The organism is Embleya sp. AB8, assembly GCF_049739465.1.
Classification (GTDB): Bacteria; Actinomycetota; Actinomycetes; order Streptomycetales; family Streptomycetaceae; genus Embleya.
The window spans coordinates 1-57,671 of the sequence record NZ_JBMHHY010000030.1 but is presented as its reverse complement, the minus strand read 5'-3'; the positions used below and the strand labels follow the sequence as shown (position 1 = coordinate 57,671).

The window sequence follows — 57,671 nt, the reverse complement described above, 5'->3', positions numbered from 1 at the left end:
CCGCCGCCGCCGCCGCAAAGGGTGGCGAATCAGGGTCCGACTCGTCGGTGCGGCCGTGCTGTCACTGTTGTGTAGACGCCGAGGCCGCCTTGAGCTGTCGCAATGCCCCCGCGAATGCCCGGGTTTGCTCCCCCAGCGCGCCGAAGAACGCGGCATCCGACGCCTCGACGGCGACGACGGCGCGGTTCGCCAGGGCACGTCCCTCGTCGGTCACGGCGAGCGCCCGGGCGCGGCCGTCCGTCGGGTGCGGGCGGCGCTCGACCAGACCGCGACCCTCCAGGACGCGCAGGACCTGGGAGGTCATCATCGGGTCGGACGCGGCGTGGTCGGCGAGCGCCTTTTGAGTCACCGGTCCCTCGGTTCCCAGCCAAGTCAGTGCCGCGAGGAGGACGAACTGGACGTGGGTGAGGCCGTGGGGTTCGAGGGCGCGGCGGATGTTCGCCTGCCACCGGTTGGTGACCTGCCACAGCAACAACCCGGGGCTCTCCTCGGCGTCGGTGAACCCGCTGTCCAGGTCGCGCCCGGTCACGAGGCGACCATCGCGGAACGGATCCGTCGGAAGTCGTCCTCGGTCAACTCGACCAGCCCGCGCCGCAGTTGGTATCCCCAGTTCGGATCGGAGGTCAGGGCCAGGGACCCGGCGAGCCGGCGGACGGGTACCTCCGCCGCGTGCGGCGCGTAGTCGACGCGTCGGCGCCAGGGTTGGAAGCCGCCTTCGTCGGCCTGCCAGATTTCGTCATCGAGAATCTCGCCGATCGCGGTGAACGCCTTGATCGGTTCGCCCTCTTGCCTGCCCGTGCGCGGCGAGTAGTAGATCAGCCAGTCACCGGCGCTCAGCCGGGCCAGCGCGGGGCGCTTGCCGTGGCACAGCTGCGCGATGCCCAGGTTCTTGCCGCGGTTCACATGGTCGCGGCCGACCACGCCGAGCCAGTACTTCATGCGAGGCTCCCGGTGGTCGACCGGGTGGTACGGGACGCCTCGGCCGCGGCCTTGAGGCCCTCCAGATCCTGCTGCAGGGTCGCCTTGATGCCCTTGCCGAGGATGGCGTTCCACAGGCGGGACAGCGGTCCGGTCAGCGTGACGGTCACCGTAACCCCGGTGCCGGCGTCCGGGGTCTCGGTGACGCGGTGGTCGAAGGTCATGCGTGCTCCGGGCAGCTTGGAGACGTCGACGAACCGATCGTCGGCGAGCTCGGCGATCACGAACTTCGTCTTCGGGCCGCCCTTGGGCTTGAGGACACCGGTGGAGCCCGCCGCGAAGGGCCCGTCGAGGCGGACCCATTCGGTGTCGCTGTTCCACTGCGGCCAGGTCGCCATGTCGGCCCAGCGGGCAAAGAAGGCGGACGCGGCAGCGGACGAGGTGATCTGCGCGGAGGCGATGTTCAACATGTTTTTAGTATGCGCGCTTAGTTGTTTCGCGTCAAGCCTCTCCACGAAGTCGGCTCCTCGACACCGGGGGAAATCAGCCACGACCTCGCCGGTCAAGGACACCGCCGGCCGACAACCCAGTGGCGGCGACGCGCCTACTTCAAGGCTGTGTTCGTCACGGTCCGCAAGGCACTGTCACCGCTCCACGTCGGCGGAGTCATCGTGATCAACGCGTCTTGGATCCTTCGCCGCGTGGCCTGCCGAAGGCATCGTTCGACTTGCCGGGTACAGCCGCGCACCGTGAGTACGCTCTGCGTATGGCTGACTATGTGATCGTGTCAACGGCGGCGGAGTCACGCGAAACCGCGACGGAGCTTGCTCGTTCGGTGGTGGCCGCCAAGCTGGCTGCGAGCGCTCAGGTGACCGGCCCTCTGGTGTCCGTCTTCTGGCATGAGGGTCGACTCGGTGAGGGCGAGGAGTGGCAAGCCTCCTTCAAGACCACGGGCGACCGATACGCGGAGTTGGAAGCACACATCATCGAACACCACCCGTGGGCCAACCCGGAGGTCTCGGCCGTACCGTTGGTGTCCGGGTCGGCACTGTACCTGGAGTGGATCCGCAGGACCGTTGCTTCCGGCCAGGTCTAATCGGTCAACCGCTCGAAGGCAGCCGCTACGAGCGGCAGTGCGCGATGCGGGGTCAATTGCTTGAGCACTGTGACTGCGCGTTGTCGCGGGCGAACCGAGCCGACTCCCGTGGACAGATCGAGAGTGTGGGCAATCGTTACGGCGGCTTGCTCGATCTCGCCTGCGCAGGCGTACGCATCGGCCAGCCACGTCAGGTACAGCGCCTTGTCGCGGGCGTGGTTGTCGTCGAACTTCCGAAGTACGTCTTCGAGTACGGGGACGGCACGGAGGGGTCTGTGCAACTCGGCCCAGCATCGACCGGTCATGATCTGGATCTCGTCCCGATCGACCCAGACCGACCAATCCGGCTGCGGTTGGTCGTCGGGCCGGTCCAGCGCCGCGTTCGCCATCGCGAGTGCGCGCTCGGCGCCGGACGCTTGCCCATTCGCAGCACATGCCCATGCCAGGCGTTCGAACAACAATGCCTGCGCGCTGCGGGGAGCGTCGCGACCGGCGGTCTCGCAGGCGGCGGCGGCCATTTCCACGCCCGAACGATCGGTGCTCGCGAGTTGGTAGGCGCTGTAAGCCAGCGCATTCCCGGCCAGTGAGTTGTCTCCGGCTTCACGCGCTGCGGACAGACTCATCCCATACAACTTGGCGGCCTCGTCGTGGCGCCCGGCGTCGAATGCCGCCCACCCTGCCTGCTGCGCCTGCTCGGCGACGAGCGACACCAAGGCGCGCCCGGTGGCTTCGTCGTAGCCGGCTGTCCGAACCATGGCCGTGCCGGCGTTGAGTTCCGCCATGTACAGATCGTAGGTCTCGGATCCGCCCAGGAAGTTGTCGAGTTGGCGCAGGCGCGCCGTGCGCTGCACGAGCTGTTGCACGGTGCTTGGTCCGATGCGACGTCCAACGGTGGGGTGAGGGGTCGCGCCGGCTGCGGTCGTCAAGCCCATGGTGGCCATCGATGCCTGCACGAACTCCCTGCGTAGCACGTGATCGTCTCCATCCTCGGCTGACGGGTGGTCCACTCGTACGAGTAGCTCGACCTCGACCGCAGGATCCGACACATGTGCGATGCGGCCTGACTCACTATCGGGGCCCCACCCGAGAGATGAGAAGGGTTGTCCCGTCGTGCGTTCGAGCACTCGACGATAGGCCGCGCCGGGCATCCGAATCGTGCCGTCCTCAAGATGGGCCACGTAGCGCCAGTTGCAGGCACAGTTCAAGCCCAAGTCGCGCGCGGCCTCGGCCATCGACCGGGCAAACTCCTCGCGCGTTTGATGACGCACTTCCTTGCGCAGCCGGCGCAAAACCGTGTTCGGCTTCTTGTCCTTGTTGGCAGTCACGGTGACTCCGACCCCCCGCAGGAATCGATCCAGTCACCCAGAGTAGACCCGTGCTTGCAGCATCGGCGGGCAGAAGCCACTTGCTGACCGCCGCGATATGGCATGCCCATGACATCCGGCCGTCATGGATCTTGACTTCTCAACGCTCCATCCTCGTTGGCATGGGCAGAGCGCAGACAGTGCGGACGGGCCTCTGGCGCGATATCGAGCGAGGTCCGGCTGAGCAAACGGAAGGGGCCAAGGCCGCTTCCCCATACACGGATTACCCGGATGGTTCGTGGAGTTCCGGGCGGGGCGTCTCGTGCGGGGGTCGGTATCCGGTGGGGCCTGTGCCCGGTGCGGCGTGGGCTCTGGGTTGGGATCGGGCGTGGGTACCGGAGAGTATTGCGGTACCGGAGGCGCGGGCGTGGACACGTAAGGCGTTGTCCGGCTGGGACCTGACATGGCTGGCCGACGACGCGTGCTTCTGCGTGTCGGAGTTGGTCACCAACTCGGTGGTGCATGCCGAGACTTCGGGCCCGGACGCGGGGATCACGGTGCGGATGTGGTGCTGGCCGTGCGAGGCGCTGGTGATCGAGGTCATCGACTCCGATCCACGCTTCCCGACGATTCCGGCGCCGGAGGTCCTCGACCCGTCGACGTCCGCCGTGGAGAACCTCCCGGTGCGTCATCGAGGGCTGCGGGCCGTTCAGGCGTGCGCGGGCTGGCTGACCTGGGAGAGGTGTGCCTACGGCAAGTCGGTGTGGTGCCGCTTCATGTTGGCGCCGATCGCCCCCTTCGCCGGGGCCACCGACCCCCCTTAGAACGGGCGGGGTCGCCGACCGTTCGCGGTGGTCCCGCCTTTTCCCCGGAAGGCGACGTCCCCTTTCGGGGAACCCCTGCCGCGCGGCGGGTGTGACGACATGGCACGTCACCCCCTCTGCGTCCGCGCGGCAGGCGGCGGCGCCCGGTTCGCTGGGCCGGGCGCCGCCCACAACCACGGGTTTCTCGACGAACGCGCCCACGTGCTGGTCACCGGGCGGGACCGGGCGCGACCGGGCGCGGCTGGGCGCCGCCGTCGATCGCCTCGGTTTCACCGCAAGCCGCACGCCGGGGATCCGGGTCGACGCGGCCTCCCGTACCGATCTCGAGTTCCTGGTACGCGAGACCGAGGCCCGCCGCGGCAGCCCGAATGTGGTCCTCGTCCACACAGACATCGGAATCTTCGAGCCGACCATCAGGCTGGATTCCCGTCCATCCGGCCGAACCGGATCCCCTCGTGGCCGAGGCAAGTTGGCGTGGTGGCGACAAGCCTCGGCCTGTCGCGTCCCGGTTCGGTCCTCGTCGACGCGTGTGGGTTGCCGAGGACGTTTCGACCGTCAGTCGACCCACACCACGACGGCCAGGTCTCGCCTGCGCGCATCCTCGTAGAAGACCCGGAGCCGGGTAAGGGCGCGGGTCAGGAGCGGCACCAGAAGATTCCCGGCCATGAGATGCGCGATGTCGCCGAGGGGGAATCGGAACAGGGCCGCGGCTTCCTCCGCAGTCGCCGGAATCGCGGCCGGAATCGTGTCCGAATCGACGGCGGCCAACGCAACGGCGATCTCGGCGACGGCCGCAGGAGGCAACAGGGCCGGTGGTTCACCGAAACCGTCGTAGACCCCGTCGTGATCCAGGAAGGCGACATCGCCACCGGGATCACCCTCCAGGGCACGGGTGATCGCCGCGACCGAAGTCCCACTGTTGCCGGCCCTGCGAAACAACGCCGGCAGCGGCCAGGCGTCCCAGTTCAAGTCCAGCCGATCCGCCTCCGGTGGATCCCAACCGGGGTCATCGGTCGGGGACTCGACCGCCCGGCGACGACAGTCCTCAAGGTAGGACGGGCTGACTCTCGCGAACTGCTGCGTCAATGCCACGAAGCGCAGTCTTGCGGATCCCCCTGGATCCGTCACGGGAAATGATCTCCACGGTCGCAAAAACGAGCGCCCGCAAGGACGGCCCCACCTGGTCGAACCCACTCGTGAACGGCCGACTCTCGACGTGGTCTCAGAACGGCAGATCGTCGCCGAACCCCACGACGTCCGCGAGGCTCCCTTCGGCCCCGACCACGTGCCCCGCCTCGGGGTCCTTCACGCTCGGCGAAAACGGAGACGGCCGGCCACGGCGGGCGGCGTGGTGCCTGGGACCCATGCGCGCCGGCGGCGCGTATCAGGTGTGGGCGGCGGGCCTTGCGCGCCGCTGGACGACGATGCCGAGCGCAACGACGCTCGTGGTGGCGAGGATCGTGATCGTCCACACGAGGCCGTTGCCGTCGGGGTGCATCGACCACAGCAGCGCGGCCACGCCCGACGTCAGGGCGGTGGCGTAGCTGGAGCCGGTACTGATGCAGTAGCTGGTGGCGCCCCGGCAGGCGGCGGAGATGTCCTCGCCCGGCGCGGCGATCCCGATCCAATCCCCGCCGACGAGGCTGATCGGACGGTGGATCCGGTCCGGGGAGGCGACTGCGGCAGCCGGGCCGATTGCCGGCGGTGACGACGGACCACCGCTGCCGCGGCCTGCAACAGCGGTGGCCGGGGCGGCGACGATCACCGCCGCGCCACGGGCTCTCGACGCGGTGGTCCCTCGTCGGGATGGTCGGCGGAGAGACGTGGGCGCGGCGGTCCGGCTACCATCCCACGCTTAAATCATCCGTACAGGTAGAAGTCGGATATATAGGTGCCGCTTGGGGTGTTCTCATTCTGCCCGGGGCCCAGATTCCATTCGCAACGGTTGCAGCCGGGGTAGTCGAGGTAGAAGGTCGCACTGTACCGCCCGGAACTGACACCCCCGACACCGCTGAGGCCCGCCCAACCGTGCCCGTCATCGTGGTAGCAGTAGATATGACCCGAGGCGAGATTGACCGACGCTTCGCCGATCCCGGGGGTGCAGTTGGGGTCCCACGTGACCGCGTTCGCCGGCGCCGCGGCAAGCAGGTTGCCGCCTACCGCGATCCCGGCCACGGCCATGAAAGTGACGATCTTCCTCCGCAGGTTCATGATTTCCCCTCGAACGCATACCAACAGGGTGTAGGCGCCCACTTGTTGACGCCCACCGCCTCGAGGCTACGAGTCCCAGGGGAACGGCAGGAAGAAGCCCGTGCAAGTCCACGCAGGCCCACTCACCCGCCCGCGGCTCGGCCCGTCTCGGGCCGGTTCGCCCGCCGCATCACCGCGTGCGGCGGCGACGTGAACCCGCAGGCGGGGCGGGGCACCTCGGAACGGGGCAGCGATCGCTGCCGGGGTCGCGGCCTCGCGGGGCTTGGGCGACCCGGTTCGGCCGGCCCGGGCGTACGCGTCCGGGCGTACGCGTCCGGGCGTACGCGTCCGGGCAGCGTCAGTACATGGCCCGGGCCCGACGTCGACGGGCGACAGGCGACAGGCGACAGGCGACAGGCGACAGGCGACAAGGAAGAAGACCGCGCCCAGGGCAAGTACGGCCGTCGTGCCCGCCGCCACGATGACGGTCATCGGGATCGGGTCGTTTGCTGCGTCTCCGCGAACCGGGGTCCGGGGCGGTACCACCTATGCGCAAGGGACCATTGGGTGGCCGGCCGACCGGCGGATCGGCTGCGCCTCGGCGGGAGCGGTGGTCGCCGCGGGCGCTCGTGTGCTCAGTGGGTCACGGCAGTTCGGATTCGAGGCGGCGTTGTAGTTCGCTGAGGGTTTCGCGTGCGAGGTCGAGCCGTTCCGGGTCGAGGCCTTCGGTGGTGCGGAGGGCGAGGTGGGTGTAGGCCGCCTGCATCCGGTGCAGTGCGGCGCGGCCGACTGGAGTGACTTCCAACAGTTTGGCTCGCTGATGTGCGGGGTTGGGCCGGTAGCAGCCGAGTTCGTCGTCGACGAGGAGGTCCGCGACACGTTGGACGCTCTGGCGCGTGTGGCCGAGCCGGCCGGCGATGTCTCCGACCGGGGCGGCTTCGTGCTCGACCGCCGCGAGGACCTGCCAGCGCGCCAAGCTCTGACCGGTCGGCCGGGCAATGCCGTTGCCGACCGCTTCGACGACGTCGGCGAGCCGGACGATCTGGTCGATCAGCGCGCTGTAGGCGTCGCAGGCTCTCTCATCACTCTTGACAGCATGCTGTCGTATCACTAGCTTGTCGGACATGACAGCATGCTGTCATTGCGTGCTGCGACACGCAACACAGGGACCAGGAGAACCGAATGCCATTCGCACCTCGTCCATTCCAAATCGACATCCCCGAAGCAGACCTCGTGGACCTGGCGGAGCGCCTGGATCGCACCCGGTGGCCCGATGAACTGCCCGGGGTCGGTTGGTCCTACGGCGTCGGCAAGAAGTGGCTGCGGGATCTGGTCGACCACTGGCGTGCGGACCGCAAACGGACCCTCGACCACGAACGCTGGTGGTACGGGCGCTCCGGCTACATGCACGAGATGAGCACCCGCCCGCAGACGATCGCCTACGCGCTCAACGACTTGCCGGCCGGACAACTGGCCTGGAACCTGGAGTGGTTCGTCGACTACGACCCCACGCAGACGAACCAAACCCCCGTCGATCGGGACGCGATCCCGACCAACGTCACCATTTTCCGGCTGACCGCCACCGCAGGTTCGGCGGCACGGCTCAATTTCGAGGTCGGACCCGAGCTGCTCGCGGGGAGGCCCTCGCCATCGGGGGTTCCCACTGCGGTGGCGAACTTCCCCGGGGACAACGCCATTCAGGAGCCGGTGCGGCTGTCCGACACGGTCGCGCACCGGCGCGAGTACGAACGCGGCGGGCACTTCCCCACGTTGCAGGCACCAGAGGAACTCGTCTCCGACATCCGGGAGTTCTTCCGCTCCCTTCCGGACACACCGTGACTCACGATCGATCCGACCACGAAAAGGAATCGCTTGTGCACATCGGCATCGGGCTTCCGAATCAGGTACGCAACGTCACCGCTTCGATCATTCCACGCTGGGCGGCGCGGGCCGAGCAAGCAGGGTTCTCCACCCTCGCCACCACCGGGCGCTACGCGTACCCGGGCGTGAACGACACCGTCACGCTGGCGGCTGCGGCGGGGGCAACCACCACGATCGGCCTGCTCAGTGCGGTCCTCCTGGCCCCGACCTGGCCCGCTGCCTTGCTCGCCAAGGAAATCGCGGGCATCGACGGTGTCTCCGGCGGCCGGCTCACCTTGGGCATCGGAGTCGGGTCGCGCGAGGACGAGTTCACCGTGCCCGGACACGGACTCCGCGGTCGCGGAGCGCGCTTGGATTCCGACCTGGCGACCTACCGCGACGTATGGGGCGGCGAGCCGGTCGGCAACGGACCGAACCCGGCTGTGCCATCGGGAACTCGCCAAGTCCCCATGCTGTTCGGCGGCTACTCCACTCCCACGCTGAACCGCATGGTGCGCTGGGGCGAGGGCTACATCGGCGGTTCGCTGCCGGCGGCCATGACAGCGGCCGCCTTCGAGGCGGCGAAACGAGCCTGGCGGGCGGCAGGCCGCCAGGGCGCCCCGAAACTCGTCGCACTCGCCTACTTCGCACTGGGCGACACCGAGACCGGGCAGACGAATATCCGGGACTTCTACCGGTTTGCCCCCGAAGACATCGCCGCCAACGTGGTGCTCTGCACCACCCCGAAAACGATCGAGCAGTCCATCACGGACTACGCCGACCTCGGTGTCGACGAGATCATCTTCGTCCCCGCCACAGACGACCTCGACGAGGTCACCCGGCTCGCCGACATCGTTGCCTGAACGATCGGCGGGAACTCAACGGTCCTTTGCCGCTTACGACTTCGCCGGCTGTCGAGCCTGGCCTCCCGGATACGGCCGCGGAGGTTGGCGATGATCTCGATCGACCACGGCCGCGCCGAGAGGTCGAGCGGAAGGCCGCGGTATCGGACGCAGGCCTGCCGCGAGCAGGTCGCGGGGCTCACCGCCCGGCACGAGCATGGGCCCGCAACACCGGCGCGGTGCTGCGGGCCCATGCCTACCACTGGGATTCAGGCGAGGTCGTCGTCCTGGATGTCGTCGAAGCTCTGCTGACCCTGCCGGCGGGCCTGCTCCGCGCGCTGCCTCAGACGCTCCTGCTCACTCTGTCCTCGCTGCTGTGCCTCGTCCTGCTTGCCCTGCATCTTCTGCTGGGCCTGCTGGGCCTTCGCCTGCATCTCGTCCTTGATACCCATGAGGGGAACTCCGTTCCTGCGGGGGTGGTCGGTCCTCAGCCACCATGGCACGGAGGAAAGCACGACGCCTTACGTTCCGTGGCAATTGAGTGACGCTCCGCGCGGAGGGAAAGAGTGCGCTTTGCGCTCGGGGCCGGTCGGGGTTGCCTCCGGACCTGCGGCCAGGGCGCAGCCCGGGGTGGGCCCCGGGCGGGTCGTGCGGGTCCGGTGGGGACGCGCGACCAGGATCGTCGACGTGCACCGACCCCACCCCGCGCCGTCCGCCCGGCTCGAGTCGGCCCACGACCGAAATCCGTCCGCGTTCACGGTAGTCCGCGCTGATCGCAAGCAGCCGTGCCCCCACGACGGCACTCGCCCCGACCCTCCCGCTCACCACGGGCGCAGCGAAGCCGAACTGCCGCCCGACGTCGTCCCGATGGAGCACGATGCCCAGATGCCCCGATGCCCCGATGCCCGGATGCATCGCCCGCGAGCGGTCCTCGTCGCCTTCGACCCCGACAGGCCCCTGCTTCAGGCTGCCGAACGGGCAGACCGCCGGCTGGGCCTGGAACACGTTCTATGCGGACTACCGCAAGACTGTGGTCTGTTGAGTCGGTCGGCCGGAGGTCCGGACGTCCGGACGCGGGCAGTGGGAAGGGCCGGGGCCCGGTGGACGGGCCCAGCCCGACCGTCAGTTGCGGGCGGCGATGGGACTCACACACAGGCCCGCCAATGGGTGGTGCCCTCGGTCACGCAGACCTGCGTGTACAGGCGGCCGTCCACGCCGATCGAGTTGGCTCCGGGGTAGTAGAGATTGGAAGTATCGTTCGCCGAGACCCGGTAGTCGGTCCAGGGCCCCGCGAGTGTGAACTGGATCGAGGTGAGGCCGTCCCTGGGGTCGTAGTTGACACTGGTGACGCAAAGGCGCTCGCCGTAGCCGTTCGTGGGGCTACAACCGGTGGCCGCCTGGGCCGGGGCCGCCGTTACCACGCCGGCCACAGCGGCGGTGGCTGCGGCAACGGCCAGGGTGGTGATCGTCTTTCGGAACAGGGTGTACCTCTTCTTCTGTAGAAGGAACCGGCTGGAAGGGACTGCTTGCACCGCGCCGTGCGTGTAGGGCCTGGATGGCACCGCGGGTAGCGGGGCTGTGCCCGGCACGGTGCGCCGCGGCATGGTGCGGTCGCGCGGGTGGAGCGTCCCCGCCGCAGTCGGCAGCCGGCAGCCGGTCGGGGCGCGAGTGTCGCCGGTCGGCGTGGGTGCTGCCCGCTCCCGGCCGCCAAGTCGCAGTGGCCTGCTCGGCGCGTCGGGAACACGATGCCGCGACGACGCGGGAGGCGACCAATCTCCCGCGCAACTCCACACACCCACAAGCGCGTCCGTGCCCCCGACGGCAGCACGGTGACGAAGGGCCGGGAGGGCCGAGAGGGCCAGGAGGGCCGGAGCGGGCCGCCCCCGACACCGAAGCCGATGAGTGAAGCCGGCAACGGATGTGCGGACCTCGTCGGCGCGGCGGCATGGCCCTCGGCGATGAATGCGAGCGAGCGCGGGCCACGCAGCCCCGCCATGGGTCGCCGTCAGCCCAGGAGATTGTCCAAGTGGTAGTCCAACACCCCGCGCGCCTCCTCGGGGGAACGTTGGCCCAGGGCGACGTCGACGCCCAGGCTCGAGGCCAGGCTCCAGCAGATGTCGGCGTCGATGTGGTCGTCGCCTCGGGCCGGCGTACCGCGTTCCTGTCGGGCCGCGACGATGAGCCCCGCGGTGAACTGCACCAACTCTCCGCCGCTCGGCCCCAGTACGCCGGCCATGGCCGGATCCGAGATGGCCCTTCCGATCACCGCGACCGACAGGCGCAACAGGCGCAGGCTTTCCGGGTCGTGGGAAAGCAGCGCGCGCAGGCATTCGCGGAGCATCGTCTCCGCGCCCGCCTGGCCGGACGCGTTGATGGACGCCTCGATCCGGGCGTTCAGCGCCCGTACGCTGCGCTCGATCGCGTCCCGGACCAGGTCCTCCCGGGTGGCGTAGTAGTGCTGCACCTGACCCATGGACACCCCGGCCTCCGCCGCGACCTTGCGCAGCGTCACGCCCTCCAGCCCGTCGCGGAGCGTCAGGGTCCAGACGGCTTCGGCCAGGCGCTGTCGGCGCTCCTCGTGGTCGACGATCTTCGGCATGCACTCTCCCCGCGAGCCAATGCGTTCGCATTGCATCGCGCTTCTCACTCTATTACAGTGCAAGTGCATTGTTAAAATTGCCGAGAGGGCGTCATGAAGTTCGTCGTACTCCAGATCATCGGAATGGCTTTGGTCGTTGTCGGCGGCCAGGGCTCATTCCGACTGCTCGTCGACCACGACAACGTCGGGGTGCTCGGCCAACTGTCCGGGGAACCGTCGTTCCCGGTCGCCCTGTGCGGCTACATCGCCGCCGCCGTCGTCGGCCTCCTGCTCGCCGGTTGGGCGCACAACCGCGCCGAGGCCCTCGGGCACGTCGAGTAGCACCGACCACGACGCGCCCGGTAACTCGCCCCGTGGACGGGAGCGTCCACCGCACCTTCCCGACGACTGGGCATTAATCCGTTTCGCGTGGTAATGATGCGGATTCCGGCGAGTCGGGCGATCATGAAGACCGCCCGACGAGAAGGCGGCACATATCCATGATTGTTGCGGAAAGCCTCACCAAGAGGTACGGCACGAAGACGGCTGTCGACGACGTCAGTTTCGAGGTTCACCCCGGACGGGTCACCGGGTTCCTCGGTCCCAACGGCGCGGGGAAGTCCACCACCATGCGGATGATCCTGGGTCTGGACCGACCCACCGCCGGCCACGTGACGGTGGACGGTCGGGCCTATCGGGACCTGGTCGCGCCGATGCTGGAGGTCGGGGCGCTCATCGACGCCAAGGCGCTGCACGGCGGCCGAACCGCCCGGGACCACCTGGTGGTGCTGGCCAAGTCGAACGGCATCCCGCTCACTCGGGTGGACGAGGTCCTGGACACGGTCGGCCTGACCTCCGTCGCCCGGAAACGCTCCGGTGGCTTCTCCCTGGGCATGGGCCAGCGCCTCGGGATCGCCGGGGCACTGCTGGGCAACCCCCGGGTGTTGTTGTTCGACGAGCCCGTGAACGGGCTCGACCCCGAGGGGATCCTGTGGATCCGCAATCTGATGAAGCGACTCGCCGGCGAGGGCCGCACGATCTTCGTCTCCTCCCATCTGATGAACGAGATGGCCGTCACCGCCGACCATCTGCTGGTCATCGGGCGCGGCAGGATCCTCGCCGACACGGGCGTGGCGCAGTTCATCGCGGAGAACTCGATCAGCCACGTGAAGGTGCGCTCGCCGCAGGTGGACCGGCTCGCCCGGCTCGCGGCGGAGGCGGGTTGGCAGGTGTCCCGGGACCCGGCGGGGGCGTTGCTGGTCCAGGAGGTGACCACCGATCAGGTCGGTGATCTCGCCGGGCACAACGGGGTGTTCCTGCACGAACTGGCCAAGGTCGAGGCCTCGCTCGAGGAGGCGTTCATGCGGCTCACCGCCGACAGCGTCGAGTACCACACCGGCGGCGAGCCCCCGGAGGCCGCCGCGACGGTCCCGGGTTGGGGTCCGCCGACCGCCACCGACCGGATCGGATGAGGCCCCCATGACGACGACCACACCCAACGCACCCACCACGCCTACCACTTCCGCGCGCGCCCCGCGGCTGACCTTCGGCCGGATCCTGGACTCCGAGTGGGCCAAGATCAAGACCGTACGCTCGACCCTGTGGACACTGCTCGCCCTGTTCGTGGTGAGCGTCCTGATCAGCTGGGCGGTCGCCGGCCTGGCGGCGAGCGATGTGGCCAAGCACGTGGCCGAGGGCAAGAAGGACGACGCTCCCGACCTGCTCACCGTCGGCGTCGCCTTCGGCCAGATCGCCGCCCTGGTGCTCGGGGTGATGTCGATGACGGCCGAGTACTCGACGGGCATGATCCGTACCAGCCTGACCGCGGTGCCGTGGCGCGCCTCGATGCTCGCCGCCAAGGCCGTGGTACTGACCGCCGTCCTCTTCGTGGTCGGCGCGGTCACCGGGTTCTGCTGCTACTTCCTGGCGAACCTGATGCTCAGCGCCAAGCACGTCGGGGTCGGCCTCGGTGAACCGGGCGTGGTCCGGGCGCTGGTCGGCACGGGTCTGTATCTGGCCGTGCTGGGCCTGTTCGGGATGGCATTGGGGGTGCTGCTGCGGCATACGGCGGGCGCGATCACCCTGGGCATCGCGCTGATCTTCGTGGTGGGCGGCGTGGTGAACCTGATCCCCGGCAAGACCGGCGAGTGGATCGCGAAGCTGATGCCCGCCAACGCCGGCGGACAGGTGATGTCGGTTCGGGGCGGGGACAAGATGCTCGACCCGTGGCCGGGGTTCGCGGTCTTCGTGGCCGAGACGCTCGTCCTGATGGTCCTGGGTGCGGTGTTGCTGGAGAAGCGCGACGCGTGATCCCTGCGCAGCGTGATCCCCGCGCAGCATGATCCCCGCGCAGCATGATCCCCGCGCAGCGTGATCCCGCCGGCTAGTCGTGCACCCGCGCTGCGCGTTCGGGGGTCCCATCCCGCAATAGATGAAGACATGTTCATCCTTTCCTGTACGGTGATGGTGTTGCCGTCCTCCGTGCGCGAAGGGTTCTTCCGTCATGCCTTCCGTTCTGCTGCGTGATCCGAGTCGGCCCATGTCGGCCGCTTCGGCGGCGCCCCGGCGGCGCACGCGCGTGTTCGCCCTGGCCGAGGCCCGGTGGGCGGGGGCCGCGTTGGTCCTGTTCCTGTCCGCCCTGCCGCTCCAACTGGCCGGCGCCCCGGCATGGACGTGGGGACCGCTGTACGCGGCCTCCTACGCCACCGGGGGCTGGGAACCGGGACGGGCCGGACTCGCGGCGTTGCGGGACAAGACCCTGGACGTGGACCTGTTGATGATCGTCGCGGCGCTCGGCGCGGCCGCGATCGGGCAGGTGACGGACGGCGCACTGCTGATCGTCATCTTCGCCACGTCCGGCGCGTTGGAAGCGTTGGCCACCGCCCGCACCCGGGACGCGGTCCGCGGTCTGCTCGATCTCGCCCCCACCACCGCCACTCGGCTGGTCGCCGACGGCGGCGACAGCAGCTGGAGCGGCAGCGGCGAGGAGACGGTCGACACCGCCGAACTCGCCGTCGGGGACGTGGTCCTGGTCCGCCCGGGAGAGCGGGTCGGCGCCGACGGCCGGGTGCTGGCGGGGGCGAGCGAGGTCGATCAGGCCACCATCACCGGCGAGCCGCTGCCGGTCGCGAAGGCGGTCGGCGACGAGGTGTTCGCCGGCACGCTCAACGGCACGGGCGTATTGCGGGTCCGGGTGGAGCGGGACGCGTCCGACTCGGTGATCGCCCGGATCGTGGCGATGGTCGAGGAGGCGTCGGCGACCAAGGCCCCGACCCAACTGTTCATCGAGAAGGTCGAACAGCGGTACTCCCTCGGCATGGTCGCCGCCACCCTGGCCGTATTCCTGGTCCCCCTGGGCTTCGGCGCCGACATCACGAGTTCGCTGCTGCGGGCGATGACGTTCATGATCGTCGCGTCGCCGTGCGCGGTCGTGCTGGCCACCATGCCGCCGCTGCTCTCCGCCATCGCCAACGCCGGCCGGCACGGTGTGCTGGTGAAATCCGCCGTCGTGATGGAACGCCTGGGGCAGGTGGACACGGTCGCCCTGGACAAGACCGGCACCCTGACCGAAGGCACCCCTCGGGTCACCGACATCCGCCCCCTCACCGCCGGCGGTCTGACCGAGGACGCCCTGTTGACGCTGGCCGCGGCGGCCGAACACCCCAGTGAGCACCCACTCGCGCGCGCCGTCGTCGACGCGGCCCGCACCCGCGGCCTGCACGTCCCCACCGTGCGGGACTTCGCCTCCGCGCCCGGCGTCGGCGTCACCGCCACCGTGGACGCAAGCGTGATCGGCGTCGGCGCCCCCGCCCGGCTCCTCGACGGCGCCCGCGACGCGGCCTCGGCCCGCGCCGCCGCGGTGGCGGGCGAGTTGGAGGCGGGCGGACGTACCGCAGTGCTCGTCCGACGCGACGGCATCCCGGTCGGGCTCCTGGGCATCGCCGACCGCCTGCGACGCGACGCCGCCGCGACCGTCAGCGCGCTCACCACACTGACCGGCCGCGCGCCCATGTTGCTGACCGGCGACAACCCGCGGGCCGCCGCCCGGCTGGCCGAAGAGGTCGGCATCACCGACGTCCACGCCGGCCTGCTCCCCCGGGACAAGGTCGCCGCCGTACGGGAACACGAACAGGCCGGACGCAAGGTGCTCGTCGTGGGCGACGGCGTCAACGACGCCCCCGCCCTGGCCGCCGCGCACACCGGGATCGCGATGGGCCGCGCCGGGTCCGACCTGGCCCTGGAGACCGCCGATGCCGTCGTCGTCCGCGACGAACTGGCCACCGTTCCGACCGTGATCGCGCTCTCGCGCGCGGCACGCCGCCTGGTCGTCCAGAACCTGATCATCGCCGGGACGTTCATCTGCGCCCTGGTGGTGTGGGACCTGGCCGGACACCTCCCGCTGCCCCTGGGCGTCCTGGGCCACGAGGGCTCCACCGTGATCGTCGGGCTCAACGGCCTGCGGCTGCTGCGCGCCGCCGCCTGGAATCGCGCCGCCGCACCGACCCGCGACGGTCAATGAGCCGGCCGCCGCGCCCGGCGCCGGCCCGACGTCAGGCCGCCGTGGGTTCAGTCGGTGGTCTCCCAGGACTTGAGGATGGTGGTGACGCTTGCCGCGGTGGACGACGCGCGGGTCAACTCCTCGGCGAGTGCGGTGACTCCGGCCTGGGTGAGCTTGACCGGTACGCCGCAGGCCAGGAGGTAGCCGTGGGCCACCGCGACAGCCACGCGCAGGTTCGAGTGCTCCAACCAGCGCATCCGGCCCAGGCTGTGCGCGAGGGCCGCGGCCTTGGCGTAGTTGCCGTGGTACACGTCCTGCCCGGCGATCACCGCGCGGTGGCGTTCCACCGCCGCGACCGGGACGCCGTAGTCGTCCGGAGCGGGATCGTCGCGCCCCGCACGGCGGGCAATCTCGAGGATCCACGCCAGGTCCACGCTCACGCTCATCCGCGCGCCTCGATCTCGTCCAGGAGATCGCCGTAGCCGTCCAGGACCTCCTGGGCGCCCGCGAGGAACACCTCGCGCAGGCGCTCGTTGTCCGTGCGGATCAACTGTTCCACGTATTCGTTCACCGGCATCCGCCGCGTCTCGGCCGCCTGCCGCGCCATCTCCGCCGCGGCCTCCTCCAGCCGGAGGTTCACCTGAGTTTTCGCCATGACTGCAAGCTACCACCTGATAGCAGGATGGGAGTCGGGATCCAGGACGAGACCTCGACCACCGGTGGTGAACGAGATCGATTTGTCGCCTCCCCATTCTCGGCACGCGAAGCAGGCGGCGATCACGATGGGGATGGTGGCGGCGAAGGCGACGAGACGGGACCGGGAACCGGCCACGGACCGGCGACGTTGCGTGGGCGGTTGGTTGCGTTTTCGGTGGGTGGCGGACCGCGAATCCTCAAATTCAGCGCAGATCCAACGGACTTCGGGCACCGACGTGGCTAGGGTTCGCGGTCCGAGCCGACACATCCGGGGAAGCGAGGGTCCGGGGCCGTGACGTCCTTCTGTACGCATGACCATGACACCGGCAGCCAGGCACGTTCGAGACACGACGGCGAGCTCGCCGGGCTCACCGAACCGGGCGAACTCGACGAACTCGCCGAATCGGTCTACCGGCGCTATTCCGGGCCGTTGTTGTCCTTCTGTCTCAAGCTCACCGGCGGGGACCGGCCGTGGGCCGAGGACGTCGTGCAGGAGACCATGTTGCGGGCGTGGCGGCACGCGGACGCCTTCGCCGACGACACCTCCGACCTGATGCCGTGGTTGGCGACGGTGGCCCGTCGGATCGTGCTGGACGACCGTCGTGCGCGCCGTGCCCGGCCGCAGGAGTGCAGTCCCGAACCGCTGGAGTACGTACCGGCCGACGACCAGTGGGAGCCCCTGCTCTGGAAGATGGCCGTGGCCGACGCGATGCCCTCGCTGACCCCGGCACATCGCGAGATCCTCGCCGAGACGGTGTTGCGCGACCGCGAACTCAAGCACGCCGCCGCAGTCCTTGGTATACCGGTCGGGACGGCGAAGTCCCGTATCCATTACGCGATCCGCGCCCTACGCCAAGCTCTGGAGGAGCGCAGTGCGGGTTGAGCACCCGAGGTGGTGTGCACGATGTCTCGCGCGCAGAGCGCGGCGTCGTGAGTGGGTGGTCCTGATGGGCGTCCGATGGGGAGAGTTGCCCGGCACATGAGGAACACCGATCCGTTCGACTTCTTCGACAACCATCGCGACACGATCTTCCGCTGGGGCGGCATCGCGGCCGCTGCCCTGGTGTTGTTCCTGATCCTGCGGTTCATCGCGATGCGCTTCGGCGGGTGGCGGGCCGGTTGGCGGCGCCTGAGTCGGGAAATCGCCCTGACGGCCTACGCGTTCGCGGCCCCGATGCGGACCTGGCTGCGGTATCGGCGCTCGGTGCGGGTTCTGGTCGCGGGGTTGGGCGCGAGTGCGACCTGGCGGGACGCGGAACGGGCCCTGGTGGCGGCGAAGTTCGCCGGGGCGCCCGGTCAGCCGTACGCGGCCGTGGTCGGCGGCGGTTCGGTGACGGTGCTGTTCGCTGCTGACAACATGCCGTCGCCCGGGGGTATTTGGCGGCCGGTGGCGGAGGATCCCCGGGCCTGGACGGCCGCCCGGGCCGAGTTGCCGTCGGTCACGCCGGACGCCGAGGGGACCAGACCGGTGGTCGTCGCGCTGGGTGAGCGCGACCGGGACTGCGTGTTCCTCGACCTCGTGGTCGGCCCGCCGATGGTGTGCGTACAGGGCGATCCGCGTTCGGGGTCGGCCCTGTTCCAGGCCGTCGCGGCGCAGTTGGACGCCCGCCTGCCGGGCGGGCTGGTCGTGGTCGCCGACGGCGTGCATCGCGACGTTTCGGGGCTGCCGGTCCGGGACGCGTACCGGACCGCCCGGGCCCAAGCGCCTCGGCTGGGCCTGCCCGTGTTCCTGGTGACGCCGGAACTGCCCGACCCGCTGCCGCCCGAACTCGCCGAGCCGCCGGGGGATTCGCCCCCGTTGCGGGTGTTGCTCGGCGGTCCGGGGCGGAGTCAGGTACGGATGTTGCTGACCGATGCGCACGGCCGCGTCGCCGTGCCGGGTACGCCCCTGCTGGTCTCGTGCAGCGCGCTCGGGGCGGCGCTCGCCCGGGTGTTGCCGACGGTTCCGCCGGTGCTCCCGCCCGCTCCCGCGCCGGTTTCCCGGCCGGGAGTGGGTCACGCCGAGTGGTTCGCCGAGGAGGAGCGCGAGACCGCGGTACCGGAGCCGCTAGCGGCGGGGACGGAGGCGGCGGAGGCGGATGCCTTGGCGATGGCGGAGCCGGCGGGAACGATGGCTTCGGCGGTGTCGGCTCGATCCGCGGTCGCCGAGCCGCCCGCGCGCTCGTCGGGCGGCTCGGCCGACGCGGGCGCCGGGTCCCGACCGTCCGCGCTGATCACGTCCACCGGGTCGCCTGCCGTCGACACCGACCCCGAACCGCTGCTCGGGCGCCCCGCGCGGACGTCGACGGCAGCGGCGGCGATGGCGATGGCGGCGGAACACGAACCGCCTTTCGCACCAGCCGTGTCGGCCCGACGGAGCCCGACTTCGGGTCCGGATCCGAAGCCGGATCCGGTCGGCGATCGGGGGTGGGCTCCCGACCCCGAGCCGACCACCGCGACCGGAGCGACGACCGCGCCCGATTCGACTCCCGGCGTCGATTCGACTCCCGGCGTCGCATCGAAGCCCGACGCCGCGTCGACGCCCGACCCCGATCCGCAGCAGGACTCCGGCCCGACACTCCCCCCGGACCCGGCACCCGACCCCACCCCGGCCCCCGACGCCGAACCCGCACACCGCCCCGACGCTGCCCGAGCCGACCCGTGGGCCGGCCCGGAGCCGTCGTCTCCCAATCCGCGCCCGTAGGTCGCGCGCGGCCTCGACCGAGTGGGCCCGCCCGACATCCCTCCCGGCTCCCCGAACCCGGCCCTCCCGGCCCGCCCCGCACGAGTCCCTCCTCCCCCGCCCGCCGCCTCCCCTCCCTTCCCCGCGAGAGTTGGACGCCCGTGAATCTCGCCGTCACCACCACCGATCCGCAGGGCCTGCGTGCCGATCACCTGCTGGACATCCCCGCTTCGGCGACCGTCGCCGAGCTCGGCTCGGTGCTGGGCGCCGCCGACCTGTTCCTGGGGAGTCGGCGGCTCAATCCGGATGCGCGCGTGGGCGCCAGTGGCATCCGCGCCGGGTCGTTGATCGGTCTCGGCGGTCCCGCGCCGACCGGGACGGCGACGCGCGCTTGGCGACCGCCCGGGTCCGATCCGGTGCTCGTCACCGTGCGGCACGTCTCGGGCCCGGGTGCGGGCCGGGTATGGCGACTCGGCCCTGGACTGCACGAGGTCGGCACGGACCGCGCGTGCGCGTTGCGCCTCGACGGCGGCGAAGCGCCCGCGCAGGGCACGTGGATCACGGTCGGCGCCGACGGATCGGTCACGGTCCGCCTGCCGGACGGCGCCGACGAGGACCGGTGCGGCCTGCGCAGTCTCACCCCGCCGCCGCCCGTCGATCCGGTCACCGGTACGCCGCTCACCGCCGAGGAGCCGGCCGGGATGCAGGAGGGCGGCCCCGGTGGGCATTCCACCGAGCCGCCGCCGGCGGGTCCGGACGGGTTGCCCGGCCGGCGGCCGTTGCCGCCGATCGGCCACCTGCCGCCGCCCGACGACGGCTCGCTCCCCTGGCCGACGTACGCCGACCTCTCGCTCGGCGAGCATCTGCTGCGCCTGGGCCCGCCGGACGAGCCCGAGGCGGCGGTCCGCGCGGCGGCGGACGGGCTCGGCGTCGAGTACAACCGACCGCCCCGGCTCGCGCCGCACCTGGACGGCGAGACGATCCGGCTGATGGGTCCGCCGCCCGACAACACCAAGCGGCCGTTCCCGTTCCTGATGATGATCGCCCCGCTCGTGATGGGCCTGGCGATGATGTTCCTGTTCCGCAGCTTCTTCTTCGTCGTCTTCGTGTTCTTCTCGCCGATCATGGCGATCGGCAACTGGGTCTCGGGCCGGCGCACCGGGCGCCGGCAGTACGAGGAGGCCAAACGTGTCTATCGGATCCGCCGGTCGGCACTGGAGCTGGAGATGCGCCGTGCGACCGTGGACGAACGCGGGTTGCGCAACTCGACGTTCCCGGATCCCGCGGCGATCCTGCTGACCGCGACCGGCCCGGGTCTGGGGCTGTGGCAGCGCCGCCGCCGGGACTCCGACCACCTGACCATCCGGCTGGGCACGCTCACCCGCGCGTCCCTCAAGAGCATCGACGACCAGGCGCGCGAGTCGCACTACCGGAGGGTCAACTGGCGGCTGGCGGATGTGCCGTTCGGGGTCGAGCTGACCGGTTTCGGGGTGGTCGGGATCGGCGCCGCAGGGGAACTGCCGCGCCGGATCGCGAGTTGGGCGGTGATCCAGACGGCCGTGCTGCACAGCCCGCGTGATGTTCGGATCGTCGTGCTGACCGAGGACGAGCATGTCGACGCGTGGCAGTGGGTGCGCTGGTTGCCGCATCTGCGTCCGGGCCGGCCGGGGGCGGCGGTGGTGGCGCTCGGTACGGATCCGGAGAGCACCGCACACCGGGTCAACGAGTTGATCGCCGACATCCAGACCCGCCTCGACTCCGCACGCTCCGCACTGGGTCCGACCCTGCAGCGGGAGCCGGACGTGCTGGTGGTCCTGGACGGCGCCCGTCGGCTGCGCGATGTGCCGGGCGTGATCGAGGTGTTGACGAACGGGCCGACCGTACGGGTGTTCAGCCTGTGTCTGGAGGAACGTGAGCAGCTGCTGCCGGAGGAATGTACGGCCGTGGTGACGGCCAACGACGGTCGCCTGGACGTGCGGGCGTCCCACGTACCGAAGGTGAGCGGCATCCGGGCCGATCTGGTCGAGCCGGCCTGGTGCGAGGAGGTCGCGCGGGCCGTCGCACCGCTGCGCGACGTCAGTGTGGAGAGCGACTCGGGACTGCCGTCCGAGGTCGCGCTGTTGCCGCTGATCGGCCAGGAGCCACCGGATGCGGACGTGCTGCTGCGTACCTGGGCGCGCCGCCCGGCGTCCACGGCATTCGTGCTTGGCAGCGGGTATGAGGGGGTGCTGCGCCTGGATCTGGTGCGCGACGGCCCGCACGGCCTGATCGGCGGCACCACCGGTTCGGGCAAATCCGAGCTGCTGCAGACGATGATCGCGTCGCTGGCCGCGGCCAACCGGCCGGACGAGCTGACCTTCGTGCTGGTCGACTACAAGGGTGGCAGCGCGTTTCGCGAATGTGCCGAACTGCCGCACACGCTCGGCATGATCACCGACCTGGACGGGCATCTGGTCAAGCGCGCCCTGGCCTCCCTGGACGCCGAACTGCGGCGTCGCGAGACGGTGTTGAACGAGGTCGAGGCCAAGGACCAGGCCGAGTACCGGATCAGGCGCGCGCGTGATCCGCGGCTGCCCCCGCTGCCCCGACTCATCCTGGTGATCGACGAGTTCGCCACCCTGGTCCGCGAACTGCCGGACTTCGTACCCGGGTTGATCAGTTTGGCGCAGCGCGGGCGCTCGCTCGGTCTGCATCTGCTGCTGGCCACCCAGCGGCCGGGCGGCTCGGTCAGCAACGAGATCAAGGCCAACACGAACCTGCGGATCGCCCTGCGGGTGACCGACCGCTCGGAGAGCCAGGACATCATCGACGGCATCGAGGCGGCCGGGATCTCGCCGAACAACCCGGGTCGGGCGCTGGTCCGCCGGGGTGAGGGGGCGCCCACGCCGTTCCAGACCGCGTTCGTCGGCGCGGAGCGGCCCGGGCCGGTCCCGAGCGCGGCGGTCGCCGAGGCCGCCGCGGCCCGGCCGGTGCGCGCGATCCGGCTCGGTTGGCAGCGCCTGGGCCGTCCGCTCGACCTGTCGGAGGCGGGCCTGGAGGCGGACCCAGAGCCGCACGAGGGCACTCCCCCGCCGGCCGAGGAGCGGCCGACGGACCTGCGCGCCCTGGTGGACGCGCTGCGCGAAGCGGCGGACCGGCTGACCGACTTCCGGGAGTTGCCGAGTCCGTGGCTGGCGCCGATGCACGGTCGCATCCGGCTCGACGAGCTGCCGCCCATCCCGGATCCGGAGCCCGGCGCGCTGCCGATGATCCCCTACGCCCTGCTCGACATCCCGCACCTGCAGGCCCGGCGGTTGGCGGCGATCGACCTGGCCGGCTTCGGGCACCTGTATGTGATCGGTGCGCCGCGTTCGGGCCGCACCCAGGTCCTGCGCACCGTCGCGGGGGCCGCGGCGCTCACCATCGCCTGTTCCGACCTGCACATCTACGCGATCGACGCGGCGGGCGGCGGGCTGGGCGTGCTGGAGTCGCTGCCGCACTGCGGCGCGGTGGTCTCGCGCCACGACGCGGAACGCCTGGAGCGGCTGATCAACCGCCTGGTCGGCGAACTGACCGGCCGGCAGCGGCTGATCGCCCGACACGACTGCGCCGATGTCACCGAGCTGCGGGCCAAGGTGCCCAAGGATCAACGGCCCGCCCACCTGCTGCTCCTGGTGGACGGCTGGGACGCGTTGAACAACATGCTCGACGACTACGACGGCGGCCGGCTGTACGCCGACTTCGTCCGGTTGTTGCGCGAGGGGCAGGCCGCCGGCATCCATGTGATCGCCACTTCCGAGCGGCTCCTGCTCGGTGGCCGGCTGGCGGCGCACAACGATCGTCGGCTGCTGCTGCGGCAGACCGATCCGAGCGACTTCACCCTGATCGGGATACCGCGCAACAACATTCCCGCGCATGTCCCGCCGGGGCGCGGCTGGTTGGCCCCGGGGGCGATCGAGGCGCAGATCGCCCTGCTCCCGTCCATCGCCGAGCCGTCGACGGCTCCCGCCGAGGGCGGCGCCGGCGAGGCGGGCGACACGTTCGTCGCCGACCAGAGCGATCAGGCCGAGGCGATGCGGGATCTGGGTCGGCGGGCCACGATCCGCGACCACGCGGTGCCCGAGGTGCGGCGGCCGTTCCGGATCAACGAGATGCCGACGGTGATCGGCTTCCAGGAGGCGCACGACCGGGTGCCGCAGGCGTGGCGCAAGCCGTTCCGGGCGCTGCTCGGGGTGGGTGGCGACGCGGTCGAGCCGCTGGCCTACGACTTCGCGGACGGCGGCGGGTCGTTCATGGTGGCCGGGCCGCCGCGCACCGGGCGCAGCACGACGCTGGCCGCGATGTCGGTGTCGTTGCTGATGGGCGGTACCCAGCTGATCGTGATCACGCCGCGCGATTCGCAGTTGCGCAAGTTGGCCGCGCACAATCTCGCCCAGGTGCTCACCGATCCCGATCCGTCGCCGGAGATGCTGACCGAGGCGTTGGCGGCGGTGGACGGGAAGCCGGTGGTGGTCGTGGTGGACGACGCGGATCTGTTGCTCGGGGCCGCCGCCGATTCGGTACTGCGCCGGATCGCCACGTCCGGCCGCGACCACGGGCAGGGACTGTTGTTGGCGGGCCTGGCGGAGTCGATGAGTTCGTTGGGGTGGGTCGGCATGGCGCGGCGGTCGCGGCGCGGCCTGCTGTTGGGGCCGAAGACGCTCGGCGAGGCGGATCTGATCGGGGCCAGGTTGTCGGCCGAGCAGGTGCGGGCGCCGCTGGGTCCGGGCCGGGGCTGGACCGCGGGCGACGCGGGGGCGGCGATCGCGGTGCAGGTGCCGCTCACGGTCCTGGACGGCTGACCGGGAGCACGAACGGCACCCGCACCCGGCACCCGCACCACGAGGCGAGTGCGGCGGCTACTTGTTGTGCGCTGCCGCCTCGGCCTTCATCTTCGCGACGGCGGCGTTGATCTCGCCCATCAGCTTCTCGTCCGAGTCGCCGAGCGACTTCGCGATGCCCTTGAAGTTCTCGGCGTACGAGTGGATGTTCTGCGCGGAGGTCTTCATCTGCTGGCTGAAGGTGTTGTACGCCTCCTGTAGCGCGGGGCTGGCCTTCTCGAACACCAGGCCGTCCTGGAGCAGGCCGCTGACCGTGTGCTCCAGGGTGGTCAGCTCATTGGAGATGTCGCTCAGTTTGGTGCCCATGCGCGTGGCGCTGCCGGCGATTTCGTCGAAGTTGACATTGACGTCGGGCATTGGGTCCTCCGATTGGGTCGCTGCTCGGTGAGGGGGTGGGCAAGTGGGCTGCTACTGGGAGGAGTTGACCTTGTCGGCGATGTCCTTGTCCATGTCCTGGACCGACTGCATGATCTGCCGGAACTGGGTCGCGTAGCCCTTGATGCTCTCGGTGGCGGCGGTCAGCGCGGTGGTGAACTTCTCGTACTGGGTCTGCAGCGCCGGACTGGCCTTGGTGAGCACGAGGTTGGTGGTCAGCAGCGAGTCGACCTCGGACTTGGCCTCGTTCATCCGGGGCACGAGTGTGTGCTCGACGCTGCTGTCCAGCAGGTTGGACACCCGGCTGATCTCGGCGTAGGTGAGCTTGATGTTGGCGGCCATGGGCGAGTCTCCTCGGGAACGGAAGTGGGTACGGGTGCGCGGACGAGGGCGGGTGGCACGCGGGGCCGGCCGTCAGATGAGGTGACTGCCCGAGTGGCCGACGCCGGTGTCCCGGTCCGCGCCGGACTTGTGCTTGGTGTACGCGGGATCGAGCTTCCATTTGCCGGTCGGCCCGTCGCGGATGTAGTGCTCGGTCTTGTCGCCGCCGGTGGAGACCATCGTGCCGCTGCCGTCGTGGTTGATGCTGAACACGGACGAACTTGTGGTGCCGTCGCCGTACTTGGTGGTGATGGTGTAGCCGCGGACGTCGTACGGCTTGGCCTTGCCGTCGCCGCCCGGCGGTGGCTCGACCCATTGCGGGGGGCCGTTGTACGTCGTGGTCGTCTCGTAGGTGTGCCCCTGCGGGTCGGTGATCTTCGAGGTCTCCTTGACGATGTTGTTGTCCTTGTCCAGCTCGACGTTGACGTCGACGGTGCCGTGTTCGTCCTGCTGATGGTACGAAGTCGGCGGTTTGTCGGAGGGTTTGGGCGGTTCGTCGCCGGGCTTGGCGGGTGCGCTGTCCTCGCCCTTGACCAGCCACGCGGCACACCATGCGGGCGCGTCGGGGCCGTGGCAGGTGTGCCGGATGCTCTCGTCCGGGTGGTCGCGGAAGTAGTCGGTGGCGCCGATCCCGGCCAGATAGGCGTCCCATCTGTCCTTGTCCGCCTGCCACTTGTCGTGCGTGGCCTTGGTGTTGCGCCATTGGTCGAGGCCCAGCCCTGAGGTCAGCAGACCCGCCGCGCCGGAGATCTGCGCGTCGGAGTCGAAGAACACGTCGGACACCGACTTGAAGCTGTCGGCGAGCTTGTTCAGCCCCTCCTTCGCCTTGGCGGTACGGGACTTCGAGTGGTGGTGGAAGCTGTTGAACGCGAGCGACAGGGTGGCACTGCCCAGGCAGGCCTTACGTTCGCCGGCCGAGGCCTCGCCGAGTTCGCGGAACGCTCCCGCGCTGCCCGAATCGGCTTGCCGGGCAAGGTCCCTCAGCTTGCTCTGGATCGTGTACAGGTTGTTGTAGTCGATCGCGAAATCGGCCATTCGCACCTCCTGTCCCTCGACGGCCCGTGTGTTGCGCCCGTGCCTCGAACCGCCTTTACTTCTGTACGCGTTGCAACCTTCGCAGGTTCAACTGTCCTCGTTTCGAACAGGATTGAACCTGCCGCATGGAGTGCGCGTACAGAAGGGCGCCGTGGTTGCCCGATCGAGCGAGAGGGGCCCGCTTCGATGGCTCGTCCGGGGGATTGGAGTGCGCTCGGTCTCGGCGGTGACCCGACCCCCGGCGACCCCGACCGGATCGACCGGGTGATCGCCGCCGAGCTCGAATTCGTCGATCTCGCCCGGGACATCGACAACGGCCTGAACGAGGTCAGGAACACCTCGAGCACCGTGTTCGTCGGCAAGACGGCGGAGGCGCTGCGCGGTGTCATCGACGGCAATCTGCGCAATTACATCGCCACGTACAAGACCGCCCACGAGGACGTGCGCAGTGCGCTGACCGCCTACGTCGGGGTGATGCGCGCACAGCAGCAGCGTGCGGACGCCGCACTGTCCGCGGCTGCCGCGCTGCCCGAGGACGACAAGGCGGGCCGGGCCGCGCACAAGAGCACCGCGGAGGACGCCCGGATCACCCTGGAGCACGCCGCCGACAGCGCCGCGCGGAAGTTGCGTGCCGCCGGCGAGTCGATCGCCTCGCCCGTGGACGAGTGCGAGGAGTTCTGGAAGGCACTCACCTGGATCGCGTTGATCCTGGTGTTGCCCGCGATCATCCTCGGCGGTCCGATCGCGCTGCTCGCCATCGCGCTGAACGTCGCGCTGCTGATCAAGACCGCGATCGACTTCGCGCACGGCAACGCGAGCGTCACGCAGCTCGTCTTGGCGGTGCTGAGCGTGGTCGCGCCGACCACCAAGGGGCTGCACCTGGGCAACCTGTGGAGCGCCATCAAGGGTCTCACCGGGCGTGGCGTCGCGGGCGGGAAGGACCTGTTCCTGGGCGGCGCCAACTCGTTCGGATTGTCGGTGCGACTGGGGTTCGGCATCGACACGGCCCTGGGTGCGGCGGGCGCGTGGATCAAGGGCGGGTTCCAGGGGTTGCGGCTGGGGCCGATCGGCACCAAGGTGCCCGTGCTCGCGGCGTTCGGCGGCAATCTCGGGCGCGGCATCCGGTTCTTCCCGCTGGGCACCGAGCTGACCGTGATCAACCTGGCCGGCGCGAAGACGTTCTTCGGGCTGCGTGCCGTGCTCACCACGATCAACACCGTCAAGGGGCTGGGCAGTTCGATCGCGGGCGGGTTGAGCGGCTTCAAGGGCCTGCGGTTGTTCCTGCCGGTGGCGGCCGACGAGATGGGGCAGGGCCTGGGGCTCGCCTTCCGGATCGGCTTCATCGACCGCGGCCTGTTCGGCATGTACCGCTACGGTGCCTTCCTCGACGGCAAGTTCCTCGGCGCGGGCGCGAAGATCTCCGGCGGGGTGAACGCGGGGTTCTCGGCGTTCCGGCCGGGCGGCGAGCTGATGAAGTTGCCCGATGTCCAGGTCGGCGGGCTCGATTCGGTGCGGATGGGCCCGCTCGGCCACGGGTTCGACATGCCGCCCATCGGCGCCCGGTTCACCGGCGGTCTCGGCGACTTCAAGGTGGTGAACGTCCCGCCCATGGGCACCTTCGGCGGCGGCTTCCACCCCGGCAACTTCCCCGGCCTGGGCACATTCCTGGGCCACCCGGGCGACCTGGGCGCGGTGGTGCCGTTCACCGGGTTCGGCGCGAAGATCGCCGACATCCCGTCGTTCTCCTTCACCGGTTTGGGCGCCACGGACCTCGCGGGCCGGCTCACCGTCCCGCCCGGGATCACCGGGCTGGGCGCGACCGGGCTCACCGCGCTGCCGCCCGCGCTCGGACACATCAGCATCCCGAACCTGGACACGGTCACCCACGCGCTGCCCAAGGTGGAGCTCGGTCTGCCGGGGTCGGGCACCCTGGTGCACGACCTGCCCTCGCCCGGCGCGCTTGCCCGCCCCCATCTCGACGGCCTCGGCACCGTCGCCCTCCCGCAGCTCGGCAACGTCGCGGTCCCGCACCCGGGTTCCGTGGCGATGCCCGACGTGTCGATGCCGACCCTGCCGCAGGTCAATCTTCCGGCCGTGTCGACCACGCCGATCGCCGGAGTCGCCGGTTCCGTCACCCCCGCTCCGGGCGCTCCCGGGCTCGGCACCCACGTCGGCGGTGTCCCGGCGGCCGGGCTCGGCGATCTCCGGCTGCCGACCGTCGGCGCGCAACTGGCGGACCTCCCGGCCCTTTCGCCGGCCAATCTGGCCGCGCCGCACACCGTGCGGCCGAGCGACGGCTCGCTGGTCAACGTCCCGGACATCGGTTCGGTCCCGCTCACCGCGCAGGTCCAGGCGCCGGGCGTGCACTCGGGCGAGCTCAATGGCGTCAACGGGGCGACGACGCACCTCGACGTCGGCGGCAGTCGGGTGACGCTGGGCAACCTGACGTCGGGCCGCGGACCGGGCGACGTCGCGCCGGTCGGCCTCACGGGCACCGGAGTCGTGGGCGGCGGCCTCACCGCCGGGGGCCACGTCATCCCGACCAGCCCGGTGGTCAACGACCTCACGGTGTTCATGATGCGCGGCGCGCGGTACGACTTCGCGCACACCTTCGGCACCATCCCCGGCCTGGACGGCGTCGAGGTACGGGTCCTGCCGGGCACTCGGGACGGCGCGGTGGTCGACATCCACGTCATCCCGAGCGGCCGCGCCGATCTCAGCGTGACGCACCTCCCCGTCGGCGGCCGGGAGGTGCTCCGGATCGAACAGGCCCTCGCGGGCGGCGGCGTGCACCGCTGGGACTACGAACTGAGCGCCCGCAACGACCATCGGCTCCTCGACGACCAGATCATCGACGCGCACGTCACCGGCCCCGTCCCCGGGCAGGCCGTCGAGCTGACCACGATCGCGACGCCGCCGGCCCCGCCCGCCACGATCGCCGGGTCGACCGGCCTCGGGACCGGCGCGGTCGGGCCGGCCGTCCATGGCCCGGGCACCACCGGCGTCCCGATGTCGCAACTCGTCGGAATCCCGGGGCTGCCGGGCACGCGGGTCGAGGTCCGGCTCGGCGCCGGCGGCGGCATCGAGGGCATCCGCACGGTGGGCGGCGCGGGCGGGCCCCATCTGGACACCTCGCACTTCGCCGGTCCGGGCGGGAACCACATCGTGCGGGTCGAGCAGAGCGTGGTGCCGAACGTCGAGACCCGCCGCTGGGAGTTCGACATGTCCGCGGGCGGCCGGCTGATCGGCATCGAGCGGCGCATCACGCTCAGCGGCGGACACTCCGACGGCACTCTGGTCGCCGTCGGCGTCGACCCGGCGGGCCGGCCCCTGGGTGTCACCCACTTCGATGCCGACGGCAGTGTCCGCGCTGCGGGTGGGCCGCCGGTGCGGATCAACGCGGCCGGCATCAACGTCCCCACCGGCGGCGGCTTCCAGCTCCACGACCCGGCGACCGGCGCCCTGTCGCACACCGGGCTCCGGCTCGTCGGCTCCGACGGCCGCCCGCTGCCGATGCACGTGCTGAGCCCGCACGACGGCGGCGCCCCCGCCCTCGTCGACGCCGACGCGACCGCGACGCTGGGCTCGGTCACCGCGCCGCGGGACGCGCACGGCATGCTCCATGTCGTGCCGACCGGCACCGGTCCGACCGTGCGGGTCTTCGGCGCGGACGGCCGGTTCTCGCACAACTCCCTGCCGCTCGCCGGCATCGACGAACTCGGCCTGGCCGGCGGCCACATCCGCTCCCCCCACGTCGGCACGCCGCACGTGGCCGGCGCCGACGGCACGCCGGTCCCGCACACGCAGGTCGTCCGGCAGCTCGGCAACGAGTTCCGGATCACCCACCCGGGTGGGCAGTTCCACGTCGACGCCGGCGGGGCCCGCGCCCACGACGTCATCCCCCTCAGCACCGCCGACGGCATCGAGACCGGGCTGCACGTCTTCACCCCAGTCGGCGCCACGAACCCGCGGCCGGCCCCGCGCGGCCCGGACGGCACGCCGGCCACGACCGTGACCGTCGCCAACGTCGACAACACGTTCCACGTCACCGACACCGGCCTCGGCGCGCAACCCCACGTGGTGACCGTGCACACCCCGCAGGGCGGGTACTCGCACACCGCGCTGCCGCTCACCGGCGGCGGCGCGCCCGGCGGGTTCATCCGGCTGCCCGACCACGTCGGCGGCACGCCGCAACTCGCCCGCGGCGACGGCACGATCGTGCCGGACACCGGCGTCACGGCGCAGCACGGCGGCGGCTATCTGGTGCAGCACGGCGGCGGGGCGATCCTGGTCGGCGACGCGGGCGCACACACCCACGATGTCGTGGCGCTGACGGCCGGCGGCGCGCCACTGGCGCGGTTCGTACACACCCCGGTGGGCACCCCGAACGTGCCGATGCCGCACCCGAGCGGCCGGGACGGTGTACCCGATCCGAACGTCACGGTCACCCGGGTCGGCGGCGAGTTGCGGCTCACCGATCCGCACGGGTCGTTCACCGCGCACGGTGTCGACGGCGTGCATCGCTACGACGCGATCCACGTGCTCGGCGGCCCGTTCGAGGGCCGCTTCGTCCGCTTCGACGGCCACACCGGCACACTCGTCGACGGGCGGCTCGCCGCCGTTCCGGGCGCGCATGTCGTGCCGCAGACGGGGTTGCGGGGCGGCGGCTTCCGGATCGGCGACGGCGGCCGGCATGTCGTCGTCGGCCCGCGGGGGGCGCACCGGTTCGACGTCGTGGGCCTGCGCGGCCCCGACGGCGCCGCGCCGCACGAATTCGTCTTCCGCCTGCCGGCGGCGCGCGACCCGCTGCCGATCGTCAAGGGCGCGGACGGCGGCAACCTCGCGGTCTCGGTGCTGGACCGTCCCGACGGCACGCTCAGGGTCCAGGACGCGACGTCGATCCGGGTCTTCTCCGGCACCGGCGCATTCGACTTCCGGGTGTTGCGCCTCACCCGCGCCGAGGGCGTACGCCTGCCGGAGCACCTTCGCGTACACCCCGGCGGAGCGCACATCCTGCTCGACGACCACCTCGCCGACATCGCGAACATCACCGTGCACCCGCGCGCCGGCGGCGGGTTCAATCTTCGCGATGCCAACGGCGGGTTCCGCGTGTTCGACCGGACCGGCAGGCTGGAACTCACCGCGACCCCGCATCAAGTGCCGCACGGCGCGGGCGAGATCACCGTGCTCGACGTGACCGACGCCGCCGGCGTGCACCGGTTCGACATGATCGGGCTGTCGGACGCGCGGCTCGGCGACCCCGCACGGACGCAGTTCCTGCGCACCACGGGGGACGACCTTCGGGTCCTGGACGGCAATCTCGACGTGCTCCCGGGCCTGCGCGCGATCCCACAACCGGGCGGCGGATACCGAGTCGACGGGATCGGCGTCCGGGCGAACGAGTTCCGGCGGTTCGACCCGGGCGGGCGCCTGGAGTTCCAGCGGGTGGACGTCGTCGGCGCGCGGGGCGGGATCGACCCGAACCGGCACTTCGAGATCACCTACCCGGCGAACGGCGACGCCACCTGGTCGCTCGTCAAGACCGACGCCCACGGTGTGCCGGTGCCCGGGCCGGCGACGCGGGGGTGGTTCGAGGGTGGCCCGGTCGACATGGCGGGCGCGGAGGCCGGCCGGCTGCATCTGGTCAGCCACCTCAAGGTCACCGTGTTCGAACGTCGGGGGCTGCCCGACGGCGGCGTGCTCGACGCCCACCACTCCCCCGCCACCCTGGGCACCTTCGGCGTGTTCAATCAGCGCGGCACGTGGGCCGAGTTCGACCCGCACGGCAACCTGGTGCAGCACGGCACCCGGCACTGGGGGGAGAGCACCCGCAGCTACTTCGACGTCAAGAGCCTGCTCGGCTTCGACGTCCGCGTCCGGCACTTCCAGATCAGCGCGGACGGCGGGCACGTGCTGGCCGACCTGGACCACGTGCCGGCCACGCAGGGCTTCGCCGATTCCACGTGGGTGCGCTTCGACGCCGACTTCCGGCCGATCGCGTCCGGGACCCGGCACTGGGGCCCCGGGCGGGGTTGGACCGACAAGATGCACCACCCGCTCACCAACCAGATCATCACCGCCCAGGAGAAGTTCGGCCGCTTCCAACCCGGCCTGCAGAACGTCCGCCGCTACCACCAGATCGAGGTGGGCGTCGACGGCATCCCCAAGCGGGACTTCGTCTCCCGGCACGCGGACGGCAACGTCAACGGGTTCGGCAAAACGCTGCACAACGGCGACTTCCTCACCGTCGTCCGGTTCGCCGAGCAGCGCCCGCCGGTGTTCTTCCGCAACCTGTTCAGCTCCGACATCCGCACCACCGACCTCTCCGCGCACCCGTGGCTGGCCCACGACAACCGGCTGCGGGTGGGGACCTGGACCCAGGAGCCGGCGGGCGGGGGCGCAGGCACGCGCGGCGTGCAGTTCACCACCAACAACAAGGCGGTGTTCGACGTCGCGAGCAACGGCGACATCGTCCGCGAAACGCGCACGTTGCTCAACGGCAGCACCCTCACCGTGGGCGAGGTGCCGCTGCCGGTCATCGAGGCGGGAGCACGCGCGGGACAACCGGTGGCGCACCACCCCGACTATCTCCCGTGGTCCGAGGGCCCCGACGGCCTCCAGGGCCACCGGACCCGGTTGGCGGCCGACTTCGTACCGACCCCCGGCTCGGCCGGGAGGCAGATCACCTGGCAGGACCGCTTCACCACCGACCTGGCGGACGGCGACTGGTACACGCCCGGCACCAAGGAATGGACCGTCGTGCGGACCGGCTTCGCGGACGGCACGTTCATCGACTACCGGCCCCGGCCGACCGACGGTGCCGGGGAGGTGGGGCCGAACACCCGCACCACCATCGATGCCGGCGCCGGCGACTGGACCCGGTACGACCACCACGGCGTCGTCGTCGGCCGCTCGGACTCCTTCCCGAATCCCGACGGGCCGGGCCGGCTCGACATCGTCGGCACCATGGGGGTGGGCACCGACAAGTTCCGCTGGCACGACGCGGCCGACCCGAACACCGGCGGCATCCGCAAGACCGCGTTCGAACGGCAGATCACCCCGTGGCAGTGGGACCGCGAGTCGTACCAGGACTTCGACGTGAACAACCGGCTCATCCGCGACCACCGGCTGCTCGGCGACGGCCTGACCGTCGACGCGTGGCGCGGTGTCGACGCACACGGCAACGAGGTGTGGCACTGGAACAAGATGGACCCGCAAGGCAACATCCTGGCCTTCGGCGCCGGCGTACAGGATCGGATCCGGCACTGGTTCGACGCGGCCGGCGATCCCCTCCCCGGCTGGGCGAAGGGGGCCCGGTGGTCGGACCGGATCACCGGTCTCGACCACCAGGTGGTCCAGGAGATCCCGGCGCGCAGGACGACCAATGTGGTCCGGGACTTCTTCACCGACACCCCGTTCCGGGTGCGCGACTACCGCGCCGACCCCGCCGGCGCGTTCGACCCGCACGTCTGGCAGGAGTCGGACCAGGGCATCCTCGCGCAGGTCAAGGTCCGATTGTCGGACGGCACGTTCCTGGAGACGAACGCGTTCAACAAGCACGGGCGGCGCTACGACATCGACGGCGTCACGCTGCTCGGCGACCGCTCGATCCCGGGGTACATCACCGAGTTCGACCCGCACGGCGCGAGCAGTCTGGTCGGGCGCGAAACGCACTTCACCGGCGTCTTCAACGAATACCGCGGCCTGAACCGCACCTTCCGCGAGCCGAACCGCTGGAACTTCGGGCCGTCCGTGCAGGGCGAGGCGGTCCCGGCACCGTTCGCGCTCCGCGCGATCCAGTCCATCGGCATCGACATGACGCACGAGTTCCTCCTCGATTTCACCGTCAACCTGGTCGTACTGTCGATCGTCCGGGTGTTGTCCGGCGGCGGGTTGAGCGCGGCGGACGTGGGGCGCGCCGCCTTCGGTGCCGCGCTCAGCTCGATGACCAAGGGCACCCTGGCGGCGGCGCACATGGCGGCCAACCGCGGTGGCTGGAAGGTGCATTGGTCGAACATCGACTACGGACAGCCGGCGAGCTGGCGGCCCAACGACGACAGTTGGAACACCGAATGGGGGGCCAACGAGCGCCCGGTGCGCTGGCGCGGCGGCACCTACGAATTCGCCCTCGGGCTGGCCTCCGGCTCGGTGGCCGGGTTCGTCAGCGGCGCGTCCCAGGCCGCCATTTTCGGGGTCCGCGGCGCGAACGGCACGATCATCAAGCTCTCCCGCGGGGACGCCGCGCTGGCCGGCCTCGCCTCCTCCGTCGGCGGGATCCTCGACACCATCTCGGTCGGCGCGTTCCGCACCCTGGTGCAGAACTCGATCGGCAGCCGGTGGATCCACCGCCAGGGCCCGATGGACATCTTCGTGATCGGCGCGCTGGGCAAGATGATCGACAAGCTCTTCTCGCTCCTGGTGCTCGGTCCCGCGACCGTGCGCTGGATCGGCGGCCGGCCCGATGTGCACTCGGGCGACAACCTGCTGCCCGGAACCGGACCGGGTGGCTGATGGGCACGGTGACCATCCACGTCGGCCCCAGGGGCCGCGGCACCCACCGCGACATCGGGGCCGCGCTCGCCGCCGCGCCCGCCGGCGCCGAAATCCGCATCGCCCCCGGCGAGTACGCGGAGAATCTGCGGCTGGAGCGGCGCGTGGTACTGCGGCCGGACAACACGGCGGGAACCGTCGTGCTCCGCGCCCCGGCCGGGGTCGCGCTGACCGTCGCCGCCCCCGGCTGCCTGGTCCGCGGCCTGGTGCTGCGCGGCGCCGACCCGGCGGAGCCGGTCGTCCGGGTCGAGGACGCGGCCGGCCTGACGCTGGACGCGTGCGAACTGGAGCGCGGCCGGGTGGACGTACTCGGCTCGGCCGCGGCGAGCGGCAACGCGCGCAACACCCTGCTCACGCTCGCCGATCCGCTCGAAGCCGAGCTGGCCGACCCGACCGGCGGCGGCGTCCTGCTGTTGCGCCGGACCCGGCTGCGCGGGGCGCGGCACGCCGCGTTGGTGCTGGCCGGCGATGCCCGGGCGCGCGCCGAGGACACGCTCCTGGAGACGATCGACGGCGTCGGCGTGGTGGTGTCCGGCCACGCGGTGCTGCTCGCCGACCGGCTGCGGGTGCGCGACACCTCCGGCTCGGCGTTGCGGGTACGCGGCGACGCCCGACTGCTGGCCCAAGACACCACGCTCGACGGCGCCGGACGCAACGGCGTCCTGGTCGAGGAGCGTGGCGAGGTCCGCCTCGACGACTGCCGCGTGCGCGCTGCCGGGCGCGCCGGCGTGCATGCCGAACACGAGGCCCGCGTGCACCTCACCGACTGCCGGATCACCGACGCCGGCGGCAGCGCGGTGGCGGTCGGCGGCGCGGCACGACTCACCGCACACGGCTGCCGGTTCGCCGACCCGGCCGGCAACGGCGTGCTCGCGCTCGGCGACGCCGAGGTGACGGTGACCGCGTCGCTGGTCACCCGCAGCGGGTTCACCGCGGTGCATCTGGACGGGAACGCCCAAGGCCGGATCGGCGGTTGCCGGCTGGAGGGCAGCGCCGAACACGGGCTGGCGGTCGTGGCCTCGGCCCGCGCGGAGGTCGTGGACACCACGGTGTCCGGAGCGACCATGTGCGGGGTGCAGGTGGCCGACGCGGCCGCTGTGTCGATGCTCGCCACCCGGGTCGAGGGCGGCGAGACGGGAGTTCGGCTGCGTTCGTCCGCGCCGGCCGAACTGCGCGAGTGTGTGGTGAGCGGGGCCCGCCGGACGGGCGTCGAGATCGGACCCGACGCGCACGTCACGCTGTCCGCGACCCGAGTCGCCAAGACGGGCAGTGCGGGGGTCAGCGTCGATTCCGGCGCCCGGCTGCGGATGGACGGCGGCGGCGTGTTCGCGGTCGGGGGCAGTGGCCTGGTGGTGGGGCGCGGCGCCGAACCGACGCTGCGCGGCATCCGGGTGGACGGGACCGCGAAGAACGGCATCCTGTTCGGCGAGGGCGCGCGCGGGGTGGTCGAGCACAGCGATCTGTCGGCCTGCGCCTACCCCGCGCTGCACATCGGCCACGACGCCGAACCGCGGTTCGTCGGCTGCCGGGTCTTCGACTGCGCGCAGGACGTCGCGCATGCCGAGGGTGCCCGGCCGGTGTTCGAGGAGTGCGTGTCCATCCGGGTGCCGGCGGCGTCGCCGGCCACCCTGTCGCAGGGGTCCGCCCGGGCGCCGCGCGAGCCGGCGGCCCCGGTCGGGGTCGCTCCGGCGGGCGGGCGGCCGGTTCCCGCCGCCGCGCCGGTGTCGGTGGATCTGGCCGAGCTGGGCGAGGCTCCGCCGCCGCCCGAGACGCTGGAGGACCTGCTCGCGGAGCTTGCCGAACTTGTGGGCCTGGGCGGCGTGAAGCGTGATGTGGGCGGCATGGTCAAGCTCATGCAGACGGTGCGCATGCGCCAGGAGGCCGGACTGCCCGCGCCGCCGCTGAGCCGCCATCTGGTGTTCGCGGGCAACCCGGGCACCGGGAAGACGACCATCGCGCGCCTGTACGGAAGGTTGTTGAAGGCGCTGGGACTTCTCGAACGCGGCCATCTGGTCGAGGTCGACCGCAGCGCCCTGGTCGGCGAGTACGTCGGGCACACCGGCCCCAAGACGACCGAGTCGTTCAATCGTGCGCGCGGCGGCGTGTTGTTCATCGACGAGGCATACGCCCTGGTACCCGCCGGGGTGGCGAACGACTTCGGCGGCGAGGCCGTCGCGACCCTGGTCAAGCTCATGGAGGACCATCGTGACGAGGTGGTCGTGATCGTCGCCGGATACCCCGGCGAGATGGAGCGGTTCCTCGCGTCGAACCCGGGTCTGTCCTCGCGGTTCAGCCGCACCCTGCTGTTCGACGACTACTCGGCCGACGACCTGGTGCGCATCGTCGAGCACCACGCGGGTCGACACCGCTACGAACTCGATGCCCCCGCGCGCAAGGCGCTCGGCGAGTTGTTCGCCGCGATGCCGCGTGGCGCGCAGTTCGGCAACGGCCGCACCGCGCGGCAGGTGTTCCAGCAGATGACCGAACGTCAGGCGATGCGGATGGCCGAGATCGATACGCCGGACGCCCGGCAGTTGGTCGTCCTCGACGAAATCGACCTGCCGCGACTGGTCGGCTCCGACTGACGACGCACACCGCCTCGTCGGCCGTCGTACCCATGGAGGAGAGCTCGTGTCCGGACCCAACGAACCCAACGCACCCGGCCCACCCGCCGGTTCGTCGTCCGCGCCCTCGTTGGCGCAGGCGTACGCGCGCCGGCCGGCCCGCCCCCGGCGCGGTCTCGTGCCGGGCCGGCGGGTGTGGGTGTCCCTCGCCTCGGCCGCGGGCATCGCCGCCGTCACCACGCTGGCCGTGGCCGTGACGCCGAGCGGAACAGGCGGGGGCACTGCGACCGGCAGCCTGCCGGTCGCCGCCGCGGGGGTGCCGGGGGCCGCGTCGACCGGGACGCCGGGGACGGCCGGGTCGCCCGCGTTGCCCGGGTCGCCCACCGCCGCGGCAGCGACGAGCGCCGGCTCGACGCCGAGCGCGGTCGCCCCCGCAACGCCCGCCGGGGCGGCCCCCGAGGCACCGGCGCCGGAGCAACCCGCCGCCGGGCCACCCGCGATGAAACCGGCACCGCCCCGGACGGCGTCTCGTCCGCCCGCCGAACCCACCCCGGACCAGCCCAGGGCCGCCGTGCCCCCGCCGCGGCCCAACGTCTCGGGCAGCCCCCTGCGCAACCCGGCCTCCGGGAAGTGCCTGAGCGGGTCGGCGGGTTCCGACGGCACGCCGCTGGTCCTGTGGTCGTGCAACGGCGACGTCAACCAGAAGTGGGACATCGCCTCCGACGGCACGATCCGGGACAAGGGCCTGTGCATGGACGCGGCGTGGGGTGGCACGGCGACCGGCACCGTGGTGCAACTCGCCTACTGCAGCGGAAATCCCGCCCAGCAGTTCACGCTGCGCGGCAACACGATCTACGCGAAGGCTGCCGATAAGTGCGTCGACATCTGGAACAACAACAGCGGCGACGGCGCGGACATCCGGCTGTGGCCGTGCCACGGCCACTGGAACCAGGCATGGACACGTAGCTGACCACGGGCACGTCGACGCACCGACGACGACGCCACGCACGAGGAGCAGGCCCCTGGGGTCTGCTCCTCGTGCGTCGACCCCGCGCCTCGGGGGCTACGGAGCGGACAGCGACGAGAGTTCGTCCGTCAGGTCGTCGAGGCCCAGGGAGCCCTGCGACAGGGCGGCCATGTGCCAGGCCTTCAGGTCGAAGGCGGCGCCCTGGGCCCGCCGGGCGTTCTCTCGGCCCAGCAGCCAGGCACGTTCGCCGAGTTTGTAGCCGATGGCCTGGCCGGGGATGGTCAGGTAGCGGGTGATCTCGCTCTCCACGAAGTCGGCGGGCCGGCTGCTGTGCGCGGCGAAGAACTCCTGCACCAGGTCCGGGGTCCAGCGCTCGCCGGGGTGGAACGGGGAGTCCGCGGGGATCTCCAGCTCCAGATGCATCCCGATGTCGACGATCACGCGCGTGGCGCGCATCATCTGCGCGTCGAGGTAGCCCAGGCGCTGTTCGGCGTCGGTGAGGAAGCCGAGTTCGTCCATCAGGCGTTCGGCGTACAGCGCCCAGCCCTCGGCATTGGCACTGACCGCGCCGACGGTGGCCTGGTAGCGGGACAGGTCGCCGGCCACGTGTGTCCACTGCGCGAGTTGGAGGTGGTGGCCGGGGACACCCTCGTGGTACCAGGTCGAAACGAGGTCGTAGACGGGGAAGTCGGTGCGGCCCATGGTCGGTAGCCAGGTGCGGCCCGGACGGGTGAAGTCCTCGGACGGCGGCGTGTAGTACGGCGCGGCGGCGCCGCCCGGCGGGGCGATGCACGACTCGACCCGGCGCACGCGCGGCGCGAGTTCGAAGTGTGTGCCGTCGAGGCGGTCGATCGCCTCGTCCATCAGGCCCTGCAACCAGGCCCGCACCTCGTCGACGCCTTCGATCCGGGTGCCGTGCTCGTCGAGGTGGGCGAGCGCGACCCAGGGCGTCGCGGCGCCGGGGAGGACCTTCTCGGCCTCCTCGCGCATCTCGCCGAGGAGGCGGCGGTATTCCGACCAGCCGTAGGCGTAGGCCTCGTCCAGGTCGAGGTCGGCGCCGTTGAAGTAGCGCGACCAGCGGGCGTAGCGCTCGCGCCCGACGGGGTCGGGGGCGTCGGCGATCGCGGGCGCGTACACGTCGCGCATCCAGTCGTGCAATGCGGTCACCGCCGTGGTGGCGACGCGTGCGGCCGCGTCGAGTTCGGTGCGCAGCGCGTCCGGCCCGGCGGCGGCGAAGTCCTCGAACCAGCCGCGTCCGTCGCCGTCGGTGTCGGCCCATTCGGCGAGTTGGGCGATGCAGGTGGCGGTCGGGCGGGGGCTTGCGTACAACTTGCGCTCCAGGCCGAGGGCGAGCGACTCGCGATAACCCTCGAGCGCGTCCGGCACGGCCCGCAGGCGCTGCGCGATCGCGGCCCAGTCCTGGTCGGTCTGCGCCGGTGTCAAGGTGAACACCTCGCGGACGTCGTGCAGCGGGGTGCCGAGATTGCCGACGGTCCGCAGGCCCTCGTCGGCCTCGTGTACCGCGAGTTCCGCGGTCAGCCGCTCGCGCAGGAGCCGGGCACACCGCCGCTCGATCTCGCGGTCCGCGCCCGGGCGTTGCTCGGCCTCGGCGAGCCGGGTGAGGGTGGCTCGGGCCAGTTCGGCGCGGGCCTGTTGTCCGGCCGGGGAGAGATCGGGCAGTTTGGCGGAGCTCTCCGGAACACCGAGGAAGGTCCCGGTGATCGGGTCGAGGGCGACGAGCTGGTCGACGTAGGCGTCGGCGACCGCACGGGGCAACGCAAGAGTGGTGTCTGACATGCGGACATCCTCGTACGGCGACCGCTCCCGCGTCACGTGGGATTCGTGGCGAGGGGCGGTTCCCCGCCACCGGCACCGCGCAACGGCCGGGCCCGCCTCCGGGGTGGCGGAGGCGGGCCCGGTACGGGGGCGGTCGTGGGCGGTCAGACCCCCGCCGCGTTCTTCTCGTTCGGCGTGGCGGTCACCGGCTCCGGGGTGGCGGCCACGGGTGCGGGGCCGGCTTCGCTGAGGCCGAATCGGTCGTGGAACCTGCGCAGCGGGCGGGGCGCGTACCAGGCGGTGCGGCCGAGCACGCGCATCGCGGCGGGGACGAGTACGCCGCGTACGGCGATGGCGTCGATCAGGATGGCCAGTCCGCTGCCCAGGCCGAACAGTTTCATGAAGCTGAGCTCGGCCGTGCCGAAGGCGAAGAAGCTGACCGCGAGCAGGCAGGCCGCCGCGCTGACGATCCGTCCGGTGTGCCCGAGGCCGTTGACCACGGCCGACTCGGTGTCCTCGCCCCGGTCGTGGAGTTCCTTGATCCGGCTGGTGACGAACACCTCGTAGTCCATCGAGAGGCCGAAGGCGATGCAGAACATCAGCATGGTCATCGAGGTGTCCATCGGCTGCGGGGTGAAGCCGAGCAGCGAGGAGAGATGGCCGTCCTGGAAGATCCAGGTCATCACGCCGAGGGTGGCGCCGAGGCTGATCACGTTCAGGACCAGTGCGCGCAGCGGCTGCACGACGCTGCCGGTGAACAGGAAGAGCAGGATGAAGGTGGTGAGCACGATCAGGCCCGCGGCGAGCGGGAGTCGGCCGATGATGGAGTCCTTGGCGTCGACCAGTTCGGCGCCGGATCCGCCGACTCGGGGGTGTGTCCCGGCGGGCGGGGTGATCGCCCTGATCTCCTTCACCAGGCTCTGGCCCGCGTCCGACTTCGGGGCCAGGGCGCTGACCACGTTGATCCGTTGCGCGTCGGGGCGGCCGAGCGCGACGTTGCCGGGTCCGGCGGCGGTGGACCGCCCCTGGGCGTAGGTTCCGGTGCCGGCCTCGACCCGGACGACGTCCTTGTGCTTGGACAGTTCGGCCGCGTACGCGTTCAACGGGGCTTCGCCGACGGGCTTGTCGATGACGATGTGGATGGCCGCGGCGTCGTTGCCGTCGAAGTTCTCACGCAGTGCGGTGGCCGCCCGGCGGCTCCCGGCGTCCTCGGGCAACACCCGTTCGTCCGGCGTGCCGAGGGTGATGCCGAGGAGCGGGCTCGCCGCGATCAGCAGGACGGCGAGCACCGGCAGTGCGGTGAGCGCGGGCCGGCGCATGACGGTACGGGCCAGCCGTCCCCACAGCGGTGCCCGCGAGGCGGAGCGTTCCCGCTTCGCCCACGGCAGCCGCCCGTTGTTGACCCGGTGTCCCAGGACCACGAACAGGGCCGGCATCACGAACAGGGAGCTGATGGCGGCGATGGCGACGACCCCGACTCCGGCGTAGCCGAACGAGCGGAGGAAGTACTGCGGGAACACCAGGAGTGCGCCGAGTGCCGCCGCCACGGTCGCGGCGGAGAAGGCCACCGTACGGCCCGCGGTGTTCACCGTCTGCCGGACGGCGTCGTCCACGCTCGCCCCGGCCGCGAGTTGCTCCCGATAGCGGCTGACCATCAGCAGGGCGTAGTCGATGCCCAGGCCCAGGCCCAGGGCCGTGGTCAGGTTGGTCGCGAAGATGGAGACGTCGGTGACGCTGCCCAGGACGAAGAGTTCGGCGAAGGTGCCCGCGATTGCAATGAGTCCGATGGCCAGTGGCAGCAGGGCCGCGACCACGCTGCCGAAGACGACCAGGAGCAGCACGAGGGTCAGCGGCACGGCGATGGCCTCGGCCAGGAGGAGGTCCTTGGCGGACTGGGTACCCAGGTCGCTGGATACCGCCGCGCCGCCGCCGGCCTGCACCTTGAGGGCACCCTTGTAGGTGCCGGTGTAGGTGTCGATGAGGCTCTTGGCGTCCTTGTCCCGCTGGGTGTCGTTGCCCTTCACGTGGGCGAGCACCATGGCTTCGCGGCCGTCCTTGGACCGGAGCGCGGGGTTGTCCGTGTCCCAGTACGAGATCACGTTGTCGAGGCTGTGCTCCTTCTTGAGGTCGGCCACCAGGTCTCGGCCGCTCTGCTTGGCGGCCGGGTCGTCGATGGCGCCGTTGGGTGCGCGGACCAGCAGGACCAGGTTGGTCTCCCCGCCGAACTTCTCGGCGATGACCTCCCGGGCCCGGGTGGACTGGGAGGCCGGGTCGTCGTAGCCGCCGCCCATCAACTTGCCGAACGCGCCGGCGCCTGCGGCGCCCATGAGGGCCACGGCAACGACGGCGACGATCAATACCAGCCGGGACCGGCGAATCGCCAGTTCGGCTATGCGGTCAAACACGCGCTGTCTCCCTTGAACTCTCACGGTGAAATGCCGGTGGTGGGGCGCCGGACATCCGGGGCCGAAGAGGTCCGGACGGGCCCGGACGGAACCCGACGGAACCCGACGGAACCCGATGCGATGCCCCGCTCCTTGGCGCCGTAAACGACGTTAGTCAGGTGGAGGAATCTTTGGCAGTGTTAGATTTTCTTCACAGAGCGAGTTTTTTGGTGCGGTGCCGGGCGTTTCGTCGTACGGTCGTCGCATGCCACCTGTCGAAGCCGCACCGCCCGTGCCCACCCTGCGCCAGCGGCGCCGGGCGGTCGCCGTCCAGGAGATCCTCGGCGCCGCCGAGCAGCACATCGTCGAGCACGGACCGCACTCCCTGTCCCTGCGCGCGGTGGCCCGGAGCCTCGGCATGACCGTGCAGGCGCTGTACCACTACTTCCCGAGCCGGGACGACCTCGTCACGGCGCTGATCACCAAGGCGTACGACGACCTGGCCGACGCCGTGCAGGCCGGCATCGACGCCGCGCGCGACCCGGCCGTGCCGCGGCTGGTGGTGGCCGCGGAGGCGTACCGCCGATGGGGTATCGCCAATCCCGAGCGGTTCCAGCTGATCTACGGAGCCCCGTTGCGCCACTACGAGGCACCCGCCGACGGCCCCACCACGCAGGCGGTCCGCCGGATGGGCGCGATCTTCGAGCAGGTGCTGTTCAGCGGCTTGACCATGGAGCAACTGGCCGCCGCCGACATCCCCCAGCTCTCGCCCGCTCTCCGCGCACACGTGCAACACCTGTCGCTGAACGGAATCGGCGCCCTGCCGCCGGCCGCGGTCGCGCTGTTCCTGAACGCGTGGGGGCACATGCACGGGCTCGTCGCCCTGGAGGTGTTCGGGCACACGGCATTCATCGGCGCGCACCAGGCCGAGGTCTTCCACGTGGCGATGCGGAACATGTTCACGGACCTGCACAACCGAATCCCGCCGGTCGAAGCGGTGGTTGCGACGCCGGAACCCGGCAGGTAGGCAACCCGGCGAGCCGCCCGCCCGCCGGGCGGCCCCGGCGCCGGCGGCGACCGTCCGGCGCGCGAATTTTCCTCGGCATCAGCACGCAACTCCCTTGCCCGCAAAGGCCGCTCGAGACTGCGGCCGACCTGCGCGGACGCCCCCGCAGGCACCCTGCCCGCCGGTCCGGTCGGCGCCGAGCCGCGGCCCGGAGTCGGTCCGAGGGCCCTTGGCGAACGGCGACGACGGTGGTTCAATATGCCCGACCGTTAGTTAGGAAAGTTTCCTAACTAACGGCGAATGCCAACCGAACACCAAGCAACGAGCGCCGCTATTGGTCGTTCCACGACCGGAAACGGAGACGCACGTGCACCACCCCACAGCACGTTCGCGCACCCGCATAGCCCTGCTCTCAGCCGTCGGCCTGTTGGTCGCGGTCCCGATCTCGACGGCCGGCACCGCCGCCGCCACCCCCGCGCGCACCGCGCCGCACGCCGCCACCGGCCGCACCGTCGCAGCGGGTGACGGACTCGACGACCCGTACAAGAAGGACATCGCCATGCGGTTGGTCTCCAGCGCGGAGAACTCCTCGCTGGACTGGCAGGCCCAGTACAAGTACATCGAGGACATCGGCGACGGGCGCGGCTACACCGCCGGCATCATCGGCTTCTGCTCCGGCACCGGTGACATGCTCGACCTGGTCCAGGCGTACACCGACCGCAAGCCCGACAACATCCTGGCCGGCTACCTGCCGGCGCTGCGCGCGGTCAACGGCTCGCCCTCGCACGAGGGCCTGGGCACGCAGTTCGAGCAGGACTGGCAAACCGCCGCCCAGGACGAGGACTTCCGCCGGGCCCAGGACGACGAACGCGACCGCGTCTACTTCAACCCGGCCGTCGGCCGGGCCAAGGCGGACGGGCTCGGCACGCTCGGTCAGTTCATCTACTACGACGCGATCGTCATGCACGGCGACAGCGGCGACGCGGACAGCTTCGGCTCGATCCGCGCCAACGCCCTGGCACAGGCCGCACCGCCGGCCCAGGGCGGCGACGAGACCGCGTACCTCAACGCGTTCCTCGACGCCCGCAAGGTCGCGATGAAGCACGAACCCGCACACTCGGACACCAGCCGAGTGGACACCGAACAGCGCGTGTTCCTCGACGCCGGCAACCTCAACCTCGACCCGCCGCTGCACTGGCAGGTCTACGGCACGCCCTACTCGATCGACAGCTGACCTCGCATCGGGGCCACGCCCCCGAGCCGCACGGCCACGCGCCGCCCGGGTCGACCCGGGCGGCGCGTGCGCCCCACCACGACCACGCACCACGACGCACGCCGCTCCCCCACCACCCGGTCGCGCGCGCCGCTCAGGACGATTCGGCCAGGAAGCCGCGCACGGTGGCGACGTACAGCTCGGGGTGCGTGGTGTGCGGGACGTGCCCGGCGCCGGTCAGCGTGCGTACCCGAGCGGATGCGATCACGCTCGCGAGTTTGTCGATGATCCTCGGGAACCACGGCGGGCTCTCGCTGCCGTGTGTCAGGAGTACGGGGGCGGCGAACGCGGACAGGCCGGTGAGGTCGATCCCGGCCCAGTGCGGATCCGCCTGTTCGTCCAGGAACGTGGCGGCGTTCCCGACGAACGTCTCGCGTACCGGATCGGGCAACTTCTCCCACATCCCGGGCCCCAGGGCGACCTCGTCCACGAACTGCCGGGCCCCGCCCCGGTCGTCGCCCGCCCGCAGGCGGTCGAGGACCGCGTCGATCCGGCTCTGCGTCTCGCGCATCAGCGGCTCGAGTTCCGCATCGCCCGCCACGGTCTCGAACAGCGGCGGCTCGTGCGCCACCAGGCTGCGGAACAGTTCGGGCCTGCGGGCGGCCAGTCCCAGCGCCGTGGATGCGCCGAACGAGTTCCCGGCCACGTGCGCGGGCGCCAGGTCGAGCCACTCGAGCAGCCCCGCCAGGTCGTCCTCGTCCTGGGTCCGAGCACCCGGGCCGGCCGGGCCGACGCTGCGCCCGTGACCCCGGCGGTCGTAGGTCACCACGCGGTAGGACGCGGCTAGTGCGGGCACGACCGGGTTCCAGCCGTTGTGGTCGGTCCAGGAGCCGTGCACGAGCACGAGCGGCTCGCCGTCGCCCGCGACTTCGTGGTACAGGTCGGCGCCATTCACCGGTGCGTACGGCATGCCGGTCCTCCTCGCTCGGATGTCACGACGGGCCCGCCGATCACGTCGTCCACGAACCACCGTCGAGGCCATGACATTCCCGAACGCCGACCATTCCACTCACGAGCCGATCCCGCCTCGGCCCGGCGCCTCGCCGGCGTTCGCCCGGATCGCTCGACCGCGGCGCCCGCAGGGTCCGTGGCGTCCGTGGCGTGCCTGATCTCTGTGGCTTCCGGCGCGTCCGGCGCGGAGTTCACTCCTCCTGTTCGTCCTCCTCGTGGGTGATGACGCCGTTCTCGTCCATGCTCGGGTGCATCCGCGTCGGGGGGTGCATGTCGATGTCCGAGGGGCGGGGTGGTTCGGGGCCGTCGGTGCCCACGCGGACCATCCGGCCGATCCGGACGACGAGGTAGTGCCGGCCGTCGACGCGGAGTTCGTTGGGCCGACCGGCCGCCCGGAACTCCTCGGCGACGCGCGCGTACGCCGCGCGGGCGTCGTCGTCGAGGTCGTACAACATCGGCCAGGCCAACGTCAGGCCGAAATGCAGGCTGCGGCGCACATCGTGGGGAGTGGCGAAGCCGCCCAGTCGCGGGGTCCATCCGCCCGGAGTACGTTCCACCGCGCCGAACGTGACGGGCAGGACCACCACTTCGGGATGCGTGTGCACGGCCCGGGCCGAGTCGGCGAGCACGTCGGCCGGGAAGCGCGGGCCGGTATAGGCGTGGTCGCGCAGGGACATCCGTTCCGCGTGCGCCATGATCGCGACCGGCACGGCGGGATCGATCGTGAAGCCGAGGTCCGGCGCCGGGTCGCTCGACCGCCGGTCCCAGTCGGGTTCGGCCGGGTCCGGGTCGGTGGGCCGCGGTGGCTCCAGGGTGTTGCCGTCGGTGTGTACGTACTCCTCACCGCGGACCACCCGAAACCGCGTCCCGCACACCTCGAGTTCGTCGACCCGCTCGGTCTCCAACCGGGCCACGGCCGCGAGGAGTTCGCGGCGCACGGCCGGGTCGTCGGTGTCGTCCCTGGCCCGGAACCACAGGTGCGATTGCAGCCAGTCCCGGGCCTGCTGCGCGGTCCCCTCGTCCACGGCGGACACGACCCGCCACCCGTCGCCGTCGGCGGGCATACGGGCGGCGACGCCGAACACGGGGCCGCGGACGATGCGATGGTCGAAGCGGCGCGCGGCGTCGCGCGCGTCGGCCTCCACCGCGGCCTCCACCGGATGCTCGGCCGCCCGGACGCGCGCGGCAATGGGCAGCTGGGGGGACGAGTCACCGTTCATGGGGGCATTGTGCCCGCGCCGATGCCGGGCCGTTGGCGATTCGCCGGATATCGCACCCGAAAGCGGACCTCGGCCGGACCGGCCCCCTGGTTCACCGACCCGCCGACTGGTCGACTCGTCGACTCACCCCGCCTTCGGGCCCGTCCTCTCCGCATATCGCGACGTGATGTGGTCCGATGGAAGCAGCATCAGCAGCACCATATGTATAGGCACTGTGTGTCAGTCGCCGTCGAAGTCCCCGTGTGCACCTGCTCGCTTGCCGGTATGCCCGGGTGTGAGCGAAGCCGGCTTCCGACCCGAGGAGCACGATGATGTCCATCTTCCGCCGGCGTCCGCACCGCGAACCCGACGTCGACCCGACTCCACCGCTCGCGCTCCCGGAACCGGAGCCCGCGCCGGAACCGCAACCCGGACCGGACGCGGACCGACCGTCGGCCCCCGGGGCCCGACTTCCGCTGATCTACGTACGCGGCTTCGCCGGCGGCACCAGCGGCATCGACAAGCAGGTGGACGATCCGTTCTACGGGTTCAACTCCGGCTCCACCCACATCCGGGTCGGTGGCGACGGGGCGCCGCAGTACTACCAGTTCGAGAGTCCGCTGCTGCGCCTGTTCGCCGAGGACGGCTACCGGCCGTTGGTGTCCGGGGATCCGAAGGCCTATCTGGCGTCCTGCCGGCCCGGGAGCGTGCCGGCCGCGACGGTGTGGATCCACCGCTTCTACGACGCCGCCGCCGACACCTTCGGCAAGGACGACGTCGAGTTCGACATCGAGACGGCCGCCCGGGACCTGTACGACCTGATCGGGCTCGTACGGTCCGCGACGGGCGCGCCGAAGGTCCTCCTGGTCGCCCATTCGATGGGCGGACTGGTCTGCCGCAGCATGCTCCAGAAGATCTCCCACCTGCCCGACGGCGACGAACCGCGGATCCCGGGCCAGGAGCTGGTGGACAAGCTGTTCACCTACGGCACCCCGCACGGCGGCATCACCTTCGCGGTCGGCGGTGGCGTCCTGGATTGGGTCCAAGAGACCTTCGGGCCGTTCGGCGCCGACATCTTCTCGCCGGCCCTGATGTACGGATACCTGGATCCGGGCGCGCGGTGGGGCGACCGGGCACCCGACGGCCGGCAGCCGAACGAGATCCCCGACGACGTGTTTCCCACGGACCGCGTCTTCTGCCTGGTCGGCACCGACTCGGCCGACTACGGACTGGCCCGGAAGGTGGTCGGCCCGGCGAGTGACGGCCTGGTCGCCGTCGAGAACGCCTACGTACGCGGCGCCCATCGCGCGTACGTACACCGCTCCCACTCCGGCCGCTACGGCCTGGTCAACTCCGAGGAGGGCTACCAGAACCTGCGCCGCTTCCTGTTCGGCGCACGCCGGGTCGGCGTCGAACTGTCCGGACTGCGGCTGCCGGACCCCAGCTCGGATGCGGATCACCGGGTGACCTGGCAGGCCGAGGTCCAGCTCTCGGTACGCGGACTGCCCGTCGTACTGCACGAGCAACTCGCCGCGCACTACTGCCCGATCCAGCTGAGCGCCGTACTGGACCTACAGCCGCCCGGCACCGACGGCCGGGTCCCGATCACCACCGTGTTCCTGCTCGACCCGGCGGACTTCGCCGCCGACCCGCTCGTACCACCGCCCACGCGCTGCCGCTACGCCCTGCACGTACGGGTGAAACGACTCGAGGAGCGGCACGGCCTGCTGCTCTGGCACGACCACCTCGCCCAGACCGCCGACTGGGAGGACGTGCTCATCGTCGACGTGGACACGTCCGACCCTCCACAGGCCTGGGCCGCCTGGAACTCGGAACTCCCCGGCCCCATCGCCGACCACGACCCCGTCACCGCCGAGCCCCTCACCCCCCAACAGGGCACCGTGGCAAAGCAGTTGCCCGCATCAGCCGGCCGAATCCTCGGCCCCCGGGCCACCTTGACCCTCACCCTCGCCCCCTGGAACTGACCGGCCAACCCCGCAGCGCCCCGATTTCCGGACACCTCCGGCGAATTCCCTCCCGCCACGGGTGATCGCGATGCCCTACCGCCAAGGTTTACCTCTGTCGTACCGCATTGGATTGACGACCGTCACAGGGCTTCCGGAGCAGGATGTGAATCGTCCGGAGCGGGGCCGCAGCCGGCCCGTACGGACGGTCGGTCAGTCGACGCAATGTGTCGGCGCAGGACAAAGGCAATGACGAGAGGGAGCTCAGGTATGCGTTTCGCACGTGTCACGAAAGCCGCGGTAGTGACCACCACCGCCGTACTGCTCGGCTTCGGTGGCCTGGCCACCCAGGCTCAGGCGTCGCCCGGTGCCGGATACATCGGCCCCGGCCGCAACAACAACACGCACGGCGTGTGGTGCGTCCAGCACCTGGTCAACGACGTCGCCCAGTCGCACGGCAAGGGCCGTCCGCTCGCCGAGGACGGCAAGTTCGGCAACAACACGCTGAGTTGGGTCAAGTGGTACCAGGGCGCCAGTGGCCACGGCCTGGTCAAGGACGGCGACGTCGGCAAGGGCACCGGCGGCTGGCTCCTGCTCGACGGCGACTCGTACTACGGGGGCCGGAACTACTGCTACACCTACGTGCCGTCGTACTTCTAGGCAACCGTCGAACGACTCGCCACCGGGCCCGTCCGGCCGTGAACCGGGCCGCCTTTCGGGCGAGGCAAGGAGTGCGCCGGTAGCTTCCGGAGCGGCGGCCGTGACGGCCTGCGGACTTGCCAGGGTGGCACGTCGACGCAGGCCGTCACTACGCCGGCAGCGCCGGTCGGGCGCGTCACCGTCACCGGTGTACCGCGGTCGCGCGGAACTCCCTGGGGAACTCGGTGGTTCGGTTGCCGAGGAGCAGGAGTCGGTAGGTGTAGCGGGCCGCGCTTTCCAGGTTCTGGGCCTTGCGGAGCGCGTCCTGGGGGGACGCACCCAACGTGGAGCAGCCGTGGTGGGCCAGGATGACGCAGTCGCTGCGGCGGGCCGCGGCGGCGGCGTCTTCGGCCAGTTCGAGGGAGCCGTTGGGGTGGAACGGGATGCGCTCGATCGCGGGTACGTAGGCGATGTGGTCGAGGGTCAGCTGCCGGACGCTCTCGCCCATGGCGTCCAGGAGCACCGCGTACTCGGGGTGTACGTGCACCACCGCGTCCGCGTCGGGCCGGGCCAGGTAGGTGCGTTGGTGCAGCCGCCACTCGCTGGACGGGGTCGCCCGGCCCGGGCCCGGGACCGGGGTGCCGTCCGGGCGCAGGATCGCGAAGTCCCGTTCGGTGAGCCGGTCGAGCCGGCTGCCGGCGCCGGTCACCGCGAAGGTGTCGGTGCCGGGCAGCCGGGCGGACAGGTTGCCGCCGCTGGCCAGGACCAGGCCGCTGTCCACACATTGTCGGCCGGCGTCGATCAGGGCGGCGAGGGTGGCGTCCACGCTCATCGGGGCGCTCGTTCGGCGGCGCGTAGTTCGCCGGCGGCGGCCTCGGCGACGCGCTGTGGGGTGAGCGTGGCGCGATCCACGAGCAGGGTGCGGGACAGTCGCAACATCGCGGTGCCGACGACGGCGTAGCGGGCGTCGTCGAGCGTTTCCAGGTCGCTCACCTTGGCCAGGCCGACGGTTCGGCGGGCGGCCTCGCAGCCGGCGAAGCCGAAAGCGTCGGCGCGGATCGCGGTCAGCCAGCCGTCGAGGTAGGCATCGGGGTAGCGCTCGGAGGCCCGGCGCTTCGGCCAATGCCCGCGCAGCCGTTGGGTGAAGGTGTCCCAGCTCGTGTCGAGCGTGCCGAACAGGGCCTCGGCCCGGGCACTTTCGCCGAGGGCGGCGGCACGGGCACCGGCGAAGAGCAGGTTGGCCCACAACATGCCGAGGTCGAAGCCGATCGGGCCGTAGCACGCGAACTCGGGGTCGAACGCCCGAACCGAGAGGTCGCCGTCGTGTGCGCTGCCGCGGACGAAGACGCTGCCGGTGTGCAGGTCGCCGTGGAGCAGGGTCTCCTGCGTGCTGAGGAACGAGCGCTTCATCGCCATCGCGGCGGCCTGCCACGCGGGGTCCGCGCGGAGTTCGGCGACGAGCGTGTCCAGGGCCGGGCGTACGGAGTTGCGCTCGGCGCCCAGGAAGGGCTCGGTGAAGACGAGGTCCTCGGTGATCTCGCACAGTTCGGGGTTGATCGCGGCGGCGGCCCGGCCGCGGAACTCGGCCTCGGTCAGGCTTGCGATCGAGGTGCCGAAGGCGACGTCGGCGAGGTATTCGGCGAGCCGTTCCGGGACGCCCTCGTGCGCTCCGCCGGCGTTGAGCCGGGTGCGGAACACCTCGTGATCGGACAGGTCCTCGAGCGCGAGCACGTAGGCTTCCGGGTCGAAGTCGACCAGTTTGCAGACGTGTTCGGAGAGCGCGCCGTGCACCTCCAGGGCGGCTGCCTCGCGGACGGCGCGCTGTTCGGTCATCGGCCACTCGGGTCCGACCAGTCGTACGTACGGCAGTGCCTGCTTGAGGACGAGGCGGCGGCCCGTCGCGTCCGCGCAGACGAAGACGAGGTTGAGGTTGCCGTCGCCGACCTCGGTGACGGTGAGCGTCCCGGGGTCGATCAGGTCGCGCAGCGCCGGGCGGGCGGCCACGTAGGCGGGGACCTCGGCGGAGGTCAGGATCCGGTCAGCCATGGGTGCTCTCCGCGGTCGCCGATGCGGTGGTGGGGTTGTTGGCAGCGGTAGTGCCGGTGGTGCTCGGGCTGGGTTCGGTGGTGGTCGGGTCGTCGGGCGCGGATGTGGTTCCGGCGGCCCGGCGGCGCCGGCTGCGGCGCAGCGAGAAGGACATCAGCAGCGCGAAGATGAGCACCAGGCCCTTGATCAGGTCCTGGGTGTAGTAGGGCAGGCCGCGCATGGTCAGGCCCTGGAGGATCAGCCCGATGAACACGGCGCCGACGAAGGTGCCGAGCGCATTGGGCTTCTTGGCGCCCAGGACGGCGTAGCCGACGAGGGTCATCGCGACCGCGTCGAGGAGTGAGGAGTCGCCCGCGGTCACGTCGCCCTGGCGCAGGCGCGAGGCGAGGATGATGCCGGCGGTGGCGGCGAGTACGCCGGAGATGGCGTACGCGCCGAACTTGTAGCGGCGCACCCGGGTACCGGCCAGGCGGGCGGCCTCCTCGTTGCCGCCGACCGCGTAGAACACCCGTCCGTAGCGGGTGCGTTGCAGGAAGACCCACAGGAGCAGGGCGATGACCAGGAAGAGGTAGACGGAGTAGGGGATCCCGAAGAGTTTGTCGCCGTCGATGGCGGTGAAGTCGTCGGTGAACTTGCCCTTGACCACGGTCCCGTCGCTCAGCTTCATGCCGGTGGTCAGCGTCTGCCCGTCGACGAGCCAGCGCTTGAGGCCCTGCACGGTGAACATGGTGCCGAGGGTGGCGAGCAGCGGCGGGATGTTGAGGAAGACGATCAGGGTGGCGTTGACGCAGCCGACCAGCAGGCCCACGACGAGGCAGATCACGATGGCGCTGGGGCCGGTGAGTTCGTAGTGGATCATCGCCTCGGCGGCCACGGTGACCGACAGGCCGGTGACCGCGCCGACCGACAGGTCCAGGTCGCCGACGATCGCGGTCAGCGTCATGCCGAGTGCGGCGATTGCCGCGACCGCCTGGATCTGCAGGATCGACACCGCGTTGTCCCAGGTGCCGAACCCGGTGGTGGAGGCGGAGAACGCGATGTAGAGGGTGACACCCACGAGGATGATCCCGTAGCGCACCACGAAGTCGCCGAGCGCGGCCGGAAGCGGGGTCCGCCGCGCGGTCGGGGACGAGTCGCGCAGGTTCATTTGGGGCTCTCCTTTCCGGCTGCGCTCGGCGTCGGCGCCGAGGGCGGTGGTGACGGGGTCGGTGGTGACGGGGTCGATTGTGAGGGGGCGCGGCGCACGCTCATCGCTTCGATGAGTCGGTCGCGGCCGGCGTCGCGCAGGGCCAGGTCGGCGGTGACCCGGCCCCGGTCGAGGACCACGATGCGGTCGCCGACCTCCAGCGCCTCGTCCACGTCGGAGGTGGCGACGAGGACGGCCGAGGTCGCGGCGAGGTCGCGTACGGTGGCGCCGATGTCGTGGCGGGCGTTGATGTCGACGCCGCGGAAGGGCTCGTCGAGCAGCAGCACGCGGGGGTTGCCGAGCAACCAGCGCCCGATGACCACCTTCTGCTGGTTGCCGCCGGAGAGCGTCTCGATCGGCGCGTCCGGGCCGGCGGCGACCACGCCGAGGTCGCGCATCATCGTCTCGGCGGCCCGGCGTTCGGCGCCGGTGCGCATCAGCGTGCCGCTGGTGAACTTGCTCGCGAAGGGCAGGGTCAACTGGGCGCGGATCGGCCAGCCGGGGATGATCGCCTGGTCGTGGCGGGATTCGGGGACGAGGTAGACGCCGCGTTTGATCGCGTCGCCGGGGTGTTTGGGGTCGAAGGGGCGCCCGTCGAGGGTTCGCCGACCCGCGCCGATCGGCTGGGCGCCGAAGACCCATTCGAGCAGTTCGGTCTTGCCGCTGCCGAGCAGGCCGAGCAGCACGGTCACGTGCCCCCGGTGCAGTTCGAGGTCGAAGGTCTGCGGGTCGTCGTCCCGGACGCGGACCCCTTCGAGGGCCAACACCGGTTCGGCCGGCGGGAGTTCGGTGCGCCGGGATTCGGCGGGGGTACGGTCGAAGAGCGCGGTCAGTACGGTCGTCCAGTCGAATCCCTGCCCGGGTTCGGGCTCGAACTCGCCCTGCATCGCCCCGTCGCGCAACACCCCGACACGGTCGCACAGTTGGTCGATCTCGGCGAGTTTGTGGGTGACGAACAGGACGGTCATGCCGTCCGCGGCGAGCGCGCGCACCAGGTCGAACAGGCGCGCGCTCTCCTCCGCGGACAGTGCCGAGGTGGGCTCGTCCAGGATCAGCAGCCTGGGTTTGCGGGACAGTGCCCGGGCCAGGACCAGGAGTTGCCGCTCGGATACGCCCACGTCGCGGACCGGCGAGCGCAGCGTGTGCCGGTCGAAGCGCAGGCCGAGCGTGTTCGCCACCTCGACGGCCTGGGCCTCGGTGCGTCGCCGGCTGAATGCGATGGGCGAGGACGAGTCGCCGAGTCGGTCCAGGGCGAGGTTCTCCGCGACGGTCATGTCGAGGATCACCCCGTCGTCGGGGTTCTGGTGCACGGTGGCGATGCCGCTGCGCTGGGCGGCGAGCGGATCCGGGAAGACCACGACGTCGCCGTCGCGCCGGATCTCGCCGCCGTCCGGGGCTTCCGCGCCCGAGAGGATCTTGATCAGCGTGGACTTGCCCGCGCCGTTGGCGCCCATCAGGCCGTAGATGTCGCCCGCGCCGATGCGGAGGCCGACCCCGCGCAGTACCCGGTTGGGGCCGTAGCTCTTCGAGATGTCCCGCACTTCGAGGACGGTGTCTCGGCGATCGTCGTCGCGCCGGTCTTCGGGCCGGTCGTCTTGTCGGGGCCGCACCGGTGCCTCCTTTCCCATCGCTTTCGGGTCTTACGGGGGGTCCTGCGTATCCCACACTTCCCATAGGACCTACGGGATGTGCGGGACCTACCGGTCCTCCAAATCCCACGGGTCCTACAGGCCCTACGGGTCCTACAGGCCCTACAGGTCCTACGGGTCCTACGGGTCCTACAGTTCGAACCGGCCCTGCGCGTGACGGTTCGTCAGGAGCCGGGGCGGATCGGGGTGATCCACGGCGCGCCGAGGACGTCCGGGGTGGCCAGGTCGGGCAGCGCCTTGCGCAGCGTGTCCATGTTGGTCACGTTGTTCTGCTTGAGCGTGTCCTGGGTGATCAGTGTCGCCGGGATGGTCATCTTCTGCGGCAGGTCGACCTTCGCGCCCGCGGCGACCGCGGCTCGGGCCACGACCGCGCCCACGTTCGCCGGGTCGGTGGCCGCGGTGGCCCGCCACGGGCTGCCGGCCTCGGTCATCGCCCCGATGTCGGCGGTGGACACGTCCACGCCGTAGACCTTGACCTTGTTCGTCATGCCGTTCTGGCGCAGCGCGATCAGGGTGCCCTTGGCGAGTTCGTCGTAGGCGGCGAAGGCGATGGTGGTGTCGGGGGCGGCGGACAGTGCCGCGGTGCCCTCGGTCGCGGTGTCGGCGGCCACGGACTCCGTGTACTTGCCGAAGCGCGCCTTCTGGCTGAACGTCGGGTTGTCCTTGAGGAACTGCTGGTAGACCTTGTCGCGGGAGTCGAGCGGCGCGATGCCGGACACGTTGACGTAGGCGACCTTGCCGCCCGACGGGTTGTCCTGCTTCATGTAGCCGAGGATCTTGTCCGCGATCGAGGCGTCGTCCTGCGAGATGTACACGGCCTTGCAGTTGGAGATCGCGACGTCGTAGACGACGACCGGGATCCCCTTGGCGATCGCGTCGTCGATCTTGGGGTTGACCGAGTCGGCGAGGCCGTGGTCGACGATGATCACGTCGGGCTTCGAGTTGATCGCCTGGTCGAGCTGGGTGACCTGGGTCGCGTTGTTCCCGCGCGCGTCGTAGACGGTGACGCTGCCACCGGCGGCCTTGATCTGCTTGGTCGCCCCGTCGCCCCACTGCTCGAAGTAGTCGCCGACGCCGGATTGGCGCACCAGCGCCACCTTGAAGTCGCCCTTGAGCCCGGCGGGCTTTTCGGCGGGCAGTTTGCGAGCGTTGTCGACGGTGCGCTCGGTGGCGCAGTTGCCCGCTCCCCCGCCGGACGCGCCCGGCTTGGCGGCCTTGTCGTCGGTGCTCTGCGAGCACGCGGCGAGCAGGGACATTCCGACGGCGGTGGCCCCGATCAGGCGAATGGCCTTGGATCTCATGGTGTTCTCCTCACTCGGTGGTCTCGGCCGGGAGCGGCCGGGCCGCGGGCGTGTGGCCGCCGGCGACGTCGATGACCCGCGCGTCGGTGACGATCGCGGTGATCAGGTCGGCGGGCGTCACGTCGAAGGCGGGGTTGAGCGCGGTCGCGCCGGGCGGGGTGGTGCGCACCCCGCGGAAGACGTTGACCTCGGCGGCGCCGCGATCCTCGATCTCGATCGCGTCGCCGTCGGCGGTGTTCGGGTCGATCGTGGTCTCGGGGGCGACCACCAGGAAGGGCACCCCGGCCCGGGCGGCAGCCAGGGCCACGGCGAACGTGCCGATCTTATTGGCGGTGTCGCCGTTGGCGGCGATCCGGTCGGCGCCGACGAGTACCGCGTCGATGCCGCCTCGGGCCAGGGTGATCGCGGCGGCCGAGTCCACGATCACGTCGTAGGGGGCGCCCATCCGGGCCAGTTCCCACGCGGTCAGGCGCGCGCCCTGGAGCAGCGGGCGGGTCTCGCACGCGATCGCGCGGACGAGTCGGCCGTCGCGATGCAGTTTCGCCACCACGCCCAGCGCCGTGCCGTGCTCGACGGCGGCGAGCGCGCCGGTGTTACAGATGGTCAGTACGGTCAGCGCGGCCCGGTCCGGGACCAGGCGGGCGAGCGCGTCGGTGCCGCGTTCGGCCATCGCGACGCAGGCCGCGATGTCCGCGTCGCGCACCCGCAGCGCGGCGTCCAGGGCCGCGGCCGGGCCGCCCTGCTCGAGTGCGGCGAGCGCCACGTCCACGCCATAGGCCAGGTTGACGGCTGTGGGGCGCGCGGCACGCAGTTCGGCGATGGCCACGCGGGCCTGGTCGGCCGGCAGGTTCTGCGCGGCGAGCGCGACGCCCAGTGCGCCGGCCACGCCGAGGGCGGGCGCACCGCGCACCGCGAGTCGTTCGATCGCGTCCACGAGGACGTCGAGGGAGTCGATGTCGAGTTCGACGAGGCTCTCGGGCAACAGGGTTTGGTCGACCAGCCTGATGAATCCCCTGCCGTTTCCCCGCTCGGCATCGTCGGCGGGAATCCAGTCGATCGTGCGCATCCGCCGCGTCTCCGTCCCTTCGTGGGGCGGCCCGCCGATTCATCGGGGAACCGCCCTCATGATCCGAGTGCGCCGAAGTTGTCAGACAATTCGAAGCGTGTCAAGATGTCCGGCATGGCGACCCAGACACGGCGGCCGCTGGCCGACGACATCGTTCGGGAACTCAAGACCGAGATCCGCGACGGCGTCCATCCCGCGGGGGCACGGTTGCCGACCGAGGCCGATCTGTGCAGGCGGTTCGGGGTTTCCCGGGCAACAGTGCGCACCGCGCTCAAGGAACTCGACGTACTCGGCCTGATCCGCACCCAACAGGGCGCGGGCACGTTCGTGCGTACCCGCCCCGCCGTACGCGACGGCCTGGAACGGATGGGCTCGATCACCGAGTCGATCCGCCGCAGCGGCAAGGAGCCCGGACACGAGTACGGTCGGCGTACGCTGCGCCAGGTGCTCCCCGACGAGGCGGAGCGGATGGGCGTGCCCTCGGACACCGAGGCCCTGGAACTGCGCCGGCGGGTGACCGCCGACGGCGACGTGGTCGCGTACTCCTACGACGTGATCCCGCGCAGTCTGCTGCCCACCGGGTTCGACCCGGAGGAGCTGAGCGGATCGCTGTTCGCCTATTTCGAACGCGAGTTGAGCATCCATCCGACCCTCGGCCTGGCCAAGGTGCACGCGGTCTCGTCGGCACACATCGCGTGGGGCCCCGACGCCGCCAAACACCGCCTGTTCGTCCTGCTCGACCAGCTGCACTACGACGACGATCACCGACTGCTCGCGTACTGCAAGACGTACTTCGTCGAGGGCGCGTACGAGTTCCAACTGGTACGCACGGCCTGACATCGGCATCACGAGGACCGGGACCCGGGGGCAGGGGTTCGCGGGCGCGGCCAGCCGACCGGGTCGGTCCGGTCCGGTCCATCCGGCGCGTGGGCGGGACGCACGCGGCGGCACGCGGCGGCACGCGGCGGCACGCGGCGGCACGCGGCGGCACGCGGCGGCACGCGGCGGCACGCGGCGGCACGCGGCGGCACG

46 protein-coding genes are annotated in these 57,671 nt (G+C 71.1%); 19 read left to right on the top strand and 27 right to left on the bottom strand.

Going from position 1 to position 57,671, the window contains the following annotated elements; all coding sequences use genetic code 11:
* Window positions 1-61: 61 nt before the first annotated feature.
* From ABIA38_RS35885 to ABIA38_RS35875, 3 genes are read right to left on the bottom strand one after another with little or no spacing between them, the layout of a single operon-like run.
* Window positions 62-529, bottom strand: a complete 468-nt coding sequence (locus ABIA38_RS35885) for a MarR family winged helix-turn-helix transcriptional regulator (RefSeq protein ID WP_424643139.1) — start codon at window positions 527-529, stop codon at window positions 62-64.
* Window positions 526-939 (bottom strand): EVE domain-containing protein, encoded by a 414-nt coding sequence (locus ABIA38_RS35880; protein ID WP_424643138.1) that lies wholly within the window; start codon window positions 937-939, stop codon window positions 526-528. Before ABIA38_RS35880 ends, ABIA38_RS35885 begins: the two co-directional genes overlap by 4 nt.
* The gene (locus ABIA38_RS35875; protein ID WP_424643137.1) at window positions 936-1,388 is read right to left on the bottom strand and encodes an SRPBCC family protein; all 453 of its coding nucleotides are present in this window, start codon (window positions 1,386-1,388) and stop codon (window positions 936-938) included. Before ABIA38_RS35875 ends, ABIA38_RS35880 begins: the two co-directional genes overlap by 4 nt.
* 296 nt (window positions 1,389-1,684) lie before the next feature.
* Here ABIA38_RS35875 and cutA point away from each other — a divergent pair, with 296 nt between their 5' ends.
* The gene (cutA, locus tag ABIA38_RS35870; protein ID WP_424643136.1) at window positions 1,685-2,014 is read left to right on the top strand and encodes a divalent-cation tolerance protein CutA; all 330 of its coding nucleotides are present in this window, start codon (window positions 1,685-1,687) and stop codon (window positions 2,012-2,014) included.
* Here cutA and ABIA38_RS35865 read toward each other — a convergent pair.
* On the bottom strand, window positions 2,011-3,339 hold the full coding sequence (locus ABIA38_RS35865) for an XRE family transcriptional regulator (protein ID WP_424643135.1): 1,329 nt from the start codon (window positions 3,337-3,339) through the stop codon (window positions 2,011-2,013). The genes cutA and ABIA38_RS35865 overlap by 4 nt on opposite strands.
* A gap of 161 nt (window positions 3,340-3,500) precedes the next feature.
* Here ABIA38_RS35865 and ABIA38_RS35860 point away from each other — a divergent pair, with 161 nt between their 5' ends.
* Complete coding sequence (locus ABIA38_RS35860; protein WP_424643200.1) at window positions 3,501-4,142, top strand: ATP-binding protein; 642 nt, start codon at window positions 3,501-3,503, stop codon at window positions 4,140-4,142.
* Window positions 4,143-4,350: 208 nt separating this feature from the next.
* Here ABIA38_RS35860 and ABIA38_RS35855 read toward each other — a convergent pair whose 3' ends face one another.
* From ABIA38_RS35855 to ABIA38_RS35835, 5 genes are all read right to left on the bottom strand, one after another.
* Window positions 4,351-4,527: a hypothetical protein gene (locus ABIA38_RS35855; protein ID WP_424643134.1), complete on the bottom strand. Its 177-nt coding sequence runs from the start codon at window positions 4,525-4,527 to the stop codon at window positions 4,351-4,353.
* Window positions 4,528-4,697: 170 nt separating this feature from the next.
* Complete coding sequence (locus ABIA38_RS35850) at window positions 4,698-5,234, bottom strand: DUF1877 domain-containing protein (protein ID WP_424643133.1); 537 nt, start codon at window positions 5,232-5,234, stop codon at window positions 4,698-4,700.
* Window positions 5,235-5,526: 292 nt separating this feature from the next.
* Complete coding sequence (locus ABIA38_RS35845) at window positions 5,527-5,907, bottom strand: S8 family serine peptidase (RefSeq protein ID WP_424643132.1); 381 nt, start codon at window positions 5,905-5,907, stop codon at window positions 5,527-5,529.
* 95 nt (window positions 5,908-6,002) lie between these two features.
* Entirely contained in the window at window positions 6,003-6,353 is a 351-nt protein-coding gene (locus tag ABIA38_RS35840; RefSeq protein WP_424643131.1) for a hypothetical protein, read from the bottom strand.
* Window positions 6,354-6,975: 622 nt separating this feature from the next.
* Complete coding sequence (locus tag ABIA38_RS35835; protein ID WP_424643130.1) at window positions 6,976-7,458, bottom strand: MarR family winged helix-turn-helix transcriptional regulator; 483 nt, start codon at window positions 7,456-7,458, stop codon at window positions 6,976-6,978.
* 56 nt (window positions 7,459-7,514) lie between these two features.
* On the opposite strand from ABIA38_RS35835, the gene ABIA38_RS35830 reads away from it, so the two are divergent.
* Window positions 7,515-8,171 carry an epoxide hydrolase family protein gene (locus tag ABIA38_RS35830; protein ID WP_424643129.1) on the top strand — a complete coding sequence of 219 codons (657 nt, stop codon included), beginning with the start codon at window positions 7,515-7,517 and terminating at the stop codon, window positions 8,169-8,171.
* Window positions 8,172-8,206: 35 nt separating this feature from the next.
* Entirely contained in the window at window positions 8,207-9,055 is an 849-nt protein-coding gene (locus ABIA38_RS35825; protein ID WP_424643128.1) for an LLM class flavin-dependent oxidoreductase, read from the top strand.
* Between the two features lie 248 nt (window positions 9,056-9,303).
* Here ABIA38_RS35825 and ABIA38_RS35820 read toward each other — a convergent pair whose 3' ends face one another.
* From ABIA38_RS35820 to ABIA38_RS35810, 3 genes are all read right to left on the bottom strand, one after another.
* On the bottom strand, window positions 9,304-9,486 hold the full coding sequence (locus tag ABIA38_RS35820) for a hypothetical protein (protein WP_424643127.1): 183 nt from the start codon (window positions 9,484-9,486) through the stop codon (window positions 9,304-9,306).
* A gap of 693 nt (window positions 9,487-10,179) precedes the next feature.
* Window positions 10,180-10,566, bottom strand: a complete 387-nt coding sequence (locus ABIA38_RS35815; protein WP_424643126.1) for a hypothetical protein — start codon at window positions 10,564-10,566, stop codon at window positions 10,180-10,182.
* A 473-nt stretch (window positions 10,567-11,039) separates the two neighbouring features.
* On the bottom strand, window positions 11,040-11,633 hold the full coding sequence (locus ABIA38_RS35810; protein ID WP_424643125.1) for a TetR/AcrR family transcriptional regulator: 594 nt from the start codon (window positions 11,631-11,633) through the stop codon (window positions 11,040-11,042).
* Window positions 11,634-11,726: 93 nt separating this feature from the next.
* Between ABIA38_RS35810 and ABIA38_RS35805 the strand changes: the two genes are divergently transcribed.
* The 4 genes from ABIA38_RS35805 to ABIA38_RS35790 all read left to right on the top strand — a co-directional run bounded on the left by ABIA38_RS35805 (window position 11,727) and on the right by ABIA38_RS35790 (window position 16,131).
* The gene (locus ABIA38_RS35805) at window positions 11,727-11,954 is read left to right on the top strand and encodes a hypothetical protein (RefSeq protein WP_424643124.1); all 228 of its coding nucleotides are present in this window, start codon (window positions 11,727-11,729) and stop codon (window positions 11,952-11,954) included.
* Between the two features lie 158 nt (window positions 11,955-12,112).
* Window positions 12,113-13,084, top strand: a complete 972-nt coding sequence (locus tag ABIA38_RS35800) for an ATP-binding cassette domain-containing protein (protein WP_424643123.1) — start codon at window positions 12,113-12,115, stop codon at window positions 13,082-13,084.
* Between the two features lie 7 nt (window positions 13,085-13,091).
* Complete coding sequence (locus tag ABIA38_RS35795; protein ID WP_424643122.1) at window positions 13,092-13,922, top strand: ABC transporter permease subunit; 831 nt, start codon at window positions 13,092-13,094, stop codon at window positions 13,920-13,922.
* 193 nt (window positions 13,923-14,115) lie between these two features.
* Window positions 14,116-16,131 carry a heavy metal translocating P-type ATPase gene (locus tag ABIA38_RS35790; RefSeq protein ID WP_424643121.1) on the top strand — a complete coding sequence of 672 codons (2,016 nt, stop codon included), beginning with the start codon at window positions 14,116-14,118 and terminating at the stop codon, window positions 16,129-16,131.
* 47 nt (window positions 16,132-16,178) lie between these two features.
* Here the strand turns inward: ABIA38_RS35790 and ABIA38_RS35785 are convergent, their stop codons facing one another.
* Together ABIA38_RS35785 and ABIA38_RS35780 are read right to left on the bottom strand one after the other, a co-directional pair.
* Entirely contained in the window at window positions 16,179-16,556 is a 378-nt protein-coding gene (locus ABIA38_RS35785; protein WP_424643120.1) for a fic family toxin-antitoxin system, toxin component, read from the bottom strand.
* Window positions 16,553-16,765 carry a hypothetical protein gene (locus ABIA38_RS35780; protein WP_360315326.1) on the bottom strand — a complete coding sequence of 71 codons (213 nt, stop codon included), beginning with the start codon at window positions 16,763-16,765 and terminating at the stop codon, window positions 16,553-16,555. Before ABIA38_RS35780 ends, ABIA38_RS35785 begins: the two co-directional genes overlap by 4 nt.
* A 333-nt stretch (window positions 16,766-17,098) precedes the next feature.
* On the opposite strand from ABIA38_RS35780, the gene ABIA38_RS35775 reads away from it, so the two are divergent.
* From ABIA38_RS35775 to ABIA38_RS35765, 3 genes are all read left to right on the top strand, one after another.
* Window positions 17,099-17,689 (top strand): sigma-70 family RNA polymerase sigma factor, encoded by a 591-nt coding sequence (locus ABIA38_RS35775; RefSeq protein WP_424643119.1) that lies wholly within the window; start codon window positions 17,099-17,101, stop codon window positions 17,687-17,689.
* 96 nt (window positions 17,690-17,785) lie between these two features.
* Complete coding sequence (locus ABIA38_RS35770) at window positions 17,786-19,489, top strand: hypothetical protein (protein ID WP_424643118.1); 1,704 nt, start codon at window positions 17,786-17,788, stop codon at window positions 19,487-19,489.
* A gap of 140 nt (window positions 19,490-19,629) precedes the next feature.
* Complete coding sequence (locus ABIA38_RS35765; protein ID WP_424643117.1) at window positions 19,630-24,288, top strand: FtsK/SpoIIIE domain-containing protein; 4,659 nt, start codon at window positions 19,630-19,632, stop codon at window positions 24,286-24,288.
* A gap of 57 nt (window positions 24,289-24,345) precedes the next feature.
* On the opposite strand, the gene ABIA38_RS35760 is transcribed toward ABIA38_RS35765, so the two are convergent.
* The 3 genes from ABIA38_RS35760 to ABIA38_RS35750 form a co-directional block, all read right to left on the bottom strand.
* The gene (locus tag ABIA38_RS35760; RefSeq protein ID WP_424643116.1) at window positions 24,346-24,684 is read right to left on the bottom strand and encodes a WXG100 family type VII secretion target; all 339 of its coding nucleotides are present in this window, start codon (window positions 24,682-24,684) and stop codon (window positions 24,346-24,348) included.
* 51 nt (window positions 24,685-24,735) lie between these two features.
* A complete protein-coding gene (locus tag ABIA38_RS35755; protein ID WP_424643115.1) occupies window positions 24,736-25,044 on the bottom strand; it encodes a hypothetical protein in 309 nt (102 codons plus the stop codon).
* A 72-nt stretch (window positions 25,045-25,116) separates the two neighbouring features.
* On the bottom strand, window positions 25,117-26,118 hold the full coding sequence (locus ABIA38_RS35750; RefSeq protein ID WP_424643114.1) for a serine/arginine repetitive matrix protein 2: 1,002 nt from the start codon (window positions 26,116-26,118) through the stop codon (window positions 25,117-25,119).
* 186 nt (window positions 26,119-26,304) lie between these two features.
* On the opposite strand from ABIA38_RS35750, the gene ABIA38_RS35745 reads away from it, so the two are divergent.
* Genes ABIA38_RS35745 through ABIA38_RS35735 form a run of 3 tightly spaced genes read left to right on the top strand, consistent with a single transcriptional unit; the run spans window position 26,305 to window position 38,202 of the window.
* The gene (locus tag ABIA38_RS35745) at window positions 26,305-34,629 is read left to right on the top strand and encodes a hypothetical protein (protein WP_424643113.1); all 8,325 of its coding nucleotides are present in this window, start codon (window positions 26,305-26,307) and stop codon (window positions 34,627-34,629) included.
* The gene (locus tag ABIA38_RS35740; protein ID WP_424643112.1) at window positions 34,629-37,253 is read left to right on the top strand and encodes a right-handed parallel beta-helix repeat-containing protein; all 2,625 of its coding nucleotides are present in this window, start codon (window positions 34,629-34,631) and stop codon (window positions 37,251-37,253) included. The genes ABIA38_RS35745 and ABIA38_RS35740 overlap by 1 nt, the downstream gene beginning before the upstream one ends.
* A gap of 46 nt (window positions 37,254-37,299) precedes the next feature.
* Window positions 37,300-38,202 carry a ricin-type beta-trefoil lectin domain protein gene (locus ABIA38_RS35735; protein WP_424643111.1) on the top strand — a complete coding sequence of 301 codons (903 nt, stop codon included), beginning with the start codon at window positions 37,300-37,302 and terminating at the stop codon, window positions 38,200-38,202.
* Between the two features lie 93 nt (window positions 38,203-38,295).
* On the opposite strand, the gene ABIA38_RS35730 is transcribed toward ABIA38_RS35735, so the two are convergent.
* Together ABIA38_RS35730 and ABIA38_RS35725 are read right to left on the bottom strand one after the other, a co-directional pair.
* Window positions 38,296-39,996 (bottom strand): DUF885 domain-containing protein, encoded by a 1,701-nt coding sequence (locus tag ABIA38_RS35730; RefSeq protein ID WP_424643110.1) that lies wholly within the window; start codon window positions 39,994-39,996, stop codon window positions 38,296-38,298.
* A gap of 143 nt (window positions 39,997-40,139) precedes the next feature.
* Window positions 40,140-42,380 (bottom strand): MMPL family transporter, encoded by a 2,241-nt coding sequence (locus ABIA38_RS35725; RefSeq protein ID WP_424643109.1) that lies wholly within the window; start codon window positions 42,378-42,380, stop codon window positions 40,140-40,142.
* A gap of 244 nt (window positions 42,381-42,624) precedes the next feature.
* Between ABIA38_RS35725 and ABIA38_RS35720 the strand changes: the two genes are divergently transcribed.
* Together ABIA38_RS35720 and ABIA38_RS35715 are read left to right on the top strand one after the other, a co-directional pair.
* The gene (locus ABIA38_RS35720; protein WP_424643108.1) at window positions 42,625-43,386 is read left to right on the top strand and encodes a TetR/AcrR family transcriptional regulator; all 762 of its coding nucleotides are present in this window, start codon (window positions 42,625-42,627) and stop codon (window positions 43,384-43,386) included.
* Between the two features lie 346 nt (window positions 43,387-43,732).
* Window positions 43,733-44,599 (top strand): chitosanase, encoded by an 867-nt coding sequence (locus ABIA38_RS35715; RefSeq protein WP_424643107.1) that lies wholly within the window; start codon window positions 43,733-43,735, stop codon window positions 44,597-44,599.
* A gap of 133 nt (window positions 44,600-44,732) precedes the next feature.
* Here ABIA38_RS35715 and ABIA38_RS35710 read toward each other — a convergent pair whose 3' ends face one another.
* The gene (locus tag ABIA38_RS35710) at window positions 44,733-45,548 is read right to left on the bottom strand and encodes an alpha/beta fold hydrolase (protein WP_424643106.1); all 816 of its coding nucleotides are present in this window, start codon (window positions 45,546-45,548) and stop codon (window positions 44,733-44,735) included.
* A 232-nt stretch (window positions 45,549-45,780) separates the two neighbouring features.
* On the bottom strand, window positions 45,781-46,809 hold the full coding sequence (locus ABIA38_RS35705; protein ID WP_424643105.1) for a DUF5954 family protein: 1,029 nt from the start codon (window positions 46,807-46,809) through the stop codon (window positions 45,781-45,783).
* A gap of 311 nt (window positions 46,810-47,120) precedes the next feature.
* Here ABIA38_RS35705 and ABIA38_RS35700 point away from each other — a divergent pair, with 311 nt between their 5' ends.
* Both ABIA38_RS35700 and ABIA38_RS35695 read left to right on the top strand, forming a co-directional pair.
* Window positions 47,121-48,773, top strand: a complete 1,653-nt coding sequence (locus ABIA38_RS35700) for an esterase/lipase family protein (protein ID WP_424643104.1) — start codon at window positions 47,121-47,123, stop codon at window positions 48,771-48,773.
* Window positions 48,774-49,022: 249 nt separating this feature from the next.
* Window positions 49,023-49,412 carry a hypothetical protein gene (locus ABIA38_RS35695; RefSeq protein ID WP_424643103.1) on the top strand — a complete coding sequence of 130 codons (390 nt, stop codon included), beginning with the start codon at window positions 49,023-49,025 and terminating at the stop codon, window positions 49,410-49,412.
* Window positions 49,413-49,593: 181 nt separating this feature from the next.
* Here the strand turns inward: ABIA38_RS35695 and ABIA38_RS35690 are convergent, their stop codons facing one another.
* The 6 genes from ABIA38_RS35690 to mtnA all read right to left on the bottom strand — a co-directional run bounded on the left by ABIA38_RS35690 (window position 49,594) and on the right by mtnA (window position 56,639).
* Entirely contained in the window at window positions 49,594-50,223 is a 630-nt protein-coding gene (locus tag ABIA38_RS35690) for a class II aldolase/adducin family protein (protein ID WP_424643102.1), read from the bottom strand.
* Window positions 50,220-51,437, bottom strand: a complete 1,218-nt coding sequence (gene mtnK / locus ABIA38_RS35685) for an S-methyl-5-thioribose kinase (protein WP_424643101.1) — start codon at window positions 51,435-51,437, stop codon at window positions 50,220-50,222. The genes ABIA38_RS35690 and mtnK overlap by 4 nt, the downstream gene beginning before the upstream one ends.
* The gene (locus ABIA38_RS35680; RefSeq protein WP_424643100.1) at window positions 51,430-52,584 is read right to left on the bottom strand and encodes an ABC transporter permease; all 1,155 of its coding nucleotides are present in this window, start codon (window positions 52,582-52,584) and stop codon (window positions 51,430-51,432) included. Before ABIA38_RS35680 ends, mtnK begins: the two co-directional genes overlap by 8 nt.
* On the bottom strand, window positions 52,581-54,233 hold the full coding sequence (locus ABIA38_RS35675) for a sugar ABC transporter ATP-binding protein (protein WP_424643099.1): 1,653 nt from the start codon (window positions 54,231-54,233) through the stop codon (window positions 52,581-52,583). The genes ABIA38_RS35680 and ABIA38_RS35675 overlap by 4 nt, the downstream gene beginning before the upstream one ends.
* Before the next feature lie 203 nt (window positions 54,234-54,436).
* A complete protein-coding gene (locus ABIA38_RS35670; protein ID WP_424643098.1) occupies window positions 54,437-55,573 on the bottom strand; it encodes a sugar ABC transporter substrate-binding protein in 1,137 nt (378 codons plus the stop codon).
* Between the two features lie 10 nt (window positions 55,574-55,583).
* The gene (gene mtnA / locus ABIA38_RS35665; protein WP_424643097.1) at window positions 55,584-56,639 is read right to left on the bottom strand and encodes an S-methyl-5-thioribose-1-phosphate isomerase; all 1,056 of its coding nucleotides are present in this window, start codon (window positions 56,637-56,639) and stop codon (window positions 55,584-55,586) included.
* 114 nt (window positions 56,640-56,753) lie between these two features.
* Here mtnA and ABIA38_RS35660 point away from each other — a divergent pair, with 114 nt between their 5' ends.
* On the top strand, window positions 56,754-57,476 hold the full coding sequence (locus ABIA38_RS35660) for a GntR family transcriptional regulator (RefSeq protein WP_424643096.1): 723 nt from the start codon (window positions 56,754-56,756) through the stop codon (window positions 57,474-57,476).
* The last annotated feature ends 195 nt before the right edge of the window (window positions 57,477-57,671 follow it).

What these genes read in the sequence shown, in the direction of transcription:
- ABIA38_RS35710 (WP_424643106.1), bottom strand. Translation starts at nt 45,548, where the DNA reads ATGCCGTACGCACCGGTGAATGGCGCCGACCTGTACCACGAAGTCGCG.
- mtnA (WP_424643097.1), bottom strand. Translation starts at nt 56,639, where the DNA reads ATGCGCACGATCGACTGGATTCCCGCCGACGATGCCGAGCGGGGAAAC.
- ABIA38_RS35875 (WP_424643137.1), bottom strand. Translation starts at nt 1,388, where the DNA reads ATGTTGAACATCGCCTCCGCGCAGATCACCTCGTCCGCTGCCGCGTCC.
- ABIA38_RS35880 (WP_424643138.1), bottom strand. Translation starts at nt 939, where the DNA reads ATGAAGTACTGGCTCGGCGTGGTCGGCCGCGACCATGTGAACCGCGGC.
- ABIA38_RS35795 (WP_424643122.1), top strand. Translation starts at nt 13,092, where the DNA reads ATGACGACGACCACACCCAACGCACCCACCACGCCTACCACTTCCGCG.
- ABIA38_RS35670 (WP_424643098.1), bottom strand. Translation starts at nt 55,573, where the DNA reads ATGAGATCCAAGGCCATTCGCCTGATCGGGGCCACCGCCGTCGGAATG.
- ABIA38_RS35770 (WP_424643118.1), top strand. Translation starts at nt 17,786, where the DNA reads ATGAGGAACACCGATCCGTTCGACTTCTTCGACAACCATCGCGACACG.
- ABIA38_RS35750 (WP_424643114.1), bottom strand. Translation starts at nt 26,118, where the DNA reads ATGGCCGATTTCGCGATCGACTACAACAACCTGTACACGATCCAGAGC.
- ABIA38_RS35700 (WP_424643104.1), top strand. Translation starts at nt 47,121, where the DNA reads ATGTCCATCTTCCGCCGGCGTCCGCACCGCGAACCCGACGTCGACCCG.
- ABIA38_RS35835 (WP_424643130.1), bottom strand. Translation starts at nt 7,458, where the DNA reads ATGTCCGACAAGCTAGTGATACGACAGCATGCTGTCAAGAGTGATGAG.
- ABIA38_RS35860 (WP_424643200.1), top strand. Translation starts at nt 3,501, where the DNA reads ATGGGCAGAGCGCAGACAGTGCGGACGGGCCTCTGGCGCGATATCGAG.
- ABIA38_RS35840 (WP_424643131.1), bottom strand. Translation starts at nt 6,353, where the DNA reads ATGAACCTGCGGAGGAAGATCGTCACTTTCATGGCCGTGGCCGGGATC.
- ABIA38_RS35810 (WP_424643125.1), bottom strand. Translation starts at nt 11,633, where the DNA reads ATGCCGAAGATCGTCGACCACGAGGAGCGCCGACAGCGCCTGGCCGAA.
- ABIA38_RS35720 (WP_424643108.1), top strand. Translation starts at nt 42,625, where the DNA reads ATGCCACCTGTCGAAGCCGCACCGCCCGTGCCCACCCTGCGCCAGCGG.
- ABIA38_RS35745 (WP_424643113.1), top strand. Translation starts at nt 26,305, where the DNA reads ATGGCTCGTCCGGGGGATTGGAGTGCGCTCGGTCTCGGCGGTGACCCG.
- ABIA38_RS35805 (WP_424643124.1), top strand. Translation starts at nt 11,727, where the DNA reads ATGAAGTTCGTCGTACTCCAGATCATCGGAATGGCTTTGGTCGTTGTC.
- ABIA38_RS35690 (WP_424643102.1), bottom strand. Translation starts at nt 50,223, where the DNA reads ATGAGCGTGGACGCCACCCTCGCCGCCCTGATCGACGCCGGCCGACAA.
- ABIA38_RS35660 (WP_424643096.1), top strand. Translation starts at nt 56,754, where the DNA reads ATGGCGACCCAGACACGGCGGCCGCTGGCCGACGACATCGTTCGGGAA.
- ABIA38_RS35780 (WP_360315326.1), bottom strand. Translation starts at nt 16,765, where the DNA reads ATGGCGAAAACTCAGGTGAACCTCCGGCTGGAGGAGGCCGCGGCGGAG.
- ABIA38_RS35695 (WP_424643103.1), top strand. Translation starts at nt 49,023, where the DNA reads ATGCGTTTCGCACGTGTCACGAAAGCCGCGGTAGTGACCACCACCGCC.
- ABIA38_RS35740 (WP_424643112.1), top strand. Translation starts at nt 34,629, where the DNA reads ATGGGCACGGTGACCATCCACGTCGGCCCCAGGGGCCGCGGCACCCAC.
- ABIA38_RS35800 (WP_424643123.1), top strand. Translation starts at nt 12,113, where the DNA reads ATGATTGTTGCGGAAAGCCTCACCAAGAGGTACGGCACGAAGACGGCT.
- cutA (WP_424643136.1), top strand. Translation starts at nt 1,685, where the DNA reads ATGGCTGACTATGTGATCGTGTCAACGGCGGCGGAGTCACGCGAAACC.
- ABIA38_RS35680 (WP_424643100.1), bottom strand. Translation starts at nt 52,584, where the DNA reads ATGAACCTGCGCGACTCGTCCCCGACCGCGCGGCGGACCCCGCTTCCG.
- ABIA38_RS35730 (WP_424643110.1), bottom strand. Translation starts at nt 39,996, where the DNA reads ATGTCAGACACCACTCTTGCGTTGCCCCGTGCGGTCGCCGACGCCTAC.
- ABIA38_RS35790 (WP_424643121.1), top strand. Translation starts at nt 14,116, where the DNA reads ATGCCTTCCGTTCTGCTGCGTGATCCGAGTCGGCCCATGTCGGCCGCT.
- ABIA38_RS35785 (WP_424643120.1), bottom strand. Translation starts at nt 16,556, where the DNA reads ATGAGCGTGAGCGTGGACCTGGCGTGGATCCTCGAGATTGCCCGCCGT.
- mtnK (WP_424643101.1), bottom strand. Translation starts at nt 51,437, where the DNA reads ATGGCTGACCGGATCCTGACCTCCGCCGAGGTCCCCGCCTACGTGGCC.
- ABIA38_RS35755 (WP_424643115.1), bottom strand. Translation starts at nt 25,044, where the DNA reads ATGGCCGCCAACATCAAGCTCACCTACGCCGAGATCAGCCGGGTGTCC.
- ABIA38_RS35760 (WP_424643116.1), bottom strand. Translation starts at nt 24,684, where the DNA reads ATGCCCGACGTCAATGTCAACTTCGACGAAATCGCCGGCAGCGCCACG.
- ABIA38_RS35705 (WP_424643105.1), bottom strand. Translation starts at nt 46,809, where the DNA reads ATGAACGGTGACTCGTCCCCCCAGCTGCCCATTGCCGCGCGCGTCCGG.
- ABIA38_RS35830 (WP_424643129.1), top strand. Translation starts at nt 7,515, where the DNA reads ATGCCATTCGCACCTCGTCCATTCCAAATCGACATCCCCGAAGCAGAC.
- ABIA38_RS35820 (WP_424643127.1), bottom strand. Translation starts at nt 9,486, where the DNA reads ATGGGTATCAAGGACGAGATGCAGGCGAAGGCCCAGCAGGCCCAGCAG.